Annotated in this window: 53 protein-coding genes and 5 pseudogenes (1 of these 58 running past the window's edge); 32 read left to right on the plus strand and 26 right to left on the minus strand. The window is 69.5% G+C overall.

The features are described 5' to 3' along the window. The 3 genes in view from GBA65_RS08310 to GBA65_RS08320 are tightly spaced (at most 18 nt apart) and all read right to left on the minus strand, a layout consistent with a single transcriptional unit that may run on beyond the window. A protein-coding gene (locus GBA65_RS08310) for a dihydroorotate dehydrogenase (RefSeq protein ID WP_166396171.1) crosses the window boundary here: on the minus strand, window positions 1–245 show its 5' end (the start). The gene continues 688 nt to the left of window position 1, outside the view; 245 of the gene's 933 nt are visible here — the first part of the coding sequence; its start codon is at window positions 243–245; its stop codon lies off the left edge, out of view. An 18-nt stretch (window positions 246–263) separates the two neighbouring features. Further along, on the minus strand, window positions 264–1,094 hold the full coding sequence (locus tag GBA65_RS08315; RefSeq protein WP_166396172.1) for an iron-sulfur cluster-binding protein: 831 nt from the start codon (window positions 1,092–1,094) through the stop codon (window positions 264–266). Between the two features lie 7 nt (window positions 1,095–1,101). Further along, window positions 1,102–1,839, minus strand: a complete 738-nt coding sequence (locus GBA65_RS08320) for an IclR family transcriptional regulator (protein WP_166396173.1) — start codon at window positions 1,837–1,839, stop codon at window positions 1,102–1,104. A 134-nt stretch (window positions 1,840–1,973) separates the two neighbouring features. Between GBA65_RS08320 and GBA65_RS08325 the strand changes: the two genes are divergently transcribed. The 7 genes from GBA65_RS08325 (at window position 1,974) to GBA65_RS08355 (ending at window position 7,160) form a co-directional block, all read left to right on the plus strand. Further along, on the plus strand, window positions 1,974–2,489 hold the full coding sequence (locus tag GBA65_RS08325) for a dihydroorotase (RefSeq protein ID WP_166396174.1): 516 nt from the start codon (window positions 1,974–1,976) through the stop codon (window positions 2,487–2,489). 531 nt (window positions 2,490–3,020) lie between these two features. After that, window positions 3,021–3,230, plus strand: a complete 210-nt coding sequence (locus GBA65_RS08330; RefSeq protein ID WP_228281938.1) for an amidohydrolase family protein — start codon at window positions 3,021–3,023, stop codon at window positions 3,228–3,230. 143 nt (window positions 3,231–3,373) lie between these two features. Continuing rightward, a complete protein-coding gene (locus tag GBA65_RS08335) occupies window positions 3,374–4,696 on the plus strand; it encodes an MmgE/PrpD family protein (protein WP_166396176.1) in 1,323 nt (440 codons plus the stop codon). A gap of 45 nt (window positions 4,697–4,741) precedes the next feature. After that, window positions 4,742–5,314, plus strand: coding sequence for an orotate phosphoribosyltransferase (locus GBA65_RS08340; RefSeq protein WP_166396177.1), 573 nt, complete (start codon window positions 4,742–4,744; stop codon window positions 5,312–5,314). Between the two features lie 76 nt (window positions 5,315–5,390). Then, complete coding sequence (locus GBA65_RS08345; protein ID WP_166396178.1) at window positions 5,391–5,684, plus strand: M28 family peptidase; 294 nt, start codon at window positions 5,391–5,393, stop codon at window positions 5,682–5,684. Window positions 5,685–5,701: 17 nt separating this feature from the next. After that, on the plus strand, window positions 5,702–6,586 hold the full coding sequence (locus GBA65_RS08350; RefSeq protein ID WP_166396179.1) for a Zn-dependent hydrolase: 885 nt from the start codon (window positions 5,702–5,704) through the stop codon (window positions 6,584–6,586). Between the two features lie 112 nt (window positions 6,587–6,698). Then, window positions 6,699–7,160 (plus strand): hypothetical protein, encoded by a 462-nt coding sequence (locus GBA65_RS08355; RefSeq protein WP_166396180.1) that lies wholly within the window; start codon window positions 6,699–6,701, stop codon window positions 7,158–7,160. Between the two features lie 88 nt (window positions 7,161–7,248). On the opposite strand, the gene GBA65_RS08360 is transcribed toward GBA65_RS08355, so the two are convergent. The 13 genes from GBA65_RS08360 to GBA65_RS08420 form a co-directional block, all read right to left on the minus strand. Further along, window positions 7,249–8,157, minus strand: coding sequence for an ornithine cyclodeaminase family protein (locus tag GBA65_RS08360; protein ID WP_166396181.1), 909 nt, complete (start codon window positions 8,155–8,157; stop codon window positions 7,249–7,251). 57 nt (window positions 8,158–8,214) lie between these two features. Beyond that, window positions 8,215–9,714, minus strand: coding sequence for an FAD-dependent tricarballylate dehydrogenase TcuA (gene tcuA / locus GBA65_RS08365; protein WP_166396182.1), 1,500 nt, complete (start codon window positions 9,712–9,714; stop codon window positions 8,215–8,217). A 36-nt stretch (window positions 9,715–9,750) separates the two neighbouring features. Further along, window positions 9,751–10,722: an asparaginase gene (locus GBA65_RS08370; RefSeq protein WP_166396183.1), complete on the minus strand. Its 972-nt coding sequence runs from the start codon at window positions 10,720–10,722 to the stop codon at window positions 9,751–9,753. A gap of 155 nt (window positions 10,723–10,877) precedes the next feature. Next, window positions 10,878–11,747, minus strand: a complete 870-nt coding sequence (locus tag GBA65_RS08375) for an MBL fold metallo-hydrolase (protein ID WP_166396184.1) — start codon at window positions 11,745–11,747, stop codon at window positions 10,878–10,880. 31 nt (window positions 11,748–11,778) lie between these two features. Next, on the minus strand, window positions 11,779–12,123 hold the full coding sequence (locus GBA65_RS08380; RefSeq protein ID WP_166396185.1) for a cupin domain-containing protein: 345 nt from the start codon (window positions 12,121–12,123) through the stop codon (window positions 11,779–11,781). Between the two features lie 90 nt (window positions 12,124–12,213). Further along, window positions 12,214–13,578 carry an MFS transporter gene (locus tag GBA65_RS08385; RefSeq protein ID WP_166396186.1) on the minus strand — a complete coding sequence of 455 codons (1,365 nt, stop codon included), beginning with the start codon at window positions 13,576–13,578 and terminating at the stop codon, window positions 12,214–12,216. 40 nt (window positions 13,579–13,618) lie between these two features. Next, complete coding sequence (locus tag GBA65_RS08390) at window positions 13,619–14,488, minus strand: isocitrate lyase/PEP mutase family protein (RefSeq protein WP_166396187.1); 870 nt, start codon at window positions 14,486–14,488, stop codon at window positions 13,619–13,621. Beyond that, complete coding sequence (locus GBA65_RS08395) at window positions 14,485–15,219, minus strand: isochorismatase family protein (RefSeq protein ID WP_166396188.1); 735 nt, start codon at window positions 15,217–15,219, stop codon at window positions 14,485–14,487. The genes GBA65_RS08390 and GBA65_RS08395 overlap by 4 nt, the downstream gene beginning before the upstream one ends. Before the next feature lie 3 nt (window positions 15,220–15,222). After that, window positions 15,223–16,590: a dihydroorotase gene (locus tag GBA65_RS08400; RefSeq protein WP_166396189.1), complete on the minus strand. Its 1,368-nt coding sequence runs from the start codon at window positions 16,588–16,590 to the stop codon at window positions 15,223–15,225. After that, the gene (locus GBA65_RS08405; RefSeq protein ID WP_228281940.1) at window positions 16,587–17,315 is read right to left on the minus strand and encodes a GntR family transcriptional regulator; all 729 of its coding nucleotides are present in this window, start codon (window positions 17,313–17,315) and stop codon (window positions 16,587–16,589) included. Before GBA65_RS08405 ends, GBA65_RS08400 begins: the two co-directional genes overlap by 4 nt. Continuing rightward, on the minus strand, window positions 17,315–18,733 hold the full coding sequence (locus GBA65_RS08410; protein WP_166396191.1) for an MmgE/PrpD family protein: 1,419 nt from the start codon (window positions 18,731–18,733) through the stop codon (window positions 17,315–17,317). The genes GBA65_RS08405 and GBA65_RS08410 overlap by 1 nt, the downstream gene beginning before the upstream one ends. A gap of 2 nt (window positions 18,734–18,735) precedes the next feature. Then, a complete protein-coding gene (locus tag GBA65_RS08415) occupies window positions 18,736–20,118 on the minus strand; it encodes an FAD-dependent oxidoreductase (RefSeq protein ID WP_166396192.1) in 1,383 nt (460 codons plus the stop codon). After that, window positions 20,118–21,464 carry an MmgE/PrpD family protein gene (locus tag GBA65_RS08420; protein ID WP_166396193.1) on the minus strand — a complete coding sequence of 449 codons (1,347 nt, stop codon included), beginning with the start codon at window positions 21,462–21,464 and terminating at the stop codon, window positions 20,118–20,120. Before GBA65_RS08420 ends, GBA65_RS08415 begins: the two co-directional genes overlap by 1 nt. A 305-nt stretch (window positions 21,465–21,769) precedes the next feature. Between GBA65_RS08420 and GBA65_RS08425 the strand changes: the two genes are divergently transcribed. From GBA65_RS08425 to GBA65_RS08475, 11 genes and pseudogenes are all read left to right on the plus strand, one after another. Continuing rightward, the gene (locus tag GBA65_RS08425; RefSeq protein WP_166396194.1) at window positions 21,770–22,174 is read left to right on the plus strand and encodes a hypothetical protein; all 405 of its coding nucleotides are present in this window, start codon (window positions 21,770–21,772) and stop codon (window positions 22,172–22,174) included. A gap of 334 nt (window positions 22,175–22,508) precedes the next feature. Next, a complete protein-coding gene (locus tag GBA65_RS08430) occupies window positions 22,509–22,817 on the plus strand; it encodes a putative quinol monooxygenase (protein ID WP_207956252.1) in 309 nt (102 codons plus the stop codon). Window positions 22,818–22,887: 70 nt separating this feature from the next. Continuing rightward, window positions 22,888–23,580, plus strand: a complete 693-nt coding sequence (locus GBA65_RS08435; RefSeq protein ID WP_166396196.1) for an MBL fold metallo-hydrolase — start codon at window positions 22,888–22,890, stop codon at window positions 23,578–23,580. 207 nt (window positions 23,581–23,787) lie between these two features. Next, window positions 23,788–24,207, plus strand: a pseudogene (locus GBA65_RS26280) (organic hydroperoxide resistance protein). A gap of 1,057 nt (window positions 24,208–25,264) precedes the next feature. Beyond that, window positions 25,265–26,038, plus strand: coding sequence for an SDR family oxidoreductase (locus tag GBA65_RS08445; RefSeq protein WP_166396197.1), 774 nt, complete (start codon window positions 25,265–25,267; stop codon window positions 26,036–26,038). A 143-nt stretch (window positions 26,039–26,181) separates the two neighbouring features. Next, window positions 26,182–27,023: pseudogene (locus GBA65_RS08450) on the plus strand (fumarate hydratase). A gap of 4 nt (window positions 27,024–27,027) precedes the next feature. Further along, window positions 27,028–27,606: a Fe-S-containing hydro-lyase gene (locus tag GBA65_RS08455; RefSeq protein WP_166396198.1), complete on the plus strand. Its 579-nt coding sequence runs from the start codon at window positions 27,028–27,030 to the stop codon at window positions 27,604–27,606. 32 nt (window positions 27,607–27,638) lie between these two features. Further along, the gene (locus tag GBA65_RS08460) at window positions 27,639–28,826 is read left to right on the plus strand and encodes a CaiB/BaiF CoA transferase family protein (protein ID WP_166396199.1); all 1,188 of its coding nucleotides are present in this window, start codon (window positions 27,639–27,641) and stop codon (window positions 28,824–28,826) included. 65 nt (window positions 28,827–28,891) lie between these two features. Beyond that, entirely contained in the window at window positions 28,892–29,503 is a 612-nt protein-coding gene (locus GBA65_RS08465; protein WP_166396200.1) for a glutathione S-transferase family protein, read from the plus strand. A 54-nt stretch (window positions 29,504–29,557) separates the two neighbouring features. Further along, window positions 29,558–31,009 (plus strand): aldehyde dehydrogenase family protein, encoded by a 1,452-nt coding sequence (locus GBA65_RS08470; RefSeq protein ID WP_166396201.1) that lies wholly within the window; start codon window positions 29,558–29,560, stop codon window positions 31,007–31,009. 23 nt (window positions 31,010–31,032) lie between these two features. Beyond that, window positions 31,033–32,373 (plus strand): MFS transporter, encoded by a 1,341-nt coding sequence (locus tag GBA65_RS08475; protein WP_166396202.1) that lies wholly within the window; start codon window positions 31,033–31,035, stop codon window positions 32,371–32,373. 284 nt (window positions 32,374–32,657) lie between these two features. Here GBA65_RS08475 and GBA65_RS08480 read toward each other — a convergent pair whose 3' ends face one another. The 3 genes from GBA65_RS08480 to GBA65_RS08490 all read right to left on the minus strand — a co-directional run bounded on the left by GBA65_RS08480 (window position 32,658) and on the right by GBA65_RS08490 (window position 35,517). Continuing rightward, complete coding sequence (locus tag GBA65_RS08480) at window positions 32,658–33,440, minus strand: FAD-dependent oxidoreductase (protein ID WP_407691052.1); 783 nt, start codon at window positions 33,438–33,440, stop codon at window positions 32,658–32,660. 79 nt (window positions 33,441–33,519) lie between these two features. Further along, window positions 33,520–33,978, minus strand: coding sequence for an FAD-dependent oxidoreductase (locus GBA65_RS08485; RefSeq protein WP_166396203.1), 459 nt, complete (start codon window positions 33,976–33,978; stop codon window positions 33,520–33,522). A gap of 78 nt (window positions 33,979–34,056) precedes the next feature. Beyond that, window positions 34,057–35,517 carry a dihydroorotase gene (locus tag GBA65_RS08490; RefSeq protein ID WP_166396204.1) on the minus strand — a complete coding sequence of 487 codons (1,461 nt, stop codon included), beginning with the start codon at window positions 35,515–35,517 and terminating at the stop codon, window positions 34,057–34,059. A 291-nt stretch (window positions 35,518–35,808) separates the two neighbouring features. Between GBA65_RS08490 and GBA65_RS08495 the strand changes: the two genes are divergently transcribed. The 7 genes and pseudogenes from GBA65_RS08495 to GBA65_RS08525 all read left to right on the plus strand — a co-directional run bounded on the left by GBA65_RS08495 (window position 35,809) and on the right by GBA65_RS08525 (window position 43,764). Continuing rightward, entirely contained in the window at window positions 35,809–36,510 is a 702-nt protein-coding gene (locus GBA65_RS08495) for an IclR family transcriptional regulator (protein WP_166396205.1), read from the plus strand. A gap of 3 nt (window positions 36,511–36,513) precedes the next feature. Then, window positions 36,514–37,704 carry a CaiB/BaiF CoA transferase family protein gene (locus GBA65_RS08500; RefSeq protein WP_166396206.1) on the plus strand — a complete coding sequence of 397 codons (1,191 nt, stop codon included), beginning with the start codon at window positions 36,514–36,516 and terminating at the stop codon, window positions 37,702–37,704. After that, window positions 37,701–38,572 (plus strand): annotated as a pseudogene (locus tag GBA65_RS08505) (HpcH/HpaI aldolase/citrate lyase family protein). Before GBA65_RS08500 ends, GBA65_RS08505 begins: the two are co-directional and overlap by 4 nt. Continuing rightward, entirely contained in the window at window positions 38,569–39,378 is an 810-nt protein-coding gene (locus GBA65_RS08510; protein ID WP_166396207.1) for a cyclase family protein, read from the plus strand. The pseudogene GBA65_RS08505 and the gene GBA65_RS08510 overlap by 4 nt, the downstream one beginning before the upstream one ends. Continuing rightward, entirely contained in the window at window positions 39,375–40,793 is a 1,419-nt protein-coding gene (locus GBA65_RS08515; RefSeq protein ID WP_166396208.1) for an MmgE/PrpD family protein, read from the plus strand. Before GBA65_RS08510 ends, GBA65_RS08515 begins: the two co-directional genes overlap by 4 nt. Before the next feature lie 59 nt (window positions 40,794–40,852). Next, a complete protein-coding gene (locus GBA65_RS08520) occupies window positions 40,853–42,205 on the plus strand; it encodes an MFS transporter (protein WP_166396209.1) in 1,353 nt (450 codons plus the stop codon). A gap of 122 nt (window positions 42,206–42,327) precedes the next feature. After that, complete coding sequence (locus GBA65_RS08525) at window positions 42,328–43,764, plus strand: amidase (protein ID WP_166396210.1); 1,437 nt, start codon at window positions 42,328–42,330, stop codon at window positions 43,762–43,764. A 178-nt stretch (window positions 43,765–43,942) separates the two neighbouring features. On the opposite strand, the gene GBA65_RS08530 is transcribed toward GBA65_RS08525, so the two are convergent. Continuing rightward, a complete protein-coding gene (locus tag GBA65_RS08530; protein WP_166396211.1) occupies window positions 43,943–44,776 on the minus strand; it encodes a hypothetical protein in 834 nt (277 codons plus the stop codon). 550 nt (window positions 44,777–45,326) lie between these two features. Continuing rightward, window positions 45,327–45,953: a TetR/AcrR family transcriptional regulator gene (locus GBA65_RS08535; RefSeq protein ID WP_166396212.1), complete on the minus strand. Its 627-nt coding sequence runs from the start codon at window positions 45,951–45,953 to the stop codon at window positions 45,327–45,329. A gap of 103 nt (window positions 45,954–46,056) precedes the next feature. On the opposite strand from GBA65_RS08535, the gene GBA65_RS08540 reads away from it, so the two are divergent. Together GBA65_RS08540 and GBA65_RS08545 are read left to right on the plus strand one after the other, a co-directional pair. After that, window positions 46,057–46,212: a hypothetical protein gene (locus GBA65_RS08540; RefSeq protein ID WP_166396213.1), complete on the plus strand. Its 156-nt coding sequence runs from the start codon at window positions 46,057–46,059 to the stop codon at window positions 46,210–46,212. Beyond that, complete coding sequence (locus GBA65_RS08545; RefSeq protein ID WP_166396214.1) at window positions 46,209–46,841, plus strand: NAD(P)-dependent oxidoreductase; 633 nt, start codon at window positions 46,209–46,211, stop codon at window positions 46,839–46,841. Before GBA65_RS08540 ends, GBA65_RS08545 begins: the two co-directional genes overlap by 4 nt. A gap of 314 nt (window positions 46,842–47,155) precedes the next feature. On the opposite strand, the pseudogene GBA65_RS27010 reads toward GBA65_RS08545, so the two are convergent. Then, window positions 47,156–47,779, minus strand: a pseudogene (locus tag GBA65_RS27010) (MBL fold metallo-hydrolase). Window positions 47,780–48,151: 372 nt separating this feature from the next. Here GBA65_RS27010 and GBA65_RS08555 point away from each other — a divergent pair. From GBA65_RS08555 to GBA65_RS08570, 4 genes are all read left to right on the plus strand, one after another. Continuing rightward, entirely contained in the window at window positions 48,152–48,883 is a 732-nt protein-coding gene (locus GBA65_RS08555; RefSeq protein ID WP_166396215.1) for a hypothetical protein, read from the plus strand. A gap of 181 nt (window positions 48,884–49,064) precedes the next feature. Continuing rightward, window positions 49,065–49,454: a response regulator gene (locus GBA65_RS08560; RefSeq protein ID WP_166396216.1), complete on the plus strand. Its 390-nt coding sequence runs from the start codon at window positions 49,065–49,067 to the stop codon at window positions 49,452–49,454. A 10-nt stretch (window positions 49,455–49,464) separates the two neighbouring features. Then, the gene (locus tag GBA65_RS08565; RefSeq protein ID WP_166396217.1) at window positions 49,465–49,941 is read left to right on the plus strand and encodes a hypothetical protein; all 477 of its coding nucleotides are present in this window, start codon (window positions 49,465–49,467) and stop codon (window positions 49,939–49,941) included. A gap of 2 nt (window positions 49,942–49,943) precedes the next feature. Next, window positions 49,944–50,336: a class E sortase gene (locus GBA65_RS08570; protein WP_166396218.1), complete on the plus strand. Its 393-nt coding sequence runs from the start codon at window positions 49,944–49,946 to the stop codon at window positions 50,334–50,336. 184 nt (window positions 50,337–50,520) lie between these two features. Here the strand turns inward: GBA65_RS08570 and GBA65_RS08575 are convergent, their stop codons facing one another. The 4 genes and pseudogenes from GBA65_RS08575 to GBA65_RS26285 form a co-directional block, all read right to left on the minus strand. Further along, a complete protein-coding gene (locus GBA65_RS08575) occupies window positions 50,521–50,853 on the minus strand; it encodes an antibiotic biosynthesis monooxygenase family protein (RefSeq protein ID WP_166396219.1) in 333 nt (110 codons plus the stop codon). A 416-nt stretch (window positions 50,854–51,269) separates the two neighbouring features. Further along, a complete protein-coding gene (locus GBA65_RS08580) occupies window positions 51,270–52,811 on the minus strand; it encodes an acetolactate synthase large subunit (RefSeq protein WP_166396220.1) in 1,542 nt (513 codons plus the stop codon). Window positions 52,812–52,894: 83 nt separating this feature from the next. Further along, window positions 52,895–54,682, minus strand: a complete 1,788-nt coding sequence (locus GBA65_RS08585; RefSeq protein WP_166396221.1) for an IlvD/Edd family dehydratase — start codon at window positions 54,680–54,682, stop codon at window positions 52,895–52,897. Window positions 54,683–54,878: 196 nt separating this feature from the next. Next, window positions 54,879–54,977, minus strand: a pseudogene (locus tag GBA65_RS26285) (SEC-C metal-binding domain-containing protein); the annotation flags it as partial. A 773-nt stretch (window positions 54,978–55,750) separates the two neighbouring features. Between GBA65_RS26285 and GBA65_RS08595 the strand changes: the two are divergent. Beyond that, window positions 55,751–56,632 (plus strand): inositol monophosphatase family protein, encoded by an 882-nt coding sequence (locus GBA65_RS08595; protein ID WP_166396222.1) that lies wholly within the window; start codon window positions 55,751–55,753, stop codon window positions 56,630–56,632. Window positions 56,633–56,976: the final 344 nt, after the last annotated feature.

The following is a 56,976-nucleotide window of genomic DNA, read 5'->3' on the forward strand; positions in this document are numbered from 1 at the left end:
AATTCCTCGATGCCGACGGAAGGGATGCCGATCGCGTTGAGCATCCCCGAGGGCGTCTCGGCGACGCGGATCGGCGGGTTGCCGGCCTGCGGTCTCAACGTTACGCTCTTCGTCACGACCGCGCCGAACGAATCCGCGCTCACCTGCTCCGGGTCGCGGCCGAACCAATCGTACGTCCCGGACGCCGGCATAACGGGGTTCTTGAGCCTGAGCGGTCCTACGTCGGTCGCGAGCTCCGCTTTCACGAGGTGCCGTAACCTCCTCTACTCCGGTGGCCCATGGACGGGATCGGAGAGCTCCACTTCCCGAGTGGGGAAGACCGGGCCCTCGACGCAAACGAGCTTGTACCCGTCCCCGTTGCGAAGCCGGGCCGGACACCCCTTGCAGTAGCCGACGCCGCACCCCATCTTGGACTCGAGGAAGACGTACGAAGGGAACCCGTGGGAGACGCCGAGGGCTTCCGCCGCCCGGGTGAGCCGCCACGACCCGCACCCGTAGACCGCGTCCACGCGGTATCCCTCGCACTCTCTCGCCAGGGCGTCCGTCACCAACGCTTCGTCCCCGTCCTCGTCGTCCACCCTGACGCGAACCGGACCGAGCGCGGCGAACCGGTCGTGGCCGAAGACGTAGTCGCGGGTGCGCGCCGAGAGGTACGCGCGGACCTCGCCGCCCTTCGCGACGATGTGCTCCGCCAGCGGAAGGAGCGGCGTGATGCCCACGCCCCGGCCCACGAGCGCGACGCGCCGCCCCTCGAAGTCCTCGACGACGGGCCGCCCGAGCGGTCCCGTGACGCGGGCGATCTCTCCGGGATGGGTCCTGGCTATGGCTCGCGTGCCCGGGCCCTTGATCCGGTAGAAGATCTCCATCCGACCGGAGGCGACGTCGTAGGAGAGCGGCGCCATGGCCCGGGGCAGAAACGGCTCGCCCTCCCAGGTCCGCAACATCACGAAGTGACCGGGGCGCGCCGCCGCGACCACGCCGGGGGCCTCGATCACCACGCGCCCGATGTCGCCGTTCTCGGGGCCCACGACCCCGTTCTCCACTACGACGCCGTCCTCTATCTTCCAGTCCGTGTTGACGGGTGTCTCCGCCACCAACCGCTCATCCCCTCCGCAGCGTCGCTGCCCCGACCGTGGCCGAGGCCTCGTCGACGACCACCCGCAGCGTCTTTACCGTCTCGTCCCACCCCTCGAGCAGCCCGGGCGTCGGGGCCACCACGGTCAAGCTGGCGACGGGCCGGGATCTCGCGTTGAAGACCGCCGCCCCGACGGCGCTGACGCCCACCTCCAGCTCCTCCATGCACGTCGCGTAGCCCCGGCGCCGCGTCTCCGCGAGCTCGTCCAGGTAGGACGCCACCGTGACCGTCTCGACGAGGGTCCGCGGATCCTCGGCCACCGCCCGCTTCACGAGGGGGCGCACCGATTCCTCGGGCTCGTAGGCCAAGATCGCCCTCGCGCCGGCGGCGGAGAGCACGGGGATGCGGCTCCCGAGCTGCACGTAGAACTGCGCTTTCCTCTCCGGCCGCTCGACCGCCACGCAAACGAGCTCCCCGTGGTCCAGGACCGTCATGTACGAGAAAAACTGGGTCTCCCGGCTCAGCTGCCGGACGAACCCCCGCAACGGCGCCAGCGAGGTGGGGCCCTCCAGGTACTTGCCCGCCCAGAAAGCGGCCCGAGGCCCGAGCCTCCACCGCTTCGAGTCTTCCTCCTGGACGACCAGCGCGTACTCCTGTAGTCCCTCCAGGATGCGGTGCGCCGTGCTCTTGGCCAGGCCGGTCGCGAGGCAGAGCTCGGTTATCGACGCCCCCGCCTCGTGCGCATCGCTTATCGCGTCCAGCAAAGCGACCTGTCTCTGGATCCCCTGCATCAATCCCCCACTCGAACTTCGAGTTCCGTTCAGTAGAACTCGGTTCCGTTACTATGTTACACTGGTCCCCAAACCGTTGGCAACTCGCGGAGGATTTGGGGGCGCTTTTGAGGCTTACGGTAAGGAACGGCACCGTGGTGACGCCGCAGGGGAGTTACTCGGCGGACGTCGAGTGCGAGGACGGGCGCATAACGGCGCTCGTGGCGGCGGGTGAGTCTTCCGGGGCGGACGAGGAGATCGACGCGAGCGGGCTGCTGGTGTTCCCGGGCTTCATAGATCCGCACGTCCACTCGCGCGACCCGGGTCTCACGGAGAAGGAGGACTTTGCCCACTCGACGCGCGCTGCGGCCGCGGGGGGCGTAACGACCATCTTCGAGATGCCGAACGCGATACCGCCCGTGAGCGACGTCTCCGTCTTTCGGGAGCGCGCCGAGCAGCACGCCCGCGTGGCGTTCGTGGATTTCGGCTTGTGGGCCATCTCGCTCGGGAGGGAGAACCTCGGGGAGGTGGCCGCGCTCGTGGAGGAGGGGGCGGTCGGCGTCAAGCTGTTCTGGGGTACGCGCTGCATCGTCAGACCAAGCAGCTCGTCTACAACCTCGCCGACGAGCCGCCGGAGAACCTGATCCTCCCGCCCGGCAACGGGGACGTGCTCGATCTCTTCGAGGCCATCGCGAGGGCCGGGGGCTTCTGGCGGCCCACTGCGAGGACCGCGAGATCGTGGAGGCCTCCCAGCGGGCGCTGGGGAGGGGCATCGAGGACTACGACGACTTCCTGGCCAGCAGGCCCGACACGGCCGAGGCCGCCACGATAGCCCTCGGGCCGAGCTCGCGCGGGCGACGGGGTGCCGGTTCCACGTCGTGCACACCAGCTCTGCGCGCGGGATCCAGATCGTGCGGGAGGCACAGAGGCGGGGCGTCTCCATAACCGCCGAGACCTGCCCGCACTACCTGACGCTCACCGACGAGTCGTACCACTCGGTGGGGCCGTCCATGAAGATATACCCCCCATCCGGCGCGCCCACGACCGGGATGCGCTCTGGGAGGGGTATGGGACGGTACGGTAAGCTCCCTGGGCTCCGACCACGCCCCGCACACGATAGAGCAGAAGCAGAAGGACCTGGCGACGCAGCCCGCCGGGGCGGTCGGGTGGAGACGATGGTGCCGGTGATGGTGAACGAGGTGCTGGAGGGGCGTATGTCCGCGGAGAAACTGGCGTGGGCGCTCTCCGAGGGGACGGCGCGCCTGTACGGGCTCTATCCGCGCAAGGGTTCCGTACGCCCCGGCGCGGACGCGGACCTGACGCTCGTGGATCCGGCGGGGAGACGGTCGTGCAGAACGAGCGGTTGCACTCCAAGCACCCGTTGAGCCCCTGGAACGGGCCCGGCTGCGCGGGGCGCTCAGGGCCTCCGTCCTCCGCGGGAGCGTCGTAATGAGGGACGGGGAGCCGGTCGGCGAACCGCGCGGCGAGCTCGTCCGGTCGTCGCGCGAACACGAGGCGGCAGTACCCCGTGGATAGTGCGTTGGAGGCGCCGGACCTTGCACCGCTCGTGTCCTCGGCGACCGAGCTGAAGCTGGACGAGGTTCCGCAGGACGTTCTGGATCACGCGGTCCGGGTGTTCGCCGATACCGTCGGCGTGGCTATAGGCGGAGCGAAGCGGCCGGAGATCGCGGCATACGTCGAGGGCGCCGGCGGGCTCTTCGGGCCTCTCGCCCGCGGTGGGGCCAGCCTGCTCGTCCCAGGGTTTCCGGGGGCGGAGCCCGCCGATGCCGCCTTCGTCAACGCGACGGCCGGGACGTTCCTGGATCTGGACGAGGGTTGCAGGCCGACGGGCCACCCGGCGATGCACGTGGTCCCGGCCGCGCTGGCCGCGGCGCAAGCTCTGCACGCGACGGGGCGCGAGCTGATCGCCGCGGTCCTGGGCGGCTACGAGGTGACGGCGCGCCTGTTCGAGGCCTACAAGCTGACGTATCCTCTCCACCCGCACGGGCACTTCGGCGCGGTCGGCGCGGCGGTCGCGGTCGCCCGCCTCGCGGGCGTGGACCCGGTGGAGCCGGCGGCCGTCGCGGCGACCCTGCCGCTGTTGCCCGTGTGGCAGCCCTGCTTCGAGGGTGCCACGGCCCGCAACGCCTACACCGGGAGAGCGGCGAGTTTGGGGCTAGACGCGAACCGCATGGCCGCCTCCGGGTTCACCGGCTCGCGCGAGGCTCAAAGGGAGGCCTTCGGGGGGCTGGTGGGCGCGCTAAGTCGTCCCGAGGCGCTTGACGCGCCGTTGGACCCCGACCGGCTCCGCATCACGCGCAACTACATGAAGCTGCACAGTGCCTGCGCGCTCAGCCACTCGGCGCTCGACGCGGTGTTCGCTCTCGGTCCGCTCCCCGTGGAGGAGGTGTCGCGGGTGGAGGTCGAGACGGTCTCGAACAACCTCAAGATCTCGCGCCAGGCGCGGCCCAACGACCTGTCGACCCGCTTCTCCACCCAGTACGCGGTCGCCGCCGCCATGATCCACGGCCACGCCAGGCCGGAGGCGTTCGAGCCGGACGAGCGCGTCGCCGAACTCGCCGGACGCGTCGAGGTCCGCGCGGCGGAGGACCTGGAGGACTCCTGGCCCGATGCCGCCCCGGCGCGCGTCACGGTCCACACGCCCTCCGGCGTCCTCACGGAGCGGGTGGAGAATCCGCACGGGCACCACTCCGACCCCGCGCGACCGGATGAGCTGCGCGCCAAGTTCGAGGCTCTGGTGGGAGGAGAGGACCCGGGTGTGTTGCACGACAGGCTGCTCGGGGTGGCCGAGGTGGGGGACGTCGCGGAGCTCTTCGAGGGGGCCGCGTGACCTCGTGGCGGGGGCCGGCGGTGCAGGAGGAAGAATGAGGGGCGCGTGCGCCGCGGGATAGACCTTCTGTCGGAGAACAGGCTGCGCCTCTCGCGCGAGGAGGCCCTGGCGGAGCTGCGGGCGGACATCGTGCGGGCGGCCTACGTGGAGGGCGACTTCGTGTTCGCCAGCGGTCTGCGGCGGGGTTACTACTTCGACAAATACCTCTTCGAGACCCGGCCCGCGATCCTGCGCCGACTGGCGCGTTTTCTCGCCGAGCTCGTTCCGGAAGGTACCGAGCGCCTCGTCGCCCCCGCGCTCGGGGCGGTCGCGCTCGGGACGGCGATCTCGCTCGAGTCCGGGCTCCCGCTGGCCATCGTACGCCCGGACCCCGAGCCGGGCTCGCCCCGGGCGATCGAGGGCGAGCTCTACGCGGGCGAGAACGTCGCCCTTATCGAGGACGTGGTGGTGACCGGGGGGCGCGCGCTTCGGGCGATCTCGCGCGTTAGGGAAGCGGGCGCGAACGCGCGCCATGCCGTCGCCGTCCTGGATCGTCGGGAGGGCGCCGAAGAGCGCTTTGCTGAGCACTCGGCGAGCTACGCCTACCTCTTCACGCCTGAGGATCTGGGCATTGACTAACCGGCCCGGGGAGCCTGCAGCGGGAACGAAGACGGCGATTTCGAGCGACCCGGAGCCGCGTTACGTAGACAGGTTTTTGCGCGAGCTTGCCGAGATCGGGCCGGACCCCCGCGGCGGTTGGACCCGCCTCGCCTTCGGCCCGGAGGAGCGGGAGGCTCACGCGCTGTTCGGGCGCTGGGCCGCGGACCTGGGGCTCCGCGTGCGGACGGACGCCATCGGCAACACCTTCGCCGAGCTTCCGGGCGAGGGGCCCGCCCTGCTCGTCGGCTCTCACTTGGACACCGTGCCGCGGGGCGGAGCCTACGACGGTGCGGCCGGGATAGCGGCGGCGCTCGAGGTGGGGCGGCTGTTGAAAGGCTCCGGGGCCTGAGCTCTCCGTTCGGGGTCGTGGTCTTCAGCGGGGAGGAGGGCGCCCGCTTCGGCGCGCCGTGCATAGGGAGCCGCGTAGCCACCGGCGCGTTCACGGCGGCGACGCTGCGGGAGTTGACGGACGGCGAGGGACGCTCCGTGTCCGAGTGCGCTTCCTCCGTCGGCCTGCGCCCGGAAGACAGCGCCGAAGCCGCGTGGGAGCCCGGGTCCGTCGCGGCTTTTTTGGAGCTGCACATCGAGCAGGGGCGCGTCCTGGAGAACCGGGGCAGACCTCTAGGCGTGGTGGACGCCATCGCCGGCAGCACGCGGGTAGAGCTCGAGTTCTCCGGCCGGCCCGACCACTCCGGGGCTACGCCGATGCCGATGAGGCACGACGCCCTGGCGGGGGCGAGCGAGTTCGTACTCGAGGCGGAGCGGCGCGCGCTGGCCCTGCGGACGACGGTGGCCACCGTCGGCCGGATGGAGGTGGACCCCGGCTCCGTCACCACGGTGCCGGGGACCGCGCGTCTCGCGCTCGACGTGCGCGACGTGGACTCGGAGCGGCAGCGTGACCTCGCCGAAGAGTTGCTCGACCGCGCGACGCGCATCGCCTCTCGCAGGGGCCTGGAGCTCTCGGCGACCTTGCTCTCGGACCAATCCCCGGTGGTTCTGCACAAGCCGATCCGCGAGAGGCTGGCGCGCGCGGCCGAGGTGAGCGGGACGGACTTCTGCGTCCTCCCGAGCGGCGCGAGCCACGACACGGCCCACGTCGCCAAAGTCGCGCCGAGCGGCATGGTGTTCGTGCCGAGCCACGAAGGCATAAGCCACTCGCCGCGGGAGTGGAGCGATGTGGAGCACATAGCTCGAGCGGCCGGGGTTCTGGCCACGGCCTTGACGTCGCTCGATGCCAGAAAACGCGATTGAGGTCGCAGGCCGCGTGGGGGAGGGGGCGTCGTCGCGACTCGCCAAAGCTGCAACGGGCTTGCAACCTGTCGATGAGAGCCCGGCCTGGAGTCCGAAGAGGAGGTAGAGAGAAGTGAACGACGGTACTGTTGAGAACGGTGTGCTCTTCGAGAGGGTAGGTATGATCACGGAGGGCGGAGAGGTACGGCGGAGCAACCCGCTTGCGAGCCCTGCGAACTTCAGAGAACTCGCTGCCAGGTTGCTCGAGATCGTGGACCAGCCCTTCGATCTGATAGTGGTGCGCGACCTGTTCGGCGACCGAGTACTGGGCTACGAGCTGGCGCTGCTCTCCGGGAAGCCCGTAAGCGTCAGCTACGATCGGGAGGGCGTCATCGCCTTGCAGACCGGGACGGACGCGGCGCAGGGAGAACGGGTGCTCATCGCGGCGGATACCCATTTCACGACGCAGAGCATCCAGGCGGCGGCGAGCGGCGCCGAACAGGCGGGTATGAAGGTCGTCGGGGCGGCGATTCTCTTGCAAACGGTGCGTGGCGAGTACCGCTTCCCCGTCTGGGCCCTCGAGAGGACGGTTTAGGCCCGGCGCATCGTTCTGCTGGCGCAGGCGAAAGCGGTACCGCCGCTAGACGGGATCTCCGTGCCGATGCCCGCGTCGCGCGCCTTTTTCAGCACCTTCGCGGCGCAGACCAGGTCCTCCAGGGCGAGCCCGTGCGACTCGAACAGGGTGATCTCCCCTTCCGTGCGTCGTCCGGGGCAGCGCCGACGACGACGGCTCCGAGCTCGTGCAGGCGACCCCAGTCGAAGCCGTTGGAGATGAGGTCTCCGCTCTCCAGGCGCGCAACCTCGGAGGAGTCTGCCACCACCAGATCAGCGCGCTGCAAGGTGGTCGCGTCGAGCTCGCGCTTCCCCGCGAAATTGGATCCGGCGGCGTTGATGTGGGCACCGGGCTTGAGCCAGGCGCCGTCGAAGAGGGGGTCGGCGGAGCCGGTTATGGTGACGAGCACGTCGGCGGCGCGCACCGCCTCTTCCGCTTCGGCTGCCTCGACCCCTACGCCCAAGGCCTCTCCCATCTTCGCGACGAACCGGTCCCGCCTCTCCTCCGAGCGGCCGACCACGAGCACCCGTTCGAGGTTCGGGAGCACCCGGGCGAGCGCCGCTACCTGGCTCTCCGCCTGCCAGCCCGCCCCGAAGACGGTGAGCACCCTGCTCTCCGGCCGCGCCAGGCGCCTCGTCGCGACGGCGCTCGCGGCCCCGGTCCGCCGCTGGCCGAGGGTATCGGCCTCCAGGATCGCCTCCAGCCGGCCTTCGGGAAGGCCGTAAAGCACGAAGGTGCTTGTGGAGCTTTGCGTCACGTCCGAGCGCACTATCGGGTAGCTCTTGATCCCCATCGCGCCGAGGGTAGGAGCGATCGCCCACATCGCGTTGAGGACCGCGCCGTCAGCCTGTGCCCGACCGCGCGGGTGATCGACGGCCTCGCCGGAGCCGAGCATCCCGAAGGCGTCCTCCACGGACGAGATGGCGTCGGGCAGAGGCAGGAGCTGCCCCACCTCTGCCTCCCGCAGGAAGAGCGCCACGTCAGGGGCGCTCCCGCGCGCAGCCCGACGCTCCGCGGCTGGTTGCTGCGGGAACGATCATGCCGTGGAGCGGGCGACGATGCTGGCCGCCGCGCGGCCCGCGCGACGCCCGAACACGGCCCCGGACGTGAGGCCGCTGCCGCCGGGGTAGTTGTGGTAGAAGAGGCCCCCGACCAGTTCACCGGCCGCGTACAGGCCCCCGATCGGACGCCCGCTCCGGTCCAGCACCCGCGCCTCGTCGTCGACCCGCACGCCTCCGAAGGTGAAGGTTATGCCGCAGGTCACCGCGAACCCGTAGAACGGCGGGCGGTCGATGGGCAACGCCCAGTTGGACTTTGGCGGCTCGATGCCCTCGGTCCGCTTGCCGTCCTTCACCGACGGGTCGAAATCATCCCCCGGCACGACGGCCGCGTTGAATTCGTCGACGGTGCGCCGTAGCACCGGCGGGTCGAGATCCAGCTTCTCGGCGAGCTCGTCGATGGTCTCCGCCTCGTAGCGGGATACCCCGGGCGCCGTGTACTCGTCCTGCCTGAGCAGCAGCTCGGTCTTCGCGTCGAAAAGCTGGTAGGCGAGGGCGCCCGGCTGGCGCAGTATCTCCGCGCCGTACTTGGCGTAGGTGTAGTTACGGAAGTCCGCGCCCTCGTCGATGAAGCGCTTGGATTCCCTGTTGACCACGATCCCCAAGGGGTAGGACTGCTTGGAGAAAAGGTTCGTCAGCTCCCAGTCCCCGGTCGGGGGTGCGGCGGCGTCCCACGCTATGGAGTGGCAGCCGCTCCAGTTGCCGTAGGGCTGGGCGCCGGCGTCGATGGCCATGCGCAGCACCTCTCCGGTATTGTGCTGCGTACCCCGTACCCTGGCCACGTCCCACTGCGGACCCAGGTAGGCTGCGCGCATCTGCGGGTCGGACTCGAAGCCCCCGCCGGCGAGCACCACCGCGCCGGCCTCTATCTCCGACCTGCCGTCGGGGCCCTGGCAGATCACGCCCCGAATGGAGCCGGCGTGGTCCTTCAACAACCCCACCACCGGCGAGTCGTAACGGATCTCGACGCCCTCCTCCTCGGCGGCGCGGACGTGCTGCTCGATGAGCCCCTTACCGCCCCCGACCGTGCCGAGCACCAAGCCACCCCAGAAGCGCCGTTTGCCGCCGACCTCGAAGGACTGGCGGTCGTACATCAGCCTGAAGCGCAGGCCCTTCTCCTGGAGCCACCGCACGGTGTCGGTCGACTCGTGAACCATTATCCGGGTCAACTCGGGGTCGCAGCGCCCCTCCGTTACGCGCCGCATATCGGCCATGAAGGCCTCGGGCGTGTAAGGATCCAACTCCGTTGCGGCGGCCTGCTCGTCGGAGAGATCGTCGAGCAGGGGGCGTAAGTCCTCCAGCCCGTTGTGCGTCGTACGGATGGCGCCCGCCGTAAAGTAGCTGTTGCCCCCCATGGCCTCGCGCGGCGCCTTCTCCAGCACCAGCACGCGCCCTCCTTGCTCGGCCGCAGCATGCGCCGCCGAGAACGCCGCGTTGCCGGCCCCCACGACGACCACGTCGTACCTCTTCTCCGCCATGATCCTCCTAGAAAATCGGTCAGTATTGAGAACGTATCATTCGGAAAAGGCCTCGACGGGGTCCTCTCCCACGGCAAGGGCGACCATCAGGCGCAGCCTGGCCTTGAGCGGCCCCAGCGTGCCGGCCGGGACGAGCCCGATCGAGCGCAGATGGCTCTCCGAGCCGACGCCGCCGTAGGTCTCTTCGAGCACCGGCCCACCGGCGCACCGGCTCGCCAGCACTACCGGAAGGCCACCTTCGACGGCCTTTTGGAGAGACTCTGCCATGGCGGGAGGCACGTGACCGCCGCCGGTACCGGCGATCACCAGACCGTCGGCTAAGGCCGCCGTCGCGTCGACGAGGGCGCCGTCGGCCCCGGCCGAGACCCACACGAGTTCGACCCTGCCGGACAGCTCGTCGGGGACACCCAGAAACTCCGACCGGACGGAGTCGACGTGCAGGCGCACCCTTCCCTCGAGGACCGTCCCGACCGGCCCGAAGGACGGCGAGGCGAAGGCGGCCACGCGCGAGGTGTGGGCTTTGGTGACCCACCGGGCCGCGTGTACCTCGTCGTGCATGACGACTACCGGTCCCAGCGCCGCCGCCTCGCGGGTAGCGGCGACCCGCAGCGCGGCCAGCAGGTTCGCCGGACCGTCAGAGCCGGGCACGTGCCCCGGGCGCATCGCGCCCGTCAGGGCGACGGGCACACCGATATCCAGCATCAACGCCAGGGCGTAGGCTGTCTCCTCCATCGTGTCGGTGCCGTGCGTGACGACGACCCCTTCGCAACCTTCTCGCACGCCTTCGCGGATTTCTCGCGCCAGCGCGTGCATGTCCGGCGGCGAGATCGCGCGGCTGGGCATCTGCCTCACGTCGGCCACCCGGACCTCGGCCAGGTCCTCCGCGCCCGGCGTGGAGGACAGGAGGTCGGCGGCCGTCTTCGCCGGCGCGTTCCGCCCCCGCTCATCGGGGACCCCGGCGATCGTCCCGCCGAGCGAGACGAGCAACACCTGCGGACGCGTGCTCACGCCGGTCCCCCGAGGGTGAGGTGGACGCCGAGGGTCTCGTGACGGTCGCGCGACGCCGTACCGGGGCGAGCCGAAGCGGGGGTACCGCACGGTAGCTCGGAGGCGGGGCGGTCGGGCGACGAACGCATCGTAATGTTCTGCGGAGGAGAATTCACCTACAAGCTCCGTGCGAGGGCCGGGTGTGGTCGGTCCCGCGTCAGCTGACCGTAGATGCTCAGGACGCTCCTTCGCTGGAATTGTTCGATCAGGTCGTCCGGGTAGCCGGCGTAGGACGCGGTCGCGGTGTGTATCTTGTCCTCGAACCCGATGCGGTCCGCGGCCTCGTCTGCGGGTATCCCCGCCCGTGCGGCCTCCCCGACGCGCCGGACGAGGTCCCGGGCGTGATCCCGGAAGGTCTCGACCGTCTCCTTCGTCCCCACCTCGCCGTGTCCGGGCACCAGAAACTCGAAGTCGAGGCCGGCTATGCGGTCCAGGGCCTCGAACCAGGCTCCCACGTCCGCGTCCTGGAAGGACGGCAGGCCGGCCTCGCAGACGTTGTCGCCGCTGAACAGCACCCCTCGCTCGGGGAGGTAGGCGACGAGGCTGTTGCCGGTGTGCCCCGGCAGGTGCATAAGCTCCACCGTCACATCGCCCAGGTGCAGTTGCATCCCATCTTCGAACGTGACGGTCGGCAGCCTCAAAGCCAGTTTCGGCATTACGTCGAGGCCCTTCGGGTCGATGACGGAGAGGAGGTCGCGGACGTAACCCCACGAGGGGTACTCCTCGGCCATCCTGCGTCTGGTGACGCTGTGCGATACCACCTTGCCGGGCAGCAGAAAGTTTCCCAGGGTATGGTCTATGTGATGGTCGGTGTGGACGAGGTAGGAGGTCTCGCCGAACTCGGCGGCGGTGTCCCGCCAGCGCGCCGCGTCGGTCGGCTTGTGCGGGGCGTCGATCAAGACGGTGCCCTCATCGGCCAGGATGATGGAGTTGTTCGAACCCAGGTTCCCCGTCTCCACGAAGACGCCGGACGTTATCTGTTCCATGAACCGTACCCGCGTCCCTCTTCCGACACGCCTAGAACACCTTCCCGATGAACCCGACGAGGTTTTGGACCCTCAAGGGAGCGAACACCTCGTAAAAGACGGCGTCCTCGCCCAGCGTGCGTCCGTGGTGGGAGACGCCTTTCGGGATCACCGCGACGTCGCCCTCCGCCATCTCGTACTCCTCGCCGTCGATCGTCATCTCCATCCGTCCGGAGAGCATCAGGATCACCTGCTCCGCGTCGTCGTGGCGGTGGTCGGGCGTGGAGGCCGGATGCACCCACCGGATGCGGTTCACGCCGACTTGTAGACCGGCCACGGAGGTGCGATGGTTGTTCGGCAAGACCTCCACCTCGGGGAACGACCCCCAACTCTTCACGAACAAAGCCTCATCTCCCCTGCGCCCGAGCAGGGTGCTCCCCGGCGGCGCCAGGGGACGCCGCCGAGTGCCGCTGGTTTCGGACCCCGATCACGAGCCGGCCGTCTCCTCGCTCCGGCTCGCGGTGAGGCGTCGTTCGTCCGTCTGGTCCGAACCCTCGCGGAGCATAGGGGTCTCCGTGGCGAGGTATACGGAGACGAAGCTTACGAGGCATATGGCTACCACGTAGATCGAGATCGCCCACGTGCTCTGGCCGGCCCACGCGAAGAGGGCGGTCGCGATAAACGGGGCCGTGCCGCCGAAGATCATCGTCGCCAGGTTGTAGCCGAGAGCTGCGCCGCTGTAGCGGACGCGGGTGTCGAACAGCTCGGGGATGAAAGCGGACTGCGGGGCGTAGGCCGCGGCCTGGAAGACGGAGAGCGCGAGCACCATCGCCAGCAGTATCACCGGACCGCTGCCGGTATCCACCAGCCAGAAGTAGGGGAAGGAGAAGAGGGCCATCGTTATGATGCCCGCGATGATCATCGCACGTCTACCGATGCGATCGGAGAGCGCGCCGAAGAGCGGTATGGTGAAGAAATAGACCAGGGCGACCAGGAGTTGGTACGTCAGCATCGTGCCCTGGGACTGGCCCAGCTGCGAGACGCCGTAGGAGACCGTGAAAACGGAGACGGTGTAGAAGACCACGTTGTTCGCGCCCGACGTTCCAGCGGCCAAGAGTACGTTCTTGGGGCGCGTGCGGAACACCTCGACGATGGGCATCTGGGCCTCGGCGCCGGCCTCCTTGAGGCGAGTAAACGCCTCGGACTCGGCGATCTGGAACCGGATGAACGTGCCTACCGCGATCAGGACGATGCTCGCAAGGAACGGGATGCGCCATCCCCAGGCGGCGAACTGCGCCTCGGTCATCAGCTGCGACACGGCGGTGATAACGGCCGCCGAGATTATCAGGCCGCCTGCGGCCCCCATCTGCACCGAGCTCGCGTAGAAGCCCCGGCGGTTCGGGGGGGAGTGCTCGGAGACCATCAACGCGGCGCCGCCCCACTCGCCGCCGAGCCCGAGGCCCTGAACTATGCGCAAGACGACGAGCAGGATGGGCGCCCAGATACCGATGGTCTCGAAGCTCGGGAGCAGCCCGATCAGGAACGTCGCGACGCCCATCAGCAGCAGCGTGACCACGAGCATCGTCTTGCGCCCCAACTTATCGCCGTAGTGCCCGAAGATCACGCCGCCCAACGGGCGGGCGAAGAAGCCTACCGCGAAGGTCGCGAATGCCGCGAGCGTCCCCGCCAGCGGGCTGAACGCCGGGAAGAATAGCTGGTTGAACACCAGCGCCGCGGTCGTCCCGTAGATAAAGTAGTCGTACCACTCGATCGTGGTCCCGACGAGGCTGGCCAGGGCCACCTGCTTTACCGAAGAGGTGTTCCCTTCGTGTTCTCCGCCTAACCTTTCCATAACGTTCCCTTTCCCTCGAAGTTTGGAGTTCGGACAGGCCTTACGTTTCCGAGAGGTACCTCTCTTCCGTCTTGCGATACTGCGCCAGGTTGGTGATCCTGTTGCGCTCTTCCATGCTTACGATCTTGTCCGTCACCCCCGTGCTGTCGCCGTGATCCGCGAGGTGCGTCAGTACTTGCTGCATCGATAGCACGGCCGCGCGCATCGCCAGGTTCGCGTAGATCACCATCTGGTACCCCATCTTCTCCAGGACCGCGGCGGGTTGAGGCGGGGTCTTGCCGCCCTCCACCATGTTCGCGACGAGAGGACCGGGGACCTCCCGGGCGACGGTCTCGAGCTCCTCCACGCTCCGCGGGGCCTCGACGAAGATCATGTCGGCGCCTGCCTCCCGGTAGGCCAGGGCGCGGTCGATGGCGTCCTCTAGGCCCGTCACGGCCCGGGCGTCGGTGCGCGCGATGATCACCAGATCCTCGTCCCGGCGGGCCTCCGCCGCCGCGCGAACCTTGTTGACCATCTCCGTTTTCGACACGATCTGCTTCCCCTCGAAGTGGCCGCACCGCTTGGGCGTGACCTGGTCTTCGAGCTGCAGCCCGGCGGCCCCGGCCCTTTCTAGCTCCTGGACCGTCCTCACCACGTTGAGGGCGTTGCCGAAGCCGGTGTCGGCGTCTGCGACGATCGGTACCCCGACGGCCGCCGTTATGTAACGCACCTGATCGACGAGCTCGCGCGAAGACACGAGCCCCACGTCCGCGGCCCCAAGCTGGGTGTTGGAGACCCCCGCCCCGGAGACGTACACGACGGGGAACCCCGCCTCTTCGATGAGTATCGCCGTCAGGGCGTTCGGCGCCCCGGGGGCGATGAGGAGGCGGTCCTCGGAGATCAACTCCCGTAGCCTCGCGGCGCCGCTCACGCCTTGCTCTCCTGCGCGACGGCCTCGCCGCTGCCGGTCGGCAGCCCTTCGAGGAACGAGACGACCTCGTCCGTGGTCGGGACGTCCGCGTACTTCTGGCTCATGTCGAACAGGTTGATCGCGTGGCTCGCCTCGCCGCGATCGTAGACCGCGTCTTCGGGTACGATCACCCGGAAGGCGTAGGAGAAGGCGTCGGTCACGGTCGCCCGCACGCACCCGCTGGTGGTGCAGCCCGTCACGATCAGGGTGTCCACGTCGAGGTCGTTGAGGTAAGTCATCAAGGGCGTGCCGAAGAAGGCGCTCGCGTAGCGCTTGCTGACCACGACGTCGCCCGGCTCCGGCGCGATCTCCTCGACGATTTGCGTCCCGCGCTGGCCTATCCTGTGCTCCTCGCTGTCCATGCCCGGGATCTTGTCTTTCCAGCGGCCGGTGTCGAACCTGTCTTTTCGCTCCACGACGGGGTAGAGGACCGGCACGCCTTTGGGACGCGCCGCTGCGAGGAGTTCCCCGATCCTGTCGACGGCCGCCCAGCCGCGGTCGCCGACCGCGGTGGGGTACGCGTCCATTGCTTCCAGGATCGGGCCTCGAGCCTCGCCCACCGTCCTGTACTGCACGTCGATGACGAGGATCGCCGGCCGGCTGCCGAAGCCGGAGCTGCTGCCGAAGCCGGCCTTCTCGTAGACCCGGCGGTCGACATCGGTTATGTAGTCGTCCCAGATTCGCTTCTCCATCGTCTACGCTCCTACCTTCGCTCTGTGCAGATAACGCCCCCAACCGGGCTTTCCCTTCAACGAGCCGTCGCCGTAGATCACGTCGCCGCGCAGGATCGTCGTGACGGGCCACCCCTTGAGCTTCCAGCCCTCGTAGAGCGAGAAATCGCAGTACGAGCCGAGGGCTTCGGCCCTCACCTGCCGTTCGAGGTCCAGGTCCACGAGGGTGAGGTCCGCGTCGCTGCCCACCCGTATCGCGCCCTTCTTCGGGTACAAACCGTAGATCCTGGCCGGGTTCTCGCTGGTTAGCTCGGCGATCCTGGCCAGCGGCAGGCCGCGCCGGTGGTGGCCCTCGCTGAGGAGGACGGGTAGCAGCGTCGCCAGCCCGGGGAAGCCGGCCGAGGCCTTCCAGATGCCTCCTTCCTTGTGCGACGACCGGCGCGGCACGTGGTCGGAGCCGACCGTCTGGATGCTCCCGTCCGCCAGGCCCTCCCAGAGCGCCTCGCGATCCTCCTCCGTGCGCAGCGGGGGGTTCACCTTGGCGAGCGTGTCGGTGCCGTCGTCCGACACGTGCGTGAGGTAGTGCGGGCAGGTCTCGACGTAGTAGCCGTCGTAGCGGTCGCGGAACCGGCGCACCTCTTCCAGGCCGAGGGCGCAGCTCAGGTGGGGGATGTAGAGGGTGACGCCCGTCTGACGGGCTATCCTGAGGGCCCGCGCTATGTTCTCGGCCTCCACGAAGTCCGGCCTCGACTCCATCCAGGCCTTGAGGTCCTCGCGCCCGTCTTGCATGAGACGCGGCCGCAAGCGCCAGACTATCTCGATGTTCTCGGGGTGCGTGGCGACCACCCCGTCGAATTTCCGCGCTATGTCGGAGAAGAAGTCGTACATAAGCCCGTCGTCCACGCCCTCGATGCCGAGGTACTGGCCCTCGTCGCCCCGGAAGCTCATGAAGAACTTGTAGGAGGTGACGCCGTATTCGTCGGCGTAGCGGTCCAGCTCGGCGCGCTGCTCGTCGGTGACGGCCCCGAAGTGGAAACCGACGTCCACGTACGACTGCGACCCGACCTGATCTCGGTCCTGCTCGAAGAGGTCCGCGTAGGGGGTGGACTGGAAAAGGTAGGTCAGCACTGTGGTAACGCCGCCGATCGCGGCGGTCCTGGTCTCGGTCAGGTACGGTTCCGGGGAGTCGCCCATGGTCAAGTGCGTGTGGGGGTCTACGAGCCCCGGAAATACGGTCAACCCGCCGGCATCGATCGTCTGGTCCGCCTCGAGCGCCTGCCCGGGATTCAGTACGCCCGCTATCTTGCCGTCCCGCACCGCAAGGTCGGCGGCCACCACACCCTCGCCGGGCAGCACGACCCTTCCGTTCTTGACCGCTAGATCCGCCCTCACTCTTCCTCCCCGCCTTGAGTCTCGGGAGAGGCCACGAGCGCGGTGAGCACGGTCTCCCTTCCCTTCTCGATGTGCCGCCTCATGCACGACTTCGCGGCCTCGACGTTACCGTCGCGGAGCGACTCGTATATCTCCTCGTGCTCGCGAACCGCCTGCATACCGCGCTCCTGACTCGTCCGGGTGCTGAGGAACCGGTAACGGTCTATGTGAGGCTTCAGCTGTCCGAGCGTCCAACTCGTTATCTCGTTCTCGGCGATCTCGAGAAGTACGTCGTGGAAATCCCTTCCTCCTTCGGCCACCTCCTCGACCCGATCGACCGCCGATCTCATGCGTTCCAGGATCTCCTCCAGGGTCGCAAGCTTGGCAACCGTCATGTTGGCTGCCGCTTCTTCGACGGTTAGTTCCTCGAGGGACGCGCGCACCGCATACAGGTCGCGTGCCTCTTTCTCCGAGAGGCCCCGCACGTACAACTTGCCGTTTTGGCCCCGCTCGATGAGCAGGTCGGATTGGAGGCGTTGCAGGGCCTCGCGCAGAGGGGTGCGGCTCACCTCGAGCTGCGTGGCCAGGCTCGTCTCCGAGAGCCAGGCGCCGGGCCTCAGCCCGCCGCGCACGATCGCTTCGAGGAGGGCATGGTAGACCCAGTCTCGCGTGGCCATGTGCTCGAACCCGGACGACCTGAGGTCGGGGAGGATAACCTCCCTGCCAGCATCCCTACGCATCGGCATCACCTGTTGCTCCTCATCTCGAAAGCGGGGCTCCGTTCTTCGGCGGCCCTCAAGAGCTCGCAGAGCGACCGAGGCCCGTCCGCCTCTTCCAAGCTCTGCACCGTCCGGAGCACCCGCTCCACGTCGCGGGTGCCCAGCGTGCGCCGGGCGTTGTCCCGGAACTTCCGCAAGATCTCCTCTTCGGGCATCGGGTTCCGGGGCCCCCCGCGGTTGACCTCGACGTCCCTGGACAACACGTCGCCACCCCTGGTGGTGACCTCCAGGCTTCCGGGGAAGGTTTCCGGGTAACGAGTATCCGGGTCTGGCTCGTACCGCACGCGCTGGGCCAGCCCGAGCAGCGATCGATCCGCGACGTTGTCGCGGGAGAAGGTATCCAGGCCTACCTCGCCGTGGCGGAGCATGGCGGCTACGGAGTAGGGGAGGCTGAACCTGGCCTCGTAGCCGCTCTGTGGCGACGCTTTCGCTTCTCGAGGCTCGCATACCACCGGCACGATCTCGGGTGCGACGCGGCACACCACCTCCTCGACGTCCTCGGCCTTCAGGCCCTCCGAGACCAGCTGCGCCGCGCAATCGAGGAAGGCGTGGTTGAAGTGGCAGCACGGGTACGGCTTGTAGGACAACTCGGTCGTGTACCACCGCTCGCCCACGTCGCGGTACAGGTCGTGCAGCGGCAACTCTTCCGGAGCGCGGTCCGTGTAGTTGCTGTAGAAGCCGAAACGTCCCTCGAACACGGTCTTCGGGCCAGAGATGCCGGAGCGGGCGAGTCTGGTCGCGACGATGCCGCTGTGCGCGGCCCAGCCCGGGTGGACGCTCTTCACCGAGGCGCCGCCGACGACGTACTCGAAGAGCCCGGAAGCCATGCTCCCCGCGATGCCGAGCGCGGAGGCCAAACGCTGCGCGGAGAGCCCGGCGAGTCGCCCGGCCACCAGAGCGGAGGCGAAGCCGCCGCAGACCCCGGTGGTGTGGAACCCGCGCGCCTGGAAGGCGCCGGGCGCGACAAGGCCCAGCCGGATTATCGTCTCCCACCCCAGCACGAGCGCGGTCAGCAGCTCCTTGCCATCCACCGCATACTCCTCCGCCGCGGCGAGGACGCTCGGCACCACCACGGAGCTGGCGTGGATTATCGAGCCCGTGTGGGTGTCGTCGTACTCCAGCCCGTGGATCAGGGTGCCGTTGACCAACGCGGCCGAGGGGACGGGTAACCGCTCGTAAGCTCCGATCACCGTCCCCTCCTCGCCGGCGCCGAGAGATCGGGCCGCTCGCACGATCTCCTCGCCGGACTCGACGGACGCCGCGGCGAGGGCGACACCCAGAGCATCCAGAAGGTGCAGCTTGGCCTGCTCTAGCACCTCTTCCGGAATATCTTCGTAGGAGAGCGACAACGCCCTCTCCGCGAGCCTCTCGGCGATGGTGCTCATGCTCAGCCTCGCTTCCCGGCCGAACGGCCCGCATGCTCGCCGGCGATCTTGCCCCACCCGAGGGCGGTCAACAGCCCGTTACCGGACGAGTACCCCCTGCCGCCGTCGGCACCCGAGATCCCCACGGCCACCCCGCCCCCGGCGTACAGGTTCTCTACCGGACTTCCGTCGGTACGCAGGGGTTGGGCGTTGGTGTTTATCCGCAAGCCTCCCTGGGTGTGGAAGAGACCCGTCGAGGCCCGGGCGACGTGCAGCGGGAACCGGAGCGGTGCCGCTCCGAAATCCTTCCTGCCGAACTCGTCGACCCCCGCCTCGGCGGCGGCGTTGTAGCGGGCGAGCGTCTCCTCGAGGTCGTCCCGTGGCATGTCGTGGAGGGCCGCCAACTCGTCCACCGTGGCCGCTTCTTTGACGAACCCCTCCTCGACGAGGCCCCTGAACCGGGGCTCGCGGTCCCGGACGGACTCCATGATCCGCTGGTCGAAGATCACGTAGATAGGCCCGTCGGTGTGGCGCTGTACCTCCGGGACGAACGCGGAGTACCCGCTGGTTTCGTCCCCGAAGCGGCGCCCGTCGCCATCCACGACGATCCCGCCCTTCTCTACCGTGGTCCAGGAGACGAGTATCCCGTTCTCGCACACCGCCGCGTACCCCTGATACGCCCCCATGTGCTCGACGGCGGCCCCCAGCCCCTCGCCCCATGCGATCCCCTCGCCGGTGTTGCCCGGGGCGCCGAAGTAAGGGGCGTCCGCTATGTCCGGGCAGTACCGCAGGAGCATCTCCCTGTTGGCCGCGAACCCGTTGGAGGCCAGGATCACCTTCTTGGCTTCGACCCGCAGCTTCTGGCCTGCCTCCTCTGCCTCCACGCCAACGACGCTCCCGTCGTCGGCGGTCAGCAGTCTTTTCACGGGCATCCCAGTCTTCAGGGAGACCCCGAAGTCTTTTATCGCCTGCCGCAGGTCTTTGACGAGGTCTGCCCCCTCTCTGGAGGCGGGGGCATGGAGCCGATGCACGGAGTGGCCGACGTGCATGTAGTCGGTCACGAGGTACAGCTCCACCCCCAGGTCGTCGACCAGCCAGTCGATCAGCCCACTCGATTCCCTGGCCAGATGCAAAACGAGTTCCCCGTCGCTCTGGTAACCGGTCTGGCGCATGATGTCCTCGGCCATGGCCTCGGGGAGTCTTCTACGCCGGCCGCCGCCTGAAACCGTGTGTATGAGCCGGGTACGGAGCCGGTGCTCAGGGCCGCGTTCCCCCCACGTCCGGCTCTTTCTCCAGCAGGAGGACCTCCGCCCCTGCTGGCGGGCCGCTATGGCGGCCGCCATACCGCAAGCGCCGCTCCCCACCACGACCACGTCCGTCACTAGGGCGCGCTCTTCGGGCGCCATCAGGCGGCCTCCTTCACCAAGCGGACGAGGTCCCGGACGAGCAGGTCTTCCGGCATACCGAGGATCTGGTCCGCCAGCCCCCTCGCTCCTTGGGGGCGTACCGTCGCGCCGGCCACCTCGACGAACTTCTCCACAAGCTGGCACCGGGAGAGAGGCCTGGAGGGATCCCCCGTTGCGGTGGCGCAGTACGCCGTATCCTCGGAACCGTCCCTGAGGCGCACGGTGATCCGCGACGGGCGGTCTTCGGGCCACTCCTTTACCTCCTCGATCGGCCGTAACTCCACGGCATCCGACAAGGCCCTGACCCCGGGATCTTCTATGCTCGCCCGCGTGAAAGCCGAGGGACCCCCGGTCCCATACGCGAGCCCCGCCGCCACGGCGTGCGGCAGGGAGAACTTGGCTCCCAGGGTGGTCTCCGGGCGCGCCACGTCGAGCGAGAGCCCCTTGGGGTGGGTCTCGACGACGATGCTCTCCACCTCCCTCGCCCATTCCAACGCTTCGTGGCGAGCTCGCAGCTCCAGCAGGGCGTCGATGGTCGCGTGCGCGTACTGGCAGCAGGCGTACGGCTTGTGGTAACCGGACTCGATGGCGTAGTTCTCCCCTAGCCCGTTGCTCAGGGCGCCTTCTTGCCACTCCCCCTGAAGCGCTGTGCCGAACACGTCGAGAGGTGAGCTAGGAAGGCCAAGGATTCCGTCCATCGCCAGCTCGGAAGCCATGATGCCCAAGCGCGCCCCCGCCCCGGTCCATACGTTCCGAACCAATGCGCCCCCCGTAGCGTGGTTGTAAGGGCTCGCTATGGCGAAAGCCGACGCCGTCTGAATCGTCCGCAACAACCCGGAGGAGGAGTATCCCCTGGCCTTCGCCACCGCGACCGCGGCGCCTACCGGGGAGAAGGCACCGTGCGGATGTATCGCCAGCGGCGGGAAAGACCAGGCGTGCGCGAACCTCGCGGCGATCTCGTAGCCGACCACGAGGCCCTCCAGCAACTCACGGGCCGTAAGGCCCTCGCTCTCGGCGACGGCTAGCAGCGCGGGAATGGCGTAGATCCCCGCGTGGCTGGTAGCAAGCCTGTAGCCCTCGTCGACCTCCAGCCAGCAGCCGGCCATGCCGTTGAGCTCGGCCGCGCCGAAACGATCGGTCATGACGAAACCGGGCGCGAGGACGGTGGCCTCGTGCCGGCCTCCTACGCCCAGGTACCGCCCCCGATAAGCCTCCAGTTCCGCCTCGCCCGCCGCGCCGAGCACGGCACCCAGATCATCAAGCAGGACCAGCCGCGCCCTGTCGAGCGTCCACGCCGGCAGGCTCGCGTACCTCAGGTCGGCGGCCCACTCCGAGAACTCGAACAACTCTCGCCGTAGCTCGGGCCGTGTAGCAGATGTCGTCTCCAAGTCCCTTCCCCCAACGTCTCAAGGAGTTTGGCAACGTCTTGCGTGTGTACTTTGTATACAGCGTATACGAAAGCGAAAATCGTGTCAAGAAAAGGTTGCTGACTCGCAAAGTCGGTTCAGAAGATAGGCCACGAAGGTTGGTGTGTTGTAACCAATATCGGCAATTTTGGTCCTGGGCGAGCCGCCGACCCGGCTCGGCAACTTGAATCGAGGCGACGACAAAGCGATATGAGCTTTGCGCGGGGAGGGTCAGGAGGCCTGCTGTGGACCAGATCGGGCAACCGTCAGGGTGCTCGGAAACTCAGGAGTGGCGTACCGACGGCGCTCACCTTCTGGCGCTGTTCGTGCTTATACTGGCGGGCGCGTACGTGGGCGTGGTGCTTCTCGGGGATCTCCGAAAGACCGAGGCATCCCTGAACGCCACGCTGCCCTGGTGTCCCCTTGTGCTTGTAGCGTCATGGCTCCTGGCGCTGCTCCTCTCGCAGTGGCTGCTCCTGCGTCGCGCGGGGGCGAGCCCGCGCCTGGATTCTTCGAACTTCCCTGTCCCGTTTGGCCTGCTGCGCGCCCCGGGACAGCGCGTTCCGCGCTGGGACTTCTCGCTGGCGTGCGCCCTGCCAGCCCTCTTCGCCTTCGCCGTTCTCCCTGCGTTAGCGGTGCTGCTGCCGTAGGGAGTCGGCGCCGGGGTGGTGGCGGGTATCGCGGGTGGCGTGTCCGTCTATCGACTGCGCTACGCGCTGCTCGCCCTCTTGATGCCCGGGGGCACGCCCGTCACAAGCGCGGTGCGAGAAGGATGGTCCGACACGGTGCTTGCCTCCGTTGTCGTGGAGGGCCTGCGAGCAGAGGGTGCCGCGCCCCCGCGCTGTCGTCCGTAGGGAGAGAGTTCGTACCGTACCGAGGGACAGGACCGGGGCGCGGGCGGCGAGGTTCGCGCCGGGTGCCCTGGCGTGCTATTTTGCCCGGCGTGGAAAGGTTCGTGGTCGCATGCGAAGGGAGAAGGAGAACGTGGCACTGGCACCGCTCACGATTATCGCCAAGCTCAAGGCCAAGCCCGGATCGGAGGATCGGCTCTACAAGGAGTGTCGCAAGCTGGTAGCGCCGACCCTCTCCGAGGAGGGTTGCATCAACTACGACATGCACCGCTCCGTCGAGGACCCCGGGATCATCATGTTCTACGAAAACTGGGAGACCAAGCCGCTCTGGGAGCAGCACATGGAGTCGTCGCACCTCAGCGAGTTCTCGGCCGCGACCGAGGACATGGTCGAGGTGTGGGAGCTGTTCCAGGGCGAGAAGGTCGAGGCCCAGGGCTCCTAAGGGGTAGGCCGGCGTGGCTCGCGCCCGCGGGCGCGAGCCACGCGTTGCGAAACACGCGGGGGGATGACGGATGAAGATAACGTTCTACGCGCACGCCAGCTTCCGGCTCGAGGCGGACGGGCTCTCGGTCGTCACCGATCCCTACACGCCGGGCCCGAAGCCGGGTTCGGGCTTCGATCCCATAGACGAGCCCGCCGATCTCGTGATCATGAGCTCGTCCATGGACGACTTCCACTCCGATCCCAGCCACGTGCGGGGCAGTCCCACCGTGGTGGACGCGCTCGAACTGCCGCCGGAGGGGACGGAGGTCAAGGGCGTGACGATCCGCCCGTTCCCGGCCATGGAGAGCCTGTCGTTCGACTTCCAGGGCGAGTTCGGTCGCCATCCGGACGCGAACGCCCTGTACCTGTTCACGCTCGGCGGGCTGCGCGTGCTGCACCTTGGCGACACCGGCAACCCGATCCCGCCCGAGCACCTCGACGCGCTGCACGGCAACGTGGACGTCATGTTCGCCCTCGCCGGCGCCCACGCCACGATAGCCTACGACGACCTCGACGCGGCGATAGGGGAGATCGGGCCGCGCGTGATCGTCCCGATGCACTACTACAACCCGCGCGGCTGGCTCCAGATCGAACCCGTCGAGTCGTTCTTGTCGCGCTACCCGGACGACACGATCACGCGCGTCGGCGGGCCGGAGATGGAGATCACCCCCGAGACGCTACCGGACCGACGACACATCTACGTCTTCGAGCAATCCCGCTGACGCGTCCCGGCGCGGCGGCCGGCGTCGGTGAGGGCATCGCCGCACGGACGCGCTACAAGGTCGCCTCGACGCCGGGCGGCCGTTGAACGACTGGTAGCCGTCCCTCGGACGCGTGGTGGGCCCCACCGAACGCGACGCAGCTTCGGGGGCGCGCAGGGTAGGATCCCGAAGCAGCGGAAGCCGCAGGGTGATGAGCTAGGAGGGAACATGGAAGCGTTGTACACCGCATCCGCGACGGCACACGGGGACGCAACGGCACGGTCGAATCTTCGGACGGCATCCTGGACCTGGACCTGACGATGCCGAAGGAGATGGGCGGGCCCGGGACGAAGGCGCCACCAACCCGAGCAGCTCTTCGCCGCCGGTTACTCCGCGTGCTTCGAGAACGCCCTGAGGCGCGTGGCCGGCCGGCAGAAGAAGAGCCTGGGCGAAGACACCTCCATAACGGCCAACGTCGGCATCGGACGGGACGGGAACGGCTTCGGTCTCAAGGTCGAACTGGTCGGGCACATCCCCGGTCTCCCGCGCGAGGAGGCGGAGGCTCTGATGCACGACGCGCACCAGGTCTGCCCGTACTCCAAGGCTACCCGGGGCAACATAGAAGTGAAACTCTCGGTGGCGGAGTAGCGGTCGAGGGACGGCGCGGGGACGGGCAAGGAGCAGGCCCGGCTCGGGGAGGCGGGCTCGCGCGGGCCGCGGCCCTGGCTCACGTCCGGAAGACCCTGTTTTCCTGCGGCCCCGATAGGTCCCGATTCCCCATGGCCAGCCCGACTCGCCCGCACCCGGGAGGTCGGGCTCTCGATAGAGGCTTCGGGCGGTCGCCGTCTCACACGGCCTCGTCCTCCGGGCGCTCGGGCCCGACGGAAGCCGCAGGTGTGTCTCCCGCCCCGGAACGAACAGGTGCTCCGAACCCCCCGACGGTTTCGCGCCCGGTCCTCGTGCCCCCGCCCGACGCTCCTCCGGACAGCCACAGCAAGCGCCCCCTCGAACGGGCGGTAGCTCTTGCGCTCCCAGACCAACTCCGCCGCTCTCGGCGCGTCGCGACCTCGACGGCTGCCGTGATGCGTTCGTGCTCCCCGATCGGGGCGCCGGAGTGGCTGTCGAACAAGATGGACTCCGGTGGCAGGACCGCCCGGAGGCTGGCGATAAACCCTTCGAGGTGACGCGGGCTTGCGGCCTCGTACACCGCGCGGCGCCGGGCGGCGTCCAGCTCGGCCGCGTCGGTTCGGGCGTCCCCGCCCGGACGGCCTCCCGTAGAGCGCCGTGCCGTCGGTGGATCTGCTACAACCGCTCCGCCGTGGCGCTCGGCGAAGAGCCCCGTCGCTACCGGTGCCGTTCGACCTCCTTCTTGCTGGCATGGGTCGTGCGAATGCGAGTCTGCACCAACGCCCCTCGAGGGAGAGAACATGGGACCGAGCGCCCGCTCTTGACGCAATTCTATTTTGTATAGAGAATATTTCTAATTCATAAAGGAGCGTGGAAGCCAAGGCAGTACGAGAAGTAACCTCTCGAATGAGGCGCAGCGCGATGCTCGCGCGGGTCGGGCTCGCGCTGCGTCGAAGGTCCCGCTCCGGTCCCGAGGTGGCCCAAAGCATGGAGCAGGGTGCAGAGTCATCGAGGAACGGCGTAAGGCGGATCGATTACCTCGTAGCTGTTCGCAGGCACGAGACGGGAAGGGAGCTTAATGGGGGCTGGTCGTGAGGGGCGGCTCGGTGGGAAGGTCGCTATCGTAACGGGCGCGGCGTCCGGGATCGGGCGCGTCTCGGCCGAGAGGTTCGCGGCCGAGGGGGCTCGCGTTGTGGTCGCCGACATAGACGCCGACGGCGCCGAGGGCGTGGCGGCGGGCATCGTGAAGGGTGGGGGCGAGGCGACGCACGTCCGCTGCGACGTCTCCCGGGCGGACGACGCGAGGGCGATGGTCGAGGCGGCGGTCGAGCGCTACGGCGGGCTCGACGTCCTCTTCAACAACGCCGGTTACACCAACCCCCCGCGCCCCTTCGGGGAGACGACGGAGGAGGAGTTGGATCGGTCGCTGGCCGTCAACGTCAAGGGGGTGTTCCTCTGCTCCCAAGCCGCGATCCCCGCGATGAGGGGACGGGGCGGCTCGATCATCGTTACGGCGTCGGTCATGGGCATGAGGACCCGTCCCGGGTTCACGGCCTACGCGTCGTCGAAGGCGGCGGCCATCCATCTCGCGCGGACGCTGGCGGTGGAGCTGGCCGGAGAGAACATCCGCGTCAACTGCCTGGCCCCGGTGGCCACCGACACGCCGATGCTCAACACGTTCATAGGGGATCGGGACCCCGAGGAGGGGCGGGCGGCCTTTATCTCGACGATCCCGCTCGGGAGGCTCGCTACCCCTTCGGACGTCGCTTCGGCGGCGCTGTACCTGGCCTCCGACGAAGCGGCGTACATCACGGGGACCGTCCTCCCCGTGGACGGCGGTCGCAGCATATAGCGGGAGAAGGGACGATGCCGCGGCGTGGCAACCGGTAAGGAGCAGCCGTCCGGGCCGGATCGGCCGTAAGGGGTCGTGCAGCGAACCGTTGTAGTAGTGGTCGAAATATGCCGCCCGAGGTTTCGGGCAGGTTAGGAGGAAGCGTGCGGGAGATCCCAGCCGAGAAGATCGTCGAGGCCGTCCGCGACCTGTGCATCGAGGCGAACACGGAGCTTCCGCAGAGCCACCTCGCCCTGATGCGCCGGGCGCTGGAGGATGAGGAGTCGCCGCACGGGCGCGAGGTGCTTCAGAGGCTCCTGCAGAACGCCGACGTCGCCAAGGAGCGGTGCGTGGCGTTCTGCCAGGACACCGGCTACGCCGTCTTCTTCGTCGAGATGGGGAGCGGCGTGCGCATCGCGGACGGCGAGATCGGCGAGCTCATCGACGAGGGCGTGAGGCGCGGCTACGACGAGGGCTACCTCAGAAAGTCCATCGTCCGCAGCCCCGTCGACCGGGTCAACACCGGCGACAACACTCCGGCGATCGTCTACCACGAGCCGGTGGCGGGGGACGGCTTCAAGCTCACCATGCTCGTCAAGGGCGCCGGCTGCGACAACATGAGCGCCCTGAAGATGCTCACCCCCGCGGAAGGCGTGGAGGGGATGAAGAGGTTCGTCGTCGAGACCATCGAGAAGGCGGGGCCGAACGCGAGCCCGCCGGTCACGGTGGGCGTCGGGATCGGGGGCCGTTCGAGAAGGCGGCGATGCTCGCCAAAAAGGCCCTGACGCGCCCCTCCGGCGAGCCTAACCCCGACCCCGAGCTCGCGAGGCTGGAAGGGGAGATCCTGGACGGGATCAACGCGACGGGCATCGGTCCCGCGGGCTACGGCGGCACGCAGACCGCCCTGTGCGTCCACATCGAGAGCTTCCCGACGCACATCGCCTCGTTCCCGGTCGCGGTCAACCTCGACTGCCACTCCCACCGCACCGCCTCGACGGAGCTGTAGGCGCATGGCCGACGAGATCCGCCTCGAAGCCCCGTTGATGAGAGAAGGCAACGAAGCCCTCAAGACCGGCGACGTCGTGCTGCTCTCGGGCGTCCTGTACACCGCCCGCGACGCCGCCCACGCGAGGATGAAGGAGGCGATAGAGAACGGAGACGATCTGCCCTTCGACCCGGAGGGGCAGATCGTCTACTTCACCGGCCCCGCCCCGGCGCGGCCCGGACACGCCATCGGCCCGGCGGGCCCCACCACCGCCTCGCGGATGGACCCCTACTCGCCCTTGCTGGTCGAGCGCGGGCTAAAGGGGATGGTCGGCAAGGGGCTGCGCTCCGAGGCCGTGCGCGACGCGATGCGGGAGCACGGCTGCGTCTACTTCGGGGCGGTTGAGGGGACGGCGGCGCTGCTGGCCGACAGGGTCAAGGATGCCGAGGTCGTGGCCTACGAGGACCTCGGGGCAGAGGCGATCAGAAGGCTCGTGGTCGAGGACTTCCCGGTGATCGTCGTCAACGACCTGCACGGCGGCGACCTCTACCTGGAGGGGCGCGAACGGTGGCGCAAGAGAGCGCCCGTGGGGGAAGGATCTTGACCGGCGAAACTTCTCGGGAGGGTGGGAGCCAGATGCTGCCGCTGGAAGGGATCACGGTGGTCTCGCTGGAGCAGGCCGTCGCCGCCCCCTTCGCCACCCGACAGCTCGCCGACCTCGGCGCCCGCGTCGTCAAGGTCGAGCGCCCAGGCGCCGGCGACTTCGCCCGCTCCTACGACGGGACCGTCAACGGCATGTCCAGCCACTTCGTCTGGCTCAACCGCTCCAAGGAGTCCCTCGCCCTCGACCTCAAGCAGGACGCCGCCAAGGGGGCGCTGCGCAGGCTCGTGGCCGGGGCGGACGTCTTCGTGCAGAACCTCGCCCCGGGCGCGGCCGAACGGCTCGGCTTCGGGGCGGAGGCGCTGAGGGGGGAGGACCCCGGCCTGGTGCACTGCTCGGTCTCCGGCTACGGCGGGGGCGGCCCCTACACGGAGAAGAAGGCCTACGACCTTCTGGTGCAGTGCGAGGCCGGGCTCGTCTCGATCACCGGCACGGAGGAGGCCCCCTCCAAGGTCGGCATCTCCGTGGCGGACATAGCGGCCGGGATGTACGCCTACTCGGGGGTGCTCTCGGCCCTGTTCCGGCGCGGGAGGACGGGGGAGGGGGCGACGATCGAGGTGTCGATGCTGGAGGCCTTGGGCGAGTGGATGGGCTTCCCGGCCTACTTCTCCGGCTACGGCGGCGAGGAGCCGAGGAGGAGCGGGGCGAGCCACGCGGCGATAGCGCCCTACGGCCCGTTCGCCTGCTCCGACGGCGGGGTCGTCTTCCTCGGGGTGCAGAACGAGCGGGAGTGGGAGCGGTTCTGCGGCGGGGTGCTGGGGAGGGAGGGGATGGCAGGGGACGAACGCTTCGAGACCAACTCCAAGCGCGTCGAGAACCGCGACGCGCTTCGCGCCGAGATCGAGGGCGCCTTCTCGGGTCTCCCCGCCGAGGAGGCCGTGGGGAGGCTGGAGGGGGCGGGGATCGCCAACGCGAGGATGCGCGACGTGAAGGGCTTCCTCGACCACCCGCAGCTCGAAGCGCGCGGGCGCTGGCGGGAGTTCGGCTCTCCGGTGGGCCCCCTGCGGGCGCTCCTGCCGCCGGCGACGCTCGCGGGGACGGAGCCGGTGATGGGGCCGATCCCCGGGGTCGGGGAGCACAACGGCTCGATCCTCGAGGAGCTCGGCTACGGGGACGCGGAGATCTCGGCCCTGGCGAACTCGCAAAACGGGGCTTCGGCGTGACGTCCGCACGGAGGGCGGCCGTCGCGCGGTGGCTCGCGGTTCGCCAGGAAGGGAGGTAGGGTTCGATGCGTTTGCACTCCGCCCCAAAATCCGGGAACGGCTACAAGGTACGGCTGCTCCTCGGGCTCATGGGCGAAGGCGTGGAGGTGATCGACTACAACACCAGAGGCGGCGAGACGCACTCCCCGGGGTTCCTCGGGAACGTTAACCCGGACGGCAGGGTCCCGGTTCTAGAGCTCGACGACGGGACGACGCTCCCCGAGTCCGGCGCGATCATGCTCTTCTTCGCCGAGGGGACGCCTTACCTTCCCGGCGACAGGGTCGAGCGGGCGCAGATCTTTCGCTGGATGTTCTTCGAGCAGTACAGCCTCCTGCTCTACCTCTCGAGGCCCCGGCTGTGGAAGATGTGGGAGGTCGAGATTACCGAGGTCAGGGAGGCGCAGCTCGCGGAGATCTTCGAGCAGGGCTACCGGGCGCTGGGGGTGATGGAGCGCCACCTCGAGGGCCGCGAGTTCTTCGTCGGGGAGCGCCCGACCGTCGCCGACGTCGCGCTCTACGCGTACCCGCGCGTGTGCGACGAGGGAGGCTACGAGCTCGGGGACTACCCAAACGTACGCGCCTGGCTCGAGCGCGTCGAGGCCCTCCCCGGATACGTGCCGCCGCCCGGTCGGGCCTGATCGGCCAGCGAACCACCAAAAGGACCGTCAGGACCGAAGCAATAGGAGGAAGGGATGAGCAAGGTAAAGATGGAGAGCTACCCCGCCATAATAGGTGGGGAGAAGGTGAACGGTAAGGGGACGTTCGAGGACCTGGACCCGTCCACCGGGCAACCCTTCGCCGAGGTCGCCCGCTGCGGCGAGGCCGAGATAAACCAGGCGGTGGAGGCGGCGCGCGAGGCCCACGAGAAGACGTGGCGCCGGACGACGCCGGCCGAGCGAGCTAGGGTCCTGCACAATATAGCCGAGCTTCTGCGCCGGGATCACGAGGAGCTCGCCAGGCTCGAGAGCACGGACACCGGCAAGCCCCTGACGCAGACGCGCGCCGACGTGGCCGTGGCCGCGCGGTACTTCGAGTTCTACGCCAACACCATCGAGTCGTTCTACGGGGACACGATCCCGACGCAGCAGGGCGTCTTCGCGTACACGCTGCGCGAGCCCTTCGGGGTAGCGGCGCAGATTATCCCGTGGAACTACCCGATCCAGATCGGCTGCCGCTCGGTGGTGCCGGCGCTCGCGACCGGGAACTGCTGCGTGATGAAGCCCGCCGAGGAGGCCCCGCTCACGCCGATCAAGGTCGGGGAGCTGGCCCTGGAGGCGGGGCTGCCGCCGGGGGTCCTGAACGTCGTGCCGGGCTTCGGGGAGGAGGCCGGGGCCCCGCTCTCCGCCCACAAGGGGATAGACCACCTCGCCTTCACCGGCTCCCTGGAGGTCGGCCAGATCGTGAGCAGGGCCGCCGCCGAGAACGTCATCCCCGTGACCCTGGAGCTCGGCGGCAAGTCGCCGAACGTCGTCTTCGCCGACGCCGACCTAGACGGCGCGATCCCGATCGTCGTGAACTCCATTATCCAGGCCGCGGGCCAGACGTGTGCCGCCGGCTCCAGGCTCCTCGTCGAGCGGAGGGTCCACGACGAGGTGCTCGAGAGGGTTGCCGAGCGGTTCAAGGGCATCGAGATAGGCCCAGGGCTGGAGGATCCGGACCTCGGCCCGATCATCTCCGAGGAGCAGCTCGAGCGGGTAGACGGCTACGTACAGCAGGGGAAGGGCGAGGCGCAGCTTTTGGCGGGCGGCGACCGCGCGCGGGGGGACAGGTTGGGCGGCGGGTACTTCTTCGAGCCCACCCTCTTCGGCGGGGTCTCGCACTCCGACAGGCTGGCGCAGGAGGAGGTGTTCGGCCCGGTCTTGGTCGCGACTCCCTTCGACGACCCCGAGGAGGCGGCCTGGATGGCGAACGCCACGGACTACGGCCTCGTCGCGGCGGTGTGGACGCGCGACGTCTCCAAGGCGCACCACCTCGCGCAGGAGATCAGGGCGGGGCAGGTCTTCGTCAACACCTACGGCGCCGGCGGCGGGGTCGAGCTGCCCTTCGGCGGCTTCAAGAAGAGCGGCCACGGCCGCGAGAAGGGCTACGAGGCCCTCTACGAGTACAGCCAAATCAAGACCGTCGCGATCAAGTACGGCAAGTAGCCCGACCGGAGGAGGGGGAGCACATGGAGAGCGTCGGCGGAGAAGGCGTCGGGTCGAGTTCCTCGATAACGAAGGTCGCTACCGCGAGCTTTATCGGTAGCGCCATCGAGTGGTACGACTTCTTCCTCTACGGAACGGCCGCGGCGCTCGTGTTTCCGGCCCTGTTCTTCCCGGGCTTCAGCGCGCTCGCGGGGACCCTCGCCGCGTTCGCCACCTTCGGGGTGGCCTTCGTGGCCCGCCCGATCGGCGGCGTGGTGTTCGGCCACTACGGGGACAAGGTCGGCCGCAAGGCCATGCTCGTCGTCACCCTCCTGATCATGGGCCTCGCGACGTTCTTTATAGGGCTGTTGCCGTCGTTCGAGACGATCGGCGTGCTGGCTCCGATCCTGCTCGTGCTCTTGCGCTTCGCTCAGGGGTTCGGCGTCGGCGGGGAGTGGGGCGGGGCGGCGCTCATGGCCGTCGAGCACGCGCCACCCGGCAGGCGCGGCTTCTACGGGTCGTGGCCGCAGCTCGGGATCCCGGCCGGGCTCCTGCTCTCGACGGCGGTCTTCTCCGCGGTCTCCGCGCTACCGGACGAGCAGTTCCTCACGTGGGGGTGGAGGATTCCGTTCCTTCTCTCCATCGTGCTCGTCGGCGTGGGGCTCTTCATCAGGCTCAAGATCATGGAGACGCCGTCCTTCTCCCGGGTCAAGGAGACCCACACCGAGGCGCGCATGCCCATCTTGGACGTCTTAAGTGCCTACCCCAGGGCCGTGCTCCTCGCCGCCGGGGCCCGCTTCGCGGACAACGTGCTCTACTACGTCTTCGCGACCTTCGTGCTCACCTACACCACCTCCCAGCTCGGTCTGCCCCGGAGCGTGGCCCTGATCGGGGTCCTGATCGCCTCGGGGCTGGAGCTCGTCACGATGCCGGCGTTCGGGTCTCTCTCCGATCGCGTCGGCCGGCGGCCGGTCATCGTCGGGGGCGCGATCGCGATGATGCTGCTCTCCTTCCCGTTCTTCTGGCTCGTCGACACGGGGAACACGCTCCTGATCTGGCTGGCGATCGTGCTCGCCCTGGCGGTGAGCCACGCCGCCGTGTTCGGCCCGATTGCGGCCTTCTTCGCGGAGCTGTTCGACACGCGGGTGCGCTACTCCGGGACCTCGGTGGGCTTCCAGCTCGGTGCCGTCGTGGCGGGCGGGCCGACGCCGTTTATCGCCACCGCCCTGCTGGTGTGGTCGGGCGGGGACCCCTGGCCGATCTCGCTCTTCGCCTTCGCGGCGGGGCTGGTGACGCTCGTCTCCGTTCTTCTTGCCGCGGAGACGTTCCGAACCGACCTGGAGGAGGAGAAACCCCGCGAACGCGAGGGCGTCGCGACCTCGTGACGCCCTCGCGCAGACGGAGCTGACGCCGACGGGCCTCGGGCGCGTTCACCGAGCGCGCCCGAGGCCGGAACGTCGAGCTTGCCCGCCCCGGGCTATCTCTACCTCTCGCTGGACGGCCTCGGTCAACAGGAGCTCGTCGGCTCTCTATTCGAACTTACGTGTTCGCATCATATTCCGGGCTTCAGGGAAACCGCCCAAGGTAGCTCTACCTGATTCAGCGGCGGGGGGTCGACCTACGAACGCAAGCGCCGATACGTGTTCGTTGCCTGGAGCAACCGCGCGGCTCAACGCGGATCATGTACCCCGGCCGTCGACTCGAAGGCCGCTTCGCCGGCGATCCTGCCCAGGACCGCGGCGGCCAGGAGGCCGTTGCCGCTGGAGTATCCCTTGTGACTCTTGCCGCTGACCCCGACCGCCGTGCCGCCTCCCGCGTGGAGGCCGGGTATCGGCGAGCCGTCGGGACGGACCACACGTGCGCGGGCATCCACTTTCAGGCCACCCTGGGTGTGGAAGAGCGCGCCGCGGACGTGGATGGCGTAGAAGGGCGGCTCCAGCGGTCCGCTGGCGAACGCCTGCCTCCCGAACGGGTCTTTCTGCTCTCCGCGGGCGACCCGGTTGACCTGCTCGACCGTCTCGGAGAGCGCGTCCGTCGGTAGGCCGAGGGACCCGGCGAGGTCTTCCAGGCTCTCGAAGGGCAGGACCTTGCCGGCACTCACGACCTCTTCGAGGCGCGTCTCCCTGGAGGCCTCGAAGACCTCTTCGTCGAAGACCTCCCACGCCTCTCCTCCGGGTTGCGAGAGGACGGCGGCGGCGTACTCGGAGTAGCCGACGGTCTCGTGGCCGAAGCGGCGTCCTTCGCGGTTGACGAGGATGGCGCCGTTCACCACCACGCCCCAGGTGACGAGCGGACCGTCCGGGGCGGCGACGGAGGCGTGGCCCTGGTATGAGCCCATGCAACTCACGGCGGCCCCGAGCTCCGTTCCCCACCGGATCCCCTCCCCGGTGTTGTTCGGCGAGCCGAAGTAGAGGGCGCTCGCCGCCTCGGGGCCGAGGTACTCCCTGACCATCTCGCGGTCTGCCCCGAAGCCGTTGAGTGCCAGAACGACGGCCTGGGCCTCGACGTCGCCCCTTGCGTCCGGACGCCGGTTACCCGGCGCCCGTCGTAGATGAGCCCCGTCGCCGGGAGGCCCGGCCGGACCTCGATGCGGCGGTCGTCGCGGACGGCGTCCTCCAGCTGCCCGCGAGCGTGGCCCCGTAACCCTCCCTCGGCCCGTGCATGCGGTAGACGCTCTGGCCGGGGTAGAGGAAGTCCGTGTGGCAGATCATCTCGCAGCCCACCTCGTCGGCGAGCCACTCGATGAGGGGTGCGGCCTCCTCGCAGAGCAGGCGGGTCATGGCCGGGTCGCTCTCGTGGTCGTTCTTCTCGAGTATGTCCCGGGCCATGAGCTCGGGCGTGTCGTCGAGGATGCCCGCCTCCCTCTGGAAGCGGGTCCCGGCGGCCGGTATGAGGCCGGTCGAGCGCACGGTGTTGCCGGCGGGTTCCCGGCCCTTCTCCAGCAGGATCACCTGGGCCCCGCGCTTCGCCGCCGCCAGCGCGGAGATCATTCCGCACGCCCCCGCTCCCACCACCACGATGGGCGGCGCCGCGTCACCCCCCGCCGGGGCCCCGCTAACCACTCCGGTTCAGGAGATCGTGAGCGGGCGGTCGGCGGCGAGGGGGCGCTTGAGGTAGGCCCCGCTCGCCGGCCCGACGGTCTCCCCGTCGGCGAAGACGGTCTTGCCCCGCAGGATGGTGCGGACGGGCCAGCCTGCGAGCTCCATCCCCTCGAAGGGCGTGTGGTCCTGGGCCGAGAGGAGGCGCTCCGTGGTCACGGGATAGGTCGCGTCGAGGTCCACGACGGCGATGTCGGCGTCGGCGCCGATCGTCAGGGCGCCCTTGCTCGGGGCGAGGCCGTAGGCCTTCGCGGGGTTCGTGGCGACGAGGTCCACCACCCGCTCCAGCGAGAGGCCGCGCCTCATGCCCTCGGTGAGCATGAACGGGTACACGAGGGCGGTGCCGCCGAAGCCCGGGAGCGCGCTCCAGAGCTCACCCTCCTTGTGCTCCTCCGAGCAGCAGGCGTGGTCGGAGCAGACCCAGTCGATCTCGCCGTTTTTCACGCCTCGCCACAGGGCTTCCACGTCGGACTGGGCCCGAATGGGCGGGTTGACCTTGCCGCGCTGGTCGTTGTAGCTCTCGTAAGTGAGCGCCAGGTGGTGCAGCGTCGTCTCGAGGCGGGCGTCGAGCTCCGGGTGCTGGCGCTTGAGCTCCACGGCGGCCCCCAGCGCCTCCTCGCTGGAGAGGTGCAGCAGGTTGACCGGGCAGCGGGTGTGGCCGGCCAGCACCCCGACCTCCGCGACGGCCAGGTGCTCGGTGAGGGTCGGCCTGGAGGCGCTGTACGCCTCCAATCCGGTCAGCACCCCTTCCTGCTTGACGCGCTCCGTGAAGATCCTGATAAGCTCGGGCTGCTCGCAGTGGATGGAGAGCGAGACGCGCGACCCGTCGGTGCGTTCCCCTTGAGCCTCCACCACCTGTTCCATGATCTCGAAGAGGTGCCCGAGGTCGTAGTTCTCACTCATCGTGTAGCCCCTGGCGTCGCTCGACGCCCCCGAGAGGTCCAGGCCCTTGTAGAACATGTAGTACTTGAAGGAGCAGACGCCGTCCTCCGAGACGAGCCTGCTTATCTCCCCGACCTGATCCCGGACCATCGGCGCCAGGTGGTAGCCGTAGTCCACGTACGAATGCCCGCCCGTAGCCTGCAACACCTCCGGGTAGATCTCCGCGTAGGGCCCGCTCTTCTCCAGGTAGTGGCTCCCCGTCCTGAAGTAGCTGATGATGCTCGTCACCCCGCCGACGAGCGACGAGGCCGTCTCGCTCTTCGTATCCTCGGTGATGTTGCGGTAGATGCCGAGGTGGAAGTGCGGATCGACCGCCCCCGGCAGGACGAGCCTGCCGGATGCATCCACGACCTCGTCCGCGTCCCCCGCGGAGAACCCTTCCCCGATCGCGACGATCCTGCCGTCCTTCACGCCCACGTCCGCGCGCACCGCGCCGTGCCCCGGCAGAACGGCCGTGCCCCCCAACACCACGCTATCAAAGCGACCCACCCTCGACCCCTTCCCCTCGTACCCCAGCCCATGAACTGCCGAACCGTGTTCCTTTAAGCGGAACACATGCCTTTGCTACACCCGAAACTTAGCACGGTATTCGGCCGCGGGTCAACGTACTTGCACGCAGAAACGTCGGCAGGCATCATGTGTGCCAGGGCGAAGACGGGGAAGGGAGTGGAATACCGTTTCTTCTAGCGGAACAGATGGGGAGCAGAGGGCGGCGTCCGGCACGGTCTCCGCCGATCGGGTGGCCGACGTGCTCCTGACCTTTGCGGGGACGGGGGGGCGTTGGGGGTCAGCGAGGTGTCGCGGCGGCTGGGGTTGAGCAAGGCCGTGGTCCATCGCATCTTGCGCTCGCTCGTCTCGCGGCGCCTGCTCGCCGTCGACGAGGGCGGCGGGAGGTATCGTCTCGGGCCGGCGGCCGCGACGCTGGGGGCCCGCGCCCTGCGCGACCTCGATCTGCGGGAGAACGCGTTGCCGGTCTTGAGGAGGTTGCAAGGGGAGACGGGGGAGACGGCCACCGTCTCGGAGCTCGTGGGCGTCTCGCGCGTGTACCTCGACCAGATCCCGAGCCTCCAGGAGATAAAGATGACCGTCGAGATCGGGCGCCCCTTCCCGTTGCACGCCGGGGCTTCGAGCCGGGCCATTCTGGCCTCCGCGCCGGCGGACTTGCGGCGCCAGATCATCGACGGCCCCTTGAGCGCGCTCACGCCGAAGACGATCGTGGACAGGGGTGAGCTCGAGGCGGAGCTGGCGCGCAACGCGCGGGAGGGGGTGGCCGCCTCCTTCGGCGAGCGGCAGCCGGGGGCCGCCTCGGTCGCCGCCCCGCTGCTCGCCGCGGACGGGCACGCGATCGGCTCGATCAGCGTGTGCGGGCCGGTGGATCGGTTCGGGGAGGAGACGGTGCGGCGCCTGCGTTCCCTGGTGCGCGACGCGTCGCGCGAGGTCTCCCGCAAGCTCGGGTGGCAGGGCGAAAAGGAAGAGGAGTAGAGGGTGGACGGTCGCAAGGCGCTCGACGGGGTAAAGGTCATAGACGCGGCGACGCTCTTCGCGGGGCCGCTCGCCGCGACCGTGCTGGGGGACTTCGGGGCGGAGGTCCTGAAGGTCGAGCACCCCAGAGGGGACCCGGCGCGGACGCACGGCTACGACAGGGACGGGGTCGGGCTCTGGTGGAAGATGCTCGGCCGCAACAAGCGTGCCGTCACCCTGAGCCTGAGCAAGCCCGAGGGGCAGGAGATCTTCAAGGAGCTCGCCCGCGGCGCCGACGTCGTGATCGAGAACTTCCGGCCGGGCACCCTCGAGCGGTGGGGCCTGGGCTACGACGAGCTCAAGGAGGAGAACCCCGGGCTCGTCCTCGCCCGCGTCACCGGCTTCGGGCAGAAGGGGCCGTACAGGAACCGCCCCGGCTTCGGCACCCTGGCGGAGTCGATGAGCGGCTTTGCCCACGTGACGGGCGAGCCCGACGGGCCGCCGACCCTCCCGCCGTTCGGGCTCGCAGATGGGATCGCGGCGCTCGCCACCGCGTTCGCCGTGCTCACGGCGCTCAGGGCGCGCGACGCCACGGGCCGGGGGCAGGTCGTGGACCTCGCCATCTTCGAGCCCATCTTCACCGTCCTGGGTCCGCAGCCCACGGTCTACGATCAGCTCGGCGTCGTCCAGGAGCGCAACGGCAACCGCTCCGTCAACAACGCCCCGCGCAACACCTACCGGACAAAGGACGACCAGTGGGTCGCCATCTCCACGAGCGCCCAGAACATCGCGGAGCGCGTGATGCGCCTCGTAGGCAGGCCGGAGTACATAGAGGAGCCCTGGTTCGCCAAGGGCTCCGAGCGGGCCAAGCACGCCGACGAACTCGACGAGGCGGTGGGCTCCTGGATCTCCGGGCGCACCCGCGACGAGGTCGTGGACGCCTTCGAGGAGGCCGGCGCCGCCGTCGCCCCCATCTACAGCATCGAGGACATCATGGAGGACCCCCAGTACAAGGCCCTCGAGACCATCATCAGCGTGGCCGACCCCGAGCTCGGCAGCGTCAAGATGCAGAACGTCCTGTTCAGGCTCTCGGAGACCCCCGGCGAGGTCAGGTGGTCCGGCCCGAGGCTCGGGGAGCACAACGAGGAGGTCTACGGCGAGCTCGGCATGGAGAGGCCCCGGCTGGAGGAGCTCGCCGAGAAGGGCGTCGTGTGAAGGTCGGGGGGGCGCCGGTCCGGAGCTACCTCTACGTCCCCGCCAGCGATCCGGGACGGGTCGAGAAGGCCCTCGCCTCCGAGGCCGACGCCGTGGTCCTCGACCTGGAGGACGCCGTACCCGCCGGCCGGAAGGGGGAGGCCCGCGAGAACGCGGCCGAGGTGCTCCGATCCGGCCCCCGAAGCCCGTCGTAGTGCGCATAAACGCGGCCGGTTCCGCGCTGGCCGAGGAGGATCTGGCCGCGGTGGTCGGGGCGAACCTCTCGGGGCTCCGGCTCCCGAAGACGGAGGCGGCGGACGGGGTGAGGCGCGTCGCCGAAGCGCTGGAAGGCTCGGGGTCCGGGGCGGTCGTGCAGTGCCTGATCGAGTCCGCGTTAGGGCTCGAGCTCGTCTTCGAGATCGCGCGCTCCCACGCCAGGGTCGCGGGCGTCGGCCTCGGGGAGGCGGACCTGGCCGCGGACCTCGGCGCGCGCGGGGACGCGGGGCTCTTCTACGCGCGCTCGCGGCTGGTCGCCGCCTCCAGGGCGGCGGGCCTCCCCGGCCCGGTTCAGAGCGTCTACACGAGCGTGCGGGACCTCGACGGCCTGCGCCGCACGACCGAGGAGGGGAGAGACATGGGGTTTTTCGGGCGCTCGGCGATACACCCGGCGCAGGTTCCCGTCATCAACGAGGTGTTTACGCCGACGGAGGACGAGATCTCCGGGGCGGAGGATCTGCTGGCCCGGCTGGAGGAGTCGGCGGGGCGGGGCACCGGCGCCTTCGTGCTGGAGGACGGCCGGTTCGTGGACGAGGCCGTGGTCGCGAGCGCCCGCGCCACGCTGAACCTCGCCCGCCGCGCGCCGGAGGCAACCGGGGGGGAGGCCCTGTGAGCGGGCTGCTCGAGGCGCTGGCGCAGGGGGCGGAGGTCTTCGACCTCGCGCAGCCCCTCTCCGCCCAGACGCCCTCCTCGCCCAACCACCCCGGCTTCAAGATGTCGCTCATGCGGCGTCACGGGGATTCCGTCCGCGAGGACGGCAGCTCGGCGGCCAACGAGATGATCGTCACCGGGGGCCACGTCGGCACCCACGTGGACGCCCTCGCCCACGTCTCCTACGAGGGCAAGCTCTACGGCGGGGTCTCGGCCGAGGACGCCCAGCGCGGCGGGCGCTTCTCGGAGCTCGGGGTGGACCGGATCGCCCCGATGGTCTGCCGCGGCGTCCTCCTCGACGTGGCGGGCCTGCACGGCGCCGAGACGCTGCCCGGCGGCTACGGCGTCACGGAGGACGACCTCTCCGCGGCGGCGGAGAAGGCCGGGGTGGAGGTCCGCGCCGGGGACGTCGCGCTGGTCCGAACCGGCTGGGCCGCGAACTTCGGGGACGCGGAGGCCTTTCTCGGGCACGAGACCGGCGTCCCGGGACCGACGGAGGGGGCGGCGCGGTGGCTCGCCGGCAGGGGGGTGCGCGCGACGGGCGCCGAGACCATAGCCTACGAGCAGATAAAACCCGAGGTGGGGCACGCGCTCCTGCCCGTGCACCGGCTGCTACTCGTCGAGGAGGGCGTACACATCATCGAGGTGATGAACCTGGCCTCACTCGCCGCCGCCGGGATCGGCGAGTTCCTCTTCGTCCTCGCCCCTCTGAACATCGTCGGCGGGACCGGCTCGCCGGTGCGCCCCCTCGCGGTGGCTTCGGCGTGAGCGGGGGGACCGTGCTCGGCGAGGTCTCCCGCTTCGCGGCACGGGTGCGAGACGGGGGGATCGAAGACGGCATCCTGCGCGACGCCCGAAGGCGAGTCACCGACATCGTCGGGATAGCGCTCGCCGCGAGCGGCATGGAGCCGGCCCGCGTGATCCGCGAGGTCGTCGAGGGCTGGGGCGGGAAGGGCCGGGCGGGCGCCGTTGGGGGCGGCAGGTACCCGGCGGCGAGCGCCGCCCTCCTCAACGGCACGCTCGCCCACGCCCTCGACTTCGACGACACGCATCTGCCGTCCGTCCTCCACCCTTCGGCGGCGGTCGTCCCGGCGGCTCTCGCCGCAGCGGAGGCGGCCGGGGCTTCGGGGAGGGAGACCCTCGCGGCGGTCGCGGCCGGCGACGAGCTCGTCGTGCGGGTCGGGATGGCAGGGTACGACCCGAAGCTCGGAAACTCGGTCTTCTTCGAGAAGGGCCTGCACGCGACCTCCATCGCCGGCACCCTGGGGGCGGCGCTCGCCGCGGCGATGCTCTACGGGCTCGACGAGGAGGGGATCGGGCACGCCGTCGCGATCTCCGCGAGCATGGGCGCGGGCATCATAGAAGCGAACCGCACCGGGGGAACCGTCAAGCGCATACATTGCGGCTGGGCCGCCCACGCCGGGGTGGTCGCCGCCGAGATGGCCCTCCACGGGCTCACGGGGCCGCCCACCGTCTTCGAGGGCAGGTTCGGCTTCCTGCAGGCCTACCTCGACGACAGGGCCGACGCGGGGGTCATCACGCGGGGCCTCGGCGAGGATTGGGAGCTCCCTCGGGTCTTCTTCAAGCCGTACCCGGCGAACCACTTCACCCACGCCGGGATGGACGCCGCCATGAAGCTGCGGCGGGAGGGGCTGGACCCGGGCGAGATCGAGGAGATGGAGCTTGGCGTCGCGCCGCCCGTGCTGCGCACCATCGCGCAGCCCGAGGGGGAGAAGGCGCGCCCGAAGACCGGGTACGCGGCGCAGTTCAGCGGCCCGTTCACCGTCGCGACCGCGCTCGTCGGGGGCGGGGGACTCGGCGTCTCCCTCGACGACTTCACGGACGAGAGCGTGAAGGAGCCCTTGAAGCTCGACCTCGCCGCGCGCGTGCGGTGCGTCGCCGACGAGGAGTGCGAACGCGTCTTCCCTAACCAGTTCCCGGCGGTCCTGCGCGTCCGCCTCAAGGGCGGTGAGGAGCGGGAGGCGAGGGTCATGCACAACCGCGGCGGGCCCGAGAACCCGCTCTCCGACGAGGAGCTAGAAGTCAAGTTCCGGGACAACGCCGGGCGCGCGCTCCCGGAGGACGGGGTCGCGGAGATCGAGGGGGCCTTGCGGAATCTGGAAGGCTCCGGGGACGTGGGGGAGGTCGTGCGGCTCGCGGGCGGGGGGAGGGGCATGGGTTGAGACCGTAGTGAGGACCTGGCAACGGACGCCGGCGCGCGCCGGCGGGAAGGAGAAGCGCTGTGGAAGCATTGGGCGGAGAACACACCGGGGAGCGCACCTCGGTCCGGCAGGTCGTGACGGCCAGCCTCGTGGGGACGACCATCGAGTGGTACGACTTCTTTATCTACGGGACGGCGGCGGCCCTGATCTTCAACCAGCTCTTCTTCCCGGGCTCCGAGCCGCTGACGGGCACCCTGCTCGCCTTCGGGACCTACGCGGTCGGCTTCGCCGCCCGGCCGTTGGGCGGGATCTTCTGCGGCCACTTCGGGGACAAGATCGGGCGCAAGTCCATGCTGGTGATGACCCTGGTCGTCATGGGGATCGCGACGTTCGCGATCGGTCTCCTGCCGACCTACGCCGCGATAGGGGTGTGGGCCCCGATCCTGCTCGTGGTGCTGCGCTTCTTGCAGGGCTTCGCCGTCGGCGGCGAGTGGGGCGGCGCGACGCTGATGGCCGTGGAGTACGCGCCCCCCGGCAGGCGCGGCTTCTACGGGGCCTGGCCCGGCATGGGCATCCCGGCGGGGCTCGTGCTCGCCACGGCCGTCTTCTCCCTCTTCCAGACGCTGCCCGAGGAGCAGTTTCTCGCGTGGGGCTGGCGCGCGCCGTTCCTCCTGAGCATCATCCTCGTCGCGGTCGGGCTCTTTATCCGGCTCAAGATCTTGGAGACCCCGGCGTTCGAGCGGGTGAGGGAGTCCTCGGGGGGCGTCTCCAGGCTGCCCATAGTCGAGGTGCTGCGGAACTACTGGCGGAGCATCCTGCTCACGATGGGCGCCTTCTTCCTCCTCAACGGCGGCTTCTACATCGCCGTCACCTTCATGCTCACCTACGGCACGCAGACCGTCGGGGTCGAGAACAGCACCATGCTCACCGGCGTCCTCATCGCCGCGTGCGTCCAGATCGTGGCGATAGGCTTCTTCGGGGCGCTCTCGGATAAGCTCGGCCGGAGGCCCGTGTACCTGGGAGGCGCCATCTTCCTCGGGCTCTTCTCCTTCCCGCTGTTCTGGATGGTCAACACCGGCAACGCGGTCGTGATCTGGCTGGCCCTCACCCTGGCCGTCGCCTCCCTGGGCGCGATGTACGGGCCCATGGGCGCCTTCTTCTCCGAGCTCTTCGACACGAGGGTTCGCTACTCCGGGGCGTCCCTGGGCTACCAGGCGGCCTCCGTCTTCGCCGGCGGCCTGGCGCCGTTCATCGGGATCGCGCTCCTCAGCCGCTACGGCTACCCGGCGGTCGCCCTGTACATGATCGGCATGGCCGTCATAACCATCGTCGCCGTTTACCTCGCCACGGAGACCTACCAGCGCGACCTCAACGGCGACGACAACGACGCGGAGCAGCAGGGGGTCGCCGGCAGGAACGTCGTGCGCGGCTGAGGGGCGGGGGACTCCCCGGCCGCGCCGTCCGAAGCGTGTCGAGGAAGGTGCTAGTAGCATGCCGGGTGAAGGGACCTTCGGGAAAAGGGGGACGAATGCCCAGCAACGACGAGATTTGCCGGATGGAGGCTACGGAGCTGGCCGGGCGCGTGCGCGGGGGGGAGCTCTCGCCGGTGGAGGTGGTGGACGCGGTCCTGGAGAGGATGGAGAAGCTGGAGCCTAAGCTCCACGCCTTCTGCACCCCGACGCCGGAGATGGCCCGCGACGAGGCGCGGCGCCTGGAGCGCGAGATCTCCGGGGGCCGGGACCCGGGGCCGCTGGCCGGCGTCCCGGTCGGCATAAAGGACCTGCACGCCGTGAAGGACGTACGGATGGCTTTGGGCTCCCACGCGTATAGGGACTTCGTCCCCGACGAGGACGACGTGGCGGTCGAGCGCCTCAGGGAGGCCGGGGCGATCATCCTCGGCAAGACCAACGTCCCCGAGTTCGGGTACTCGGGCGTCGGGCACAACCCCGTCTTCGAGACCACCACCAACCCCTGGGACACGAGCAAGACGCCGGGCGGCTCCAGCGCGGGCTCGGGGGCCGCGGTGGCGAGCGGCATGGGCCCCATAGCCCTGGGCAGCGACGGGGGCGGCTCGGTGCGCATCCCGGCGAGCTTCTCGGGCCTCTTCGGGATGAAGGCCTCGATGGGGAGGGTGCCGCTCTACCCGAGCTGCCGCGACGAGCGCTACCCCGGGGCCTCGGGCTGGGAGTCCCTGGAGCACATAGGGCCCATGAGCCGCACCGTGCGAGACGGCGCGCTCATGCTCTCGGTCATGGCCGGGCCGGACGATCGCGACCGCCACTCCCTCCCGAGGGAGACGCGCTTCGACCCGGTGGCGGCGGCGCGGGAGGGCCTGCCCCGGGGCCTGCGCGTCGCCTACAGCCCCGACTGGGGCTACGCGGCGGTCGACCCGGAGGTGCGCCGCGTGGTCGGGGAGGCGGCGAGGGTCTTCGAGGACGACCTCGGGTGCACGGTCGAGGAGGCGCACCCCGGGTTCGAGGACCCCTTCGGGGCGTTCTGGGGGCTCGTCCTCATGGAGACCGACCTCAAAGGCATGCGCGAGATGGCCGCGGAGCTCGGGGAGAAGATGTCGCCGCACCTCGCCGCGGTGCTCGAGCAGGACTGGAAGGCCGAGGACTTCACGGACGCCGTGATGACGCGCAAGCACGTCTACAACAAGATGTGGCGCTTCATGCGAGGCTACGACCTTTTGCTCACGCCGACGCTGGCCGTGCCGCCGTTCGAGACGGGCATCCAGGGCCCCGAGGTCATCGACGGGCGGGAGGTCCCGAACACCTACTGGCTCTCGTTCACCTTCCCGATCAACATGACCGGGCAGCCCGCCGCCACCGTGCCCGCCGGGTTCACGGAGGACGGCCTGCCGATCGGCCTGCAGATCGTGGGCCGCCACCTCGACGACGCGCTGGTCTTGAGGGCCTCCGCCGCCTTCGAGGGGGCGAGGCCGTGGAAGGATCGCTGGCCCGTCGGGCTTCTGGAGGGGGCGGGCTTGTAGGACGCCGCGCGGCCTTCGGCTGGCCGGGTGCCGAGGCGCGTTGCGGTGCCGGCACCACGAAGCTCTCGTACGCGGACAGTCGGAGGCCCAAAGTCCAGGCCCCGAGAACGGAATCGGCGCCCCCGTCCGACCGGGACGGGGGCGCCGCTATCGTCGATCCGTGGCGTTACCGGGACGCTTACCCGAGCTCCGAGTGCCTCCGAGCGATGCGGGCGCGGTGGGAGACGCGATCGTCGGCCGCCAGCCCGGGGTTCTGGCCCTCGAGGATGTCCAGCCTCGTGATCGTCCGCTCTATGCCGTCGTTCACCCGGCGCAGCCTCTCCTCCCAGTGGCGCTCCTCGAAGGAGCCGGGCTCCATCCCGCCCTCTTCGCGCGTGCGGCGGAGGTGCTCGGCGAGCTCCACGTAGCCCCGGTAGTTCTCCAGGTACTTGTCGTAGTGCTTGCGGAACACGTCGACGGAGGCGTTGCGGCCGCGGGCCGGCTGCGACGGCGTCGACCCGGCGACGGCATCGTCGGGGTGCGGATACCTGACCCCGAGGCGCGGTTTCGCGTCCTTGAGCGGGGGACCGTCGGCGGGCTTGCGCGTGGAGGTCTCGAGGAAGCCCGCCGGCGCGACCCTCCCGTCCTCGCGGACGTTGCGGTTCGGCGACGTCTCCAGCCCCGCGGGATCGTAGGACTCGCGGCGATCCTTCGCCGTCCCGACCGCGGCGGGCAGGGCGCTCTCCCTCCGGGTCTCCCGCAGCTCCGCGAGCTCCCGCCTCAGGCGCTCGATCTTCCGCTCGGCGTCCCGGTGCGCGCGGCGCTCGCGCTCGAGCTCATCCGATACCTCTCGCTGCTCGTCCGTCGGCACCCCGAGAAGGCGAAACTGGCCGTTGCGGAGCCGCTCCATGCGCTCCTCGGCGAGATCCACGTACCTTCGCACGGCGCGCAGGGCGAGGGCGGCGACGACGATGGTCGCGGCGTCGAGGACGACGAGGGAGGCGGCGCAAACGAAGAGCAGTATCTCGATCATATCCAGTATCTCCCGGAGCAAAAACTTCTCTTGACGTCGTGCTCCCCCCTGACGGCGCTTATAGCAGCGTACGTGGTCTAAGGCAAGCGGAGGCTCGTGGGCGCCGCGGCCCGCGTCCGCAACATGTGGGGCGTCGGTGTTCTCGAGAACGCGACCCACGGTACCCTGAGAACTTACGCGCGCGATGAACCGATCCGTCCTCGATCCGGTCGCTCTTGCGAGCATTACGGGACACGCCGAAACTTCGGGCCTTTGCGCGAGCGAGTGCGACCGCCTATCGTCGCCGCTCCGCCGGACGCGCGGTCTACTCCTCACGGCAACTGCTCGGCCCTGCTGATCGGGGCCGCGCGCAACGCGGGGTGCCGTGTCCTGTGGGGCATGCGAGGCCAATTCTCTCCGACTTCGGGTCGAGACCTCGCCAATAAGTCGTTGACGCCAGCGTGCAATCGGCCCCGCGGATTCGAAGTGTATTGACACAGACCTGGCCGATACCGCTGAGCCTGTTCGGCGTGTGCGGGTGTCCAATAGCCGCCCGGCATCCGCACATCGGTTAATCGTGCAAGACGAGTCGGTCGATGAGCGTGTCGAGGAGGTGCGGTGGCCAGGGGAATAGGGGTGCCCTCGGTCGGAGTTCGGCGAGTCCGTGGAGGGCGACCCAAAGGGCGGTGGCGTCCTCGAAGGAATCGGTACTGGTGGAGCCTTCGGCCTCCGAGCACGCGCTGACGGTACTCACGAGGATGTCGAAGGCGTCGTTCCCGATCATCGCGGCATCGTCCGCCACGCCGGGGGCCTTTAGCGCTTCCGCGTGGTCCCAGACGCCTTTGAACATGGCTCTGTAGCGCTGCGGCCATCGGGCTCCGAATTCGATGTAGGCGACGCACACGGCCTTGAGTTGCGCCACGGGGGCGGGGCCGGCCTGTTCGCGGGCGGAACGCAACCGCTCCTCGAGAGCCGCGAACGCCTCTTGAAGGACCGCGAGCAGTATCGAATGCCTGTCCGGGAAGTGCATGTAGATCGACGGCGGAGTGATGTCGATCTTGCGCGCGATGGCCCGAAGGGTCACGGCCTGTTCGTTCCCGCTTTCGTCGAGCAGGTCGGCGGCGGCCCGCACGATGTCCCGACGCAGCCGCTGGCCCTCGCCGCGCGGGTTGCGCGCCCGTTTCTTGTTCCCGTCCATGGTCGTCACTATACATGTGTAAACTCATGTGTTAAACTAACGATCGAAAGCTTACAACCGTAAACTTCCGTGGTTGTACATCCCCGTCTACACAAGGAGAGCCATGTCCGAGAGAGCCAAGAGTCAGATTCCGCGTCGCCCCGGCGGCATCACGGTGCTTGCCGCCACGGCCGTCGCGTTGGTCCGCGCCTCCGCCCTCGCCGCGACACCGCTGCTGCCCGCGCCTGCGGCCTTCGCGCCCGAGACGGAGTCGGCATGAAGCTGGGCGTGCTGGGGGCCAGTGGCCGCACCGGCATTCAGATCGTGCGGCAGGCGCTGGACGACGGCCACCAGGTCACGGTACTGGTCCGTAGCCCGGCCAAGCTGGGCGAGTTCGAGGATCGCGTGCGGGTGATCCAGGGCGACGCGACGGACGCGGCGGCGGTTGGGCGGCTGGTAGATGGGCAAGATGCGATTCTGAACGCCCTGGGCCACATCAAGGGCGGGGCGCCGGACCTGGCGGCCGTCAACGCCCGCCACCTGGTCGCGGCCATGCGAGAGCGCGGCGTGAGGCGCGTCGTGGTGCAAAGCGGGGCCGGCATACGGGTGGCGCAGGACCACCCCGGTTTCAGCGGGCGGGCCATCGCCTGGGCCCTCGAGCGCCTGATCGCGGCGCAGGTGGCCGGTGGCCGCGCGCAGATGGCCGTGCTGCAAGATGCGTCCGATCTGGAGTGGGTCATCGTCCGCGCAACGACGCTCACCGACGGACCGCTGACGGGCACCTACCGCCTGGGCTACCCGGCCCGCGGTCCGGGCGCCAAGATCAGCCGCGCCGACGTCGCGCACGCCATGCTGGGGCAGCTGACGCGCGACGAGTGGTTGGGGCAGGCGCCGGCCATACAGTATTAGAGTCGAGGGGTCAGACCCCGCCATAGAAGCGGGCTCCGTAGGGCTTTTGGTGAAGCGAAGAAGTTCGCCGGGCCGATGCCCCGTTAGGGCAACTCGACGGCCCCGACAAGCACTAGCGAAGCGTCACTAGCGCATGCTAAACGGGCGCGGATCGGCGCGTTCCGTCTTGCCCTGGCCCATCTTCACCAAGATGCCGACAGAGCCCGCGGCTATGAGACCGTCTGAAAATTGTCATGCACGATCATGGTCGTCTTCTTCGACGAGACTCCTCGTTATATGCCACTCGACGGCTCGGAGAGCGCCAGCGTGATGCCTCAGGCGGTGCGGGGTCGCCACGGCTCGTGCTCGTGCGCGAGCCAGACCAGCTCGGGGTCGAGCGCGCGCACCCGCAGCCGGCCTTCGGTGGGCGGCTCGTCGAACTCGCCGTGCCACACCGCCACGTCGCCGCCGACGACGACCGGGCGCCCGCCGGCCTCGACGACGACCACCTGCATGCCGCGCGTGTGGCCCGGCGCCGGGACGAGCCGGAGCCCGGGGAGTAGCTAGAGCTCGCCGTCAACCGGCACGTACCGCACGCCGGGCGCCTCGACCCACTCGCGGACGGTGTAGCCGTCCTCGCTGAGCGCGTCGTCGAGCTCCCGGCGCTGGACGTAGATCGGCCTGCCGGCGAAGAGGTGGTTGCCGCCGCAGTGGTCGGCGTGCAGGTGCGTGTTGACGACGATGTCGACGCCGGCGAGATCGAAGCCCTGCTCGCTCAGCGGCCGGAGGCGGGGATCGAGGTCGGCCAACGCCGGGTGCGGCTCCGTCATGCCGGTGTCGACCAGCACGCGCGCGTCGGGATGGTCGATGACGTGCACGTACAGCGGCATCGGCTCGCCCTCGGCGAGCAGGTCGGCAACGAGGACCGGCGTAATGGAGATCGGGGCGGGGGCGTTCATCGTGTGCCGACCGCCGCGGTGGTGGTTGATGTGTGCGTCATGATGGCCTCCTCTACCGGTTACCGGCCGACGCGCGGCCGGCCGCATAGCCTCGCCGTCGGCAATACGTCTCCTTGGCGCGGAAAGGATACGGTATGTGTACGGCGTTCACAACGGTGATCTGGGACCGTGTTCCGATGGTGGCCCGGTGCGGACGGGTCCGGACCCCTCATAGGGGCTGCGCGGGGACGGGACAGACGTCCATGTGCGAGTTATGACTAAAGTCCCATATACGAGCCTCAGCCTCGCGCCTAGGATGTTGGGCAGGGGTAACCCCAGCGGGGTTGGGGCCCGGGCAAGTCGCGGTGGCAGGCGGAGAGGGCAGGTCTTCGGATGGAGAAGGAGCAGCAGCAGGTCACGGGCGGGGAGAGGGTGGCCGAGAACGCGGGATCACGGCCGGGCGGTCCGACGGTGGAGGAGGCCGGTCTCGGGGTCAGGCTGCTGCGCGTGGCTTGGGTGGCGATCCTGCTGGGCTTCGCGATGGAGGCGGTGCTGCTCCTCGTCGCGACGGGTTTCTTCGGGAGCATCCCGAGCCTCGGCCAGCTCGTCGCCGACCTGCTGAAGAACGTCTCGTGGTCGGTCGTCGTCTGCAGCGGGCTCGCCCTCGGGCAGACCATCTCGCGGATAAAAGTGCCGGCCATGGGCGTGCTGGGGTTGCTCGCGGCGCCCCTCGCCTTCGAGGTCGCGCGCGTCCTGCACAAGGGGACGCTGCAGGCGCTCGTGGCTACGGGGGACGCCTCGGGCGGGTCGGCGGAGGTCTCCCCGGTCCTGCTCGCTCTGGTCAAGGGGATCGAGTACGGGTGTCTGGGGCTGGCGGTCGCCTGGATCGGGGGACGCCCGTGGGGAGGCTTGCTCGCCCACGTGGGGGTGGGGTTGGCGGCGGGGGTCGTGTTCGGCGGCGTGATCCTCGCCATGACCTCCGCGGCGATGCCGCAGCCCTCGGGCGCCAGGCTGGTCCCGCTAGCGGTGAACGAGGTGCTCTTCCCCGTGGGCTGCGCCCTGGTGCTCTTCTCGGCCGGCGCGCTTGGGCAGAAGCTCTCCGGCCGGGAGCAGGATGCCTCGTGAACGTCCGCGCAGGAGAAGGGGCGACGCATCGTCCCGCCCCTGACGCTCGTCGTGCCTCCCACACCGATCCGGGGTGCCGGACCGCGGGTGCCCGGGGAGGATCTAGCCCAAATTGGGGTACATCGGGGCCGGGATGGCTGCCACACTGCTGACTAACAGGGTGGTTTAGGAAAGGGTAAGGATGAGACGCTTCTTGATGGTCGAGGACCATTCCGCGTTCCGACAAGCACTCTCGCAAGTCATAAAGTGGAAGACGGAACTCGACGAGGACGCCCAGGCCGGGACCCTCGCCGAGGGTCGCCGGCGCCTGAGCATGCTGGACGGCTCCATCGAGGTTGCGGTTGTCGACCTGGGGCTTCCCGACGGGAACGGGGTGGACCTGATCGAGGAGATAAGCGAGACCGAGCCCGACGTCGCGGTGCTGGTGCTGACGGAGACCCGGCACCGCGAGCGGTTTGCCGACTCGCTGGGCGCGGGGACCCACGAGATCCTGACGAAGGACGCCAGCCTCGATGAGATACTCCAGGCGTTGCGCCGGCTCGGCGCCGCGAAGGAACGATCCAAGGCGTAGCGAAGGTCCGGTGCCCCGGCGCGCCACGGCCTCCGTCGAACGCAGCAGCGGACGCCCGGAGAAGGCGGATCCGAGCGGGGAGCGGCTGCTCAAGGTGGGCGCGGCGATGGCGGCCTTCGCGACGGTCGCCGCGGTATCCGTGGCGCTGGCGATCGCCCTCGGGACGAAGAACCCCGGCGGGGTGGACGCCCTCATCGAGCCGAAGGCGCGGGATGCTCCTGCGCCCCCCGTGATCGCCGAGCCCCGGAGCGACGAGGGGCCGCCTCCCCCGAGATCGTCGAGCCGCCGCGACCGCAGACCGAGCGCCGGCGAGGCCCGCCGGAGGATCGGCGGCCGCGCTCCACCCGCCGGCCACCGGCGCTCCCGCCTGCCCCCGAACCCGCGCGCGAAGCGACCCCCAACGGCCCGTCGGTCTCCCCGGACGAACTCGCCGCGGCGGACGGACCCCGCCACTACGCCCCTCGACGCAACGCGCCGTTCACCCTGACTGTGGAGGCCCTCGGCGTCTACGACGTCCCGGTAGCGAACGAAGCCGGCGACGCGGCCCTGGATCGCGGTCCGATCCACCTCCCCGACACCCAGATGCCCTGGGACGAGGGGGAGCAGAAAAACATCTACATCGCGGGCCACCGCCTGGGCTACCGCAACACGAACAGCCGCCTGCTCTTCTACCACCTGGACCGTCTGCGGGCGGGGGACAGGGTCGCGATAGAAGGCAGGGGCAGGGTGTTCGAGTACAGGGTGAGCGAGATGCTCGTGGTGGACCCGAGCGATCGTTGGGCGAAGGCCCCCGTGCGCGGGCGGGACATGGTCAGCTTGCAGACCTGCACCCCCATCCCGACCTTCGAGAAGCGCCTGGTGGTCCGCGCCGATCGGGTTTAAGCCGCCGAGAGGCTGCCACACCGGAGTTCGTTGCGGTACGCCCCCGGCCCCGCCGGGCTAGCGCCCGCCGGACCGGCGCTTCGCCACCTTCCGGGAGGCCTGGCCCGGGCATGCCGCCGGATCTGGCAAAGAAGAGGGCCGGAGCCCCGAAGTACGCCCCGGCCCGCGCCCCGTTCTCTCCTCGTTACCTCAGGTGCAACGTCCTGTCCTCGGCGCCGGATTCCGTCCGAAGAAGGTTCACGCCGTACACCTGGCGGACCGACGAGTCGACGAGGGCGGACGCGACCCGGCCGAGTTGCTCCTCGTAGTACCCGCTCGCCTCGCTCGCCTCCAGGTCCTCCTTCGTCTCCCACAAGCTGATGACCAGGCCCTCTCCCGTCTCGGGGTCGGACATCATCATGAGCCCCTTGAATCCCTTCTGCTCCGCGGCGCTCGATGCCACGGTTCCCCGGACCGTGTTGACCACCCCCTCCAACAGATCCGGGTCGATCCGGACGTTCGTCACCCTCGCGTGCACGGCTGTCCTCCTTCCCCGACCCGCTCTCCCCGCGGGCCGTGCGTACCCACATTTTATCCCCCGGAGGTAGGAAAGCAACATTAAGCACAAAAGAGATGCCGGAGGGCGAGGAGCGGCCTGATGCCGGACGGCGCCCCCGGTTCTGGCACGGGCCGTGCGGGCGTCGAGGAGTAAGACGGTGGCGGACAGGGATGATCCGCGCCCGCGGACGCCGGGAGATCGGACGTCTCCGGGCCTTCCTACTCCCGGGGGTTGGGCGGGCTAGCCGCGCCGGGCGAGCGTCGCGCCCTCCGGGCATCTCCGAAGCGACGGTTGCCTTGTCGGGGCACGCGAGGGCGGGGTCCGGCGTTGGTCCCCGCGAGCTTCCAGGCGCCGCAGGTCTGCGGCGCCCCTGGTGTCTGCCGGTCCGGGCGCTCTTACAGCTGGAGGTCGATCAGGTACGGTCCCTCGGAGCGCAGACCGGCTTCGAGCTGGCGGTCGAACTCCTCCATCGTCGCGGCCTTGCCCGCTTCCACGCCCATGCCGCGGGCGAGGGAGACCCAGTCGAGCGCCGGGCGGTCGAGCTCCATCATGGCGTGGGCGGTGCGCCCGGCGCTGCTGGCCCCGACGTTCTTCAGCTCGCCCTTGAGGATCGCGTAGGAGCGGTTGTTCAGGATGACGGTGGTGACATCGAGGCCCTCGCGGGCCTGCGTCCACAGGGCCTGCACCGTGTACATCGCGCTCCCGTCGGCCTGCAGGCAGATCACCCTGCGGTCTGGACGGGCGATCGCGGCGCCGGTGGCGAGCGGCGGGCCGATGCCGATGGCGCCGCCGGTGATCTGGAGGTAGTCGTGGGGGGCCGCGCCCTTCGTCCGCGACATGAACGCGTAAGCGCCGGTGAGCGCCTCCTCCACGACGATCGCGTCCTCCGGCAGCGAGGAGGCGACCGCCAGCGCGGCCCCGTCGGCCGAGGCCGCGCCCGTGGAGGATGAGTGCTTCTCCCGCATCTGGAGGGGGGCGTTCTCCCGCGCGCCGAGCTCGTCGGCGAGGGCTTCCAGCGCCCCCACGACGTCCTCGCCGGGGGCGGCGAGCCCGTGGACCTCGCACTCCGGCGGGCTGAGGGCGCTCGGCTTGTCGGGGTAGGCGAAGAAGGCTACGGGGGCCTTGGACCCGGCCAGCAGGAGGTGGCTCGTCCCGGAGAGGGTCTTGATGGCCGCGTCGACCGGGTAGGGGAGGAAGTCTACGGGGACCCGGCCGGCCCCGCGCTCCACGCGCGCGTTGTGCGTCTGGGCGATCAGGCGTGCCCCGGTCTTCGCGGAGATCCGCCCGGCCAGCGTGAGGCCGGGCTCGCGCAGGGCGGGACCGCCCAGGAACAGGACCGCGCTCTCGCCTGAGCGTAGGGCTCGCGCGGCCCCGGCGATCGCCTCCGGCGCCACCTCGGCCCGGGGCTCCACGGGTGGCAGCGGCGCCGGCTCGCCGGCCTCGCCCCAGGAGGCGTCGGCGGGGAGGATGAGGGTCGCCACCCGTCCCGGCGGGGCCATCGCCGCCGCGATCGCCGCCGCGGCGTCGCGCCCGACGGAACGGCTGTCCGTCGAGGTCAGCACCCAGTCCGAGAACGGCCGCGCGACGCCCTCGACGTCGGAGGTGAGGGGCGCGTCGAACTCCTTGTGGTAGGTCGCGTGGTCCCCGACGATGTTGACCACGGGGGCATGGGCGCGCCGCGCATTGTGGACGTTCGCCAGCCCGTTGGCGAGCCCGGGGCCGAGGTGGAGCAGGGTGGAGGCCGGCTTCTCCGCCATGCGCGCGTAGCCGTCGGCGGCCCCCGTCACGACGCCCTCGAACAGGCCGAGCACGCAGCGCACGCCCCCGACCCGATCCAGCGCCGCCACGAAGTGCATCTCCGAGGTGCCGGGGTTGGCGAAGCAGACCTCCACCCCGGCCCCGGCCAGCGTCCTCACCAAGCTCTCCGCCCCGTTCATACCCTCCCCCTCTCGTGCCATCGGACGAGACATGATCTCACGGTTTCGGCGCCGGGGCCGCGCCGAAGGCGCTCTGCTGTCCCTCAGTGGTTGTGCCGGGGCGTCTCCGAGGCGACGCCCCTGTACTTGAGCGCCGACTCGAGGACCCCGCCGCCGTCGAGCCCGCTGACCGAGGCGCGGTAGAGCTCCTGCCAGGGGGTGCGGCTCGGGGGGATGGGCGGGACGCCGTCCTCCCGTTTGCGGCGTTCGATCTCCTCTTCCGGCACCAGCGCGTCGCAGCGTCCGGCTTCGAGGTCGATGCGGATCGTGTCGCCGGTGCGCAGCCATGCGAGGCCGCCCCCGGCGGCGCTCTCCGGGGTGGCGTGGAGGACCGAGGGGCTGTCGGAGGTGCCGGACTGGCGGCCGTCCCCGATCGTGGGCAGCGTCGTGATGCCGCGCTTGATGAGCGCGTCCGGCGGCTGCATGTTCACGACCTCCGCCGAGCCCGGCCAGCCCAGGGGCCCGGTGCCCCGGATCACCAGGATGGACCGCTCGTCGATGTCGAGGTCGGGGTCGTTGATGCGCTTGTGGTAGTCGTCGGAGCCGTCGAAGACGACCGCACGCCCCTCGAAGACGCCCTCCCTGCCGGGCGTGCTCAGGTAGCGCGCCCGGAACTCGTCGGAGACGACGCTCGTCTTCGCGATCCCGAAGTCGAAGAGGTTGCCGGAGAGGACCTTGAACCCGGCGCGCTCCTGCAGCGGCGCGTCGTACGGCGAGATCATCTCCCGGTCCGTGCTCTCGCTCTCCGCGACGTTCTCGGCCAGCGTACGGCCGGTGACCGTAAGCACCGAGCCGTCCAGCTTCCCGGCCCGAAGGAGCTCGTTCAGCACCGCCGGGACGCCGCCCGCGCGGTGGAAGCGCTCGCCGAGGTACGAGCCCGCGGGCTGCATGTTTACGAGCAGCGGCACCTCGTAGCCGCGGGCCCAGTCCCCCGGCCGTATCTCCACGCCCGCGTGGCGGGCCATGGCCACGACGTGCGGCTGGGCGTTGGTCGAGCCGCCGATCGCCGCGACGGCGACGATCGCGTTCAGGAACGCCTCGCGCGTCAGGATCCTGGACGGGCGCAGGTCCTCGTGGGCCATCTCGACCACGCGGCGGCCGGTGTCGTAGGCCATCTGGCCCCGCTCGCGGTAGGGCGCCGGGATGGCCGCGCAACCGGGCAGCGAGAGGCCGAGGGCCTCGGCGACGGCGTTCATCGTCGAGGCGGTGCCCATGGTGTTGCAGTGCCCGGAAGAGGTCGCGGAGGCGAGGGCCGCGTCGAAGAACTCCTCCTCGCTTATCTTGCCGGCGGCGAGGCGGCGGCGGTTCTTCCAGATCACGGTCCCCGAACCGACGAGCTCGCCCTCGAAGTACCCGTCGAGCATCGGGCCGCCGGAGAGCACGATCGCGGGGATGTCCACCGTCGAGGCGGCCATGACCCCGGCCGGCGTGGTCTTGTCGCAGCCGGTCGTCAGCACGACGGCGTCGATGGGGTAGCCGTGCAGGATCTCGACGAGCCCGAGGTAGGCGAGGTTGCGGTCCAGCGCCGCGGTGGGCCTGCGGCAGTTCTCGAAGATCGGGTGCACCGGGAACTCCATCGGGATGCCGCCGGCGTCGCGTATGCCGTCGCGCACGCGCCTGGCGAGCTCCAGGTGGATCCGGTTGCAGGGCGAGAGGTCGCTGCCGGTCTGCGCGATGCCGACGATCGGCCTGCCCGAGCGCAGCTCGTCGGGCGTGAGCCCGTAGTTCATGAAGCGCTCTAGGTACAACGCGGTCTGGTCCATGCGCTCGGGGTCTTCGAACCAGTCGCGCGAGCGGAACCGTCTTGCGGGACGGGCCGAATCAGCAGTCATGGTGCATCTCTCCTCCGACCTTCGCGTTCGAACCCGCGAACTCCTCGCGCAGGGACCGCGCTCGCCCCCCAGACGGCGCGGCGCCCGGGCCGCTCCCTTCTGCCGGAAGCCGATCGACTCCCCCTCGGACGAGGGCCCGACACGGAATCATTATAGACGCTGCCTACTCCACGGCCGCCGGCGTGAAGACGGGGCCTCAAGCGTTGGCGGCTCCGCCGGTGGGGCTGCCGTGGCACTTCTTGTACTTCTTCCCGGAGCCGCACGGACAGGGATCGTTGCGGCCCACCTTATGCGTCTCGTGCCGCGTATCGCCGGACGAAGAGGGTTGCACCGTCGTGACGTTGTACTCGTTTATCGAGTCGTAGACTACCTGGCTCGGTATCAACCCTGCCTCGCCCTCGCCGTCCCGGGCGGTCCCGAGCGCGCGCAGGGTGTTGTCCAGCAGGGCGTGCCAGGTCGGCACGTCCACGCCCGCGGGCCTCGCGTCCAGGAGCTCTTCGACGAGCCCGGAGAGCTGCGGTGCTTGCTCCCTCGCCTCCTCCCGTATCTCGTCGTCGGAACGGCCCCGTCCGCGCACCTCCCGCAGAAACGCGACGAGCCGCTTCGGGTCCGCGGCGTCTCGCTCGGAGCGCCGCAGGAGCTTCTCCGCGTCCCTGACAAACTGGTACTCCTCGGCGAGGACGCGCGCCCGGTGCCTACCGCACATCGGGCACGGTTCCGCCACCTCGGCGTTCTCGAAGACCGCCATGCTGACCTCGACGCCGGTCTCTGCGGGATCGAACCCGAACCCCGACGGGTAGAGGTAGCCGCAGTGGCCGCACTGCGCCGGTATCAACTGAAGTTGTATGTCCATTGGCGCAGTGTAAACGACCCGCCCGGACCTTACGGTCCTAACGGGGTGATCGCGGGCAGCTACGACGGCACCCGTGCGTCGTGGATATCCTGCGCGAGGAGGAGGGCCCGAGGTCCCTCTACAGTAGTATGGGGCGCGGTCGGGCGCCGCGAGGGGGCGGCCTGAGCCACGAGCGGCTGTTGCTCACCGATCGTTCGACGAGGAGGAGTTTCGGATTGGCGAGAGAACTCGAGGTAGCGGTCGCCGCGGCGACGGCGGCGGGGGAGATCCTGCGGAGCAACTTCGGCCGGGAGCAGGTGGTCCGGTACAAGGGCGAGGTCGACGTCGTCACCGAGGTGGACGAGCAGGCGGAGCGGAAGATCGGGGGGATGCTGCGGGAGGCCTTCCCGGAGTACGGGATGCTGGCCGAGGAGGGTGGGGCGCGGGAGGGCGGGGGCGAGCACCGCTGGATCGTGGACCCTCTGGACGGCACGAGCAACTTCGCCCACGGGCTCCCGGTCTTCTGCGTCTCCATCGCGCTGGAGAGGGCCGGCGAGGTCGTCCTGGGCGTGGTCCACGACCCGATGAGGGAGGAGATCTTCGTCGCCGAGCGCGGCGGCGGAGCCACCCTCGACGGGCGGCCCATACGCGTCTCCGAGACGGACGAGCTCATCCGGGCGCTGCTCGTCACCGGCCTCCCGTACGACCGCGACGCCATGCCGGCCGCCCTCGACCTTCTCTCGCGGTTCGCCGTCCTCACGCAGGGCTTGAGGGGGCTGGGCTCCGCGGCCCTCGACGTGTGTTACGTGGCCGCCGGAAGGGTGGACGGCTACTACGAGCGCGGCGTCCGGCCGTGGGACGTCGCCGCGGGGGCCCTCATCCTCGAAGAGGCCGGGGGCACGGTAACGAACTTCCGGGGGGAGAAGCTCGACCTCCAAGGACTGGAGATCGTCGCGAGCAACACGGCTCTGCACCCATCGATCGTGGACGTCACGGGGGCTGACCCTGCGGAGGACCTGCTCGGGCTCCCCGCGCCCTCCTTCCCCCGCCGGGTCGGGCCGCCGCCCGCGCCGGATCCGACGGCACCGAACTCGACGGCTCCGAAGCACCCGTCGTAGAACGGCGCCCCCGCCCCGGGCCGTTGACGACGAGGAGATAAGGCCGGCGGCGCAGCACGAGCGTGGCAGGGACCGCCGGCATCGGCCTCCGCCCCGCCCGCAGCCGGACCCGACGCGCGAGAGAACCTACTTCTTCTCGAAACCGACCACTCGCAGGTACCGCGAAAGCCGGTAGTCCTCGTGCGCTCCGCGGACGAAGCTCCCGCCCGCGAGGGGCGCTGCAGCCGCTCGGGAGCGCCGGTGACGCGCTTGCACGATCCGTCCTGCGCGAGCGGCCAAACGCCTTCCGAGTACTTCTTGACTTTTGTTCTTGACGCGAACAAAAGTCACAGGTATTGTGACGG

This window comes from Rubrobacter marinus, from assembly GCF_011492965.1.
In the GTDB taxonomy this organism is placed as follows: Bacteria; Actinomycetota; Rubrobacteria; order Rubrobacterales; family Rubrobacteraceae; genus Rubrobacter_F; species Rubrobacter_F marinus.

Bases quoted from the DNA above. Each gene is read 5' to 3' on its own strand.
- GBA65_RS08530 (WP_166396211.1), bottom strand. From the start codon at position 44,776: ATGATCGAGATACTGCTCTTCGTTTGCGCCGCCTCCCTCGTCGTCCTC.
- GBA65_RS08585 (WP_166396221.1), bottom strand. From the start codon at position 54,682: ATGACTGCTGATTCGGCCCGTCCCGCAAGACGGTTCCGCTCGCGCGAC.
- GBA65_RS08410 (WP_166396191.1), bottom strand. From the start codon at position 18,733: ATGAGCACCATCGCCGAGAGGCTCGCGGAGAGGGCGTTGTCGCTCTCC.
- GBA65_RS08330 (WP_228281938.1), top strand. From the start codon at position 3,021: ATGGTGCCGGTGATGGTGAACGAGGTGCTGGAGGGGCGTATGTCCGCG.
- GBA65_RS08480 (WP_407691052.1), bottom strand. From the start codon at position 33,440: ATGGTCAGGGAGTACCTCGGCCCCGAGGCGGCGAGCGCCCTCTACTTC.
- GBA65_RS08445 (WP_166396197.1), top strand. From the start codon at position 25,265: ATGGGGGCTGGTCGTGAGGGGCGGCTCGGTGGGAAGGTCGCTATCGTA.
- GBA65_RS08470 (WP_166396201.1), top strand. From the start codon at position 29,558: ATGAGCAAGGTAAAGATGGAGAGCTACCCCGCCATAATAGGTGGGGAG.
- GBA65_RS08385 (WP_166396186.1), bottom strand. From the start codon at position 13,578: ATGGAAAGGTTAGGCGGAGAACACGAAGGGAACACCTCTTCGGTAAAG.
- GBA65_RS08535 (WP_166396212.1), bottom strand. From the start codon at position 45,953: ATGGACGGGAACAAGAAACGGGCGCGCAACCCGCGCGGCGAGGGCCAG.
- GBA65_RS08395 (WP_166396188.1), bottom strand. From the start codon at position 15,219: ATGGAGAAGCGAATCTGGGACGACTACATAACCGATGTCGACCGCCGG.
- GBA65_RS08375 (WP_166396184.1), bottom strand. From the start codon at position 11,747: ATGGAACAGATAACGTCCGGCGTCTTCGTGGAGACGGGGAACCTGGGT.
- GBA65_RS08435 (WP_166396196.1), top strand. From the start codon at position 22,888: ATGAAGATAACGTTCTACGCGCACGCCAGCTTCCGGCTCGAGGCGGAC.
- GBA65_RS08475 (WP_166396202.1), top strand. From the start codon at position 31,033: ATGGAGAGCGTCGGCGGAGAAGGCGTCGGGTCGAGTTCCTCGATAACG.
- GBA65_RS08525 (WP_166396210.1), top strand. From the start codon at position 42,328: ATGGAGGCTACGGAGCTGGCCGGGCGCGTGCGCGGGGGGGAGCTCTCG.
- GBA65_RS08555 (WP_166396215.1), top strand. From the start codon at position 48,152: ATGGAGAAGGAGCAGCAGCAGGTCACGGGCGGGGAGAGGGTGGCCGAG.
- GBA65_RS08560 (WP_166396216.1), top strand. From the start codon at position 49,065: ATGAGACGCTTCTTGATGGTCGAGGACCATTCCGCGTTCCGACAAGCA.
- GBA65_RS08485 (WP_166396203.1), bottom strand. From the start codon at position 33,978: ATGATCTCCGCGCTGGCGGCGGCGAAGCGCGGGGCCCAGGTGATCCTG.
- GBA65_RS08455 (WP_166396198.1), top strand. From the start codon at position 27,028: ATGGCCGACGAGATCCGCCTCGAAGCCCCGTTGATGAGAGAAGGCAAC.
- GBA65_RS08415 (WP_166396192.1), bottom strand. From the start codon at position 20,118: ATGGCGCCCGAAGAGCGCGCCCTAGTGACGGACGTGGTCGTGGTGGGG.
- GBA65_RS08580 (WP_166396220.1), bottom strand. From the start codon at position 52,811: ATGAACGGGGCGGAGAGCTTGGTGAGGACGCTGGCCGGGGCCGGGGTG.
- GBA65_RS08460 (WP_166396199.1), top strand. From the start codon at position 27,639: ATGCTGCCGCTGGAAGGGATCACGGTGGTCTCGCTGGAGCAGGCCGTC.
- tcuA (WP_166396182.1), bottom strand. From the start codon at position 9,714: ATGGCGGAGAAGAGGTACGACGTGGTCGTCGTGGGGGCCGGCAACGCG.
- GBA65_RS08540 (WP_166396213.1), top strand. From the start codon at position 46,057: ATGTCCGAGAGAGCCAAGAGTCAGATTCCGCGTCGCCCCGGCGGCATC.
- GBA65_RS08465 (WP_166396200.1), top strand. From the start codon at position 28,892: ATGCGTTTGCACTCCGCCCCAAAATCCGGGAACGGCTACAAGGTACGG.
- GBA65_RS08405 (WP_228281940.1), bottom strand. From the start codon at position 17,315: ATGCCGATGCGTAGGGATGCTGGCAGGGAGGTTATCCTCCCCGACCTC.
- GBA65_RS08545 (WP_166396214.1), top strand. From the start codon at position 46,209: ATGAAGCTGGGCGTGCTGGGGGCCAGTGGCCGCACCGGCATTCAGATC.